This window comes from Microbacterium sp. 05N427 (assembly GCF_056397105.1).
Genome location: NZ_JBFTMT010000004.1, coordinates 114,561 through 169,137, shown reverse-complemented (window position 1 = coordinate 169,137; position 54,577 = coordinate 114,561). Strand labels below are relative to the sequence as shown.

Here is a 54,577-nt window from a genome sequence, read left to right as displayed (position 1 = left end):
CCTGGGGGCACGGCCTCGTGGGCGTCGCCCGCGCCGTGGTGTCGGCCGGCGCGCGCAGCGTGCGCGTGGATGGCGAGGCCGAGATCGCGCTCTTGCGCTCGGAAGGCATCGAGGCGACCAGCACCGAGGCGCCGGACCTGGATCCTCACCTGCTGTACGGCCTGCCGGACGCGGACGGAACCCTGATCGGCGCGCCCGTGATGCGCGCCGCGGGACGGGTGCTCTCGACCAAGGACATCGAGGCCGGCGGCGGCGTCTCGTACGGCTACATCCACCGCGCCCCGGAGGATTCGCGCCTGGCGCTCATCACGGGCGGTTACGCGCAGGGCGTCGTGCGCGCACTCGGCAGCAGGGCGTCGGTCGAGATCGACGGGCTCGTGCACCCGATCGTCGGCCGGATCGCCATGGACGTGTGCGTCGTCGACATCGGCACGGCCGAGGTCGCCCTCGGCGCGGAGGCGACCTACTTCGGCGGACCCGGTCCGATGAGGACCGGAGCAGCGGAGTGGGCACGGATCACCGGAATGGGCGTCGCCGAACTCGTGGCCGTCGTGGGGCAGCGGACGGAGCGTTCATGGGAGGCCTGACCGGACCCGTGCTGCGGGCCGATGAGACGGTGCTGCGAGCCAACATCGCGGCCGTGACCGCGCGCGTCGCCCCGTCCACGCTGATGATGGTGGTCAAGGACGACGGCTACGGCCTCGGCGCGCCCTGGGCCGCGCACGTCGCCGCGGACGCGGGGGTCGGCTGGTTCGGCACCTACGACATCCCCACCGCGCTCCGCCTGCGGGACGAGGTCGGCGCCGTGCCGCGGCTGTTCGCGTGGGTCACCTCGACCGACGAGGAGGTCGATGCGGCACTGCGCGCCGGGGTGGACCTGGGCGTCGGGACGCTGGACTACCTGCACCGGGTGATCGCCCGCGCGTCCGCCCTCGGCGCCGTGGCGCGCATCCACCTCAAGGTCGACACGGGGCTGCACCGCAATGGGCTGTCTGCGGACGAGTGGGACGAGGGCGTCGCTTCGGCCCTGCGCGCGCAGGAGGCAGGATTCGTCCGGCTCGTAGGCGCCTGGAGCCATCTCGCCGAGGCGAGCGACGAGGAGGACGATGCCGCGCAGGCGCGCTTCCTCGAGGCCGTGCATCGTGCGAGCGAGCTCGGCGCGGAACTGCCCTATCTGCACCTCACTGCGTCGGCCGCCACCTGGGCCCGGCCCGAGCTGCGCGGGTCGCTCGTGCGCGTCGGGGCCTTCTGCTTCGGGGTGCGCTCCGCGGACGGACCTGAACTGCCCGGGATCGCCCCCGCGGCCGAGCTCGTGGCGTCGGTGCGGGAGGTCGACGGAGACGAGGTCGTCGTCGATGCCGGATCCTTCGACGGGTTGCCGAGCATCCTCGCGGGCCGCGTGCAGGCGGGCACCCCCGCCGGTGCGCGAGCGCTCCTGGCCGTGGGACCCTACGCCGCGCGCGTCGCCGGGTGGGACGGCGCCGCCGTCGGCGACGAGGTCGTCCTCTTCGGCCGAGGCGCACAGGGCGAGTCCTCGCCGACGACGCTTGCAGAGGCGATCGGCACGGTGGGTGAGGAGATCCTCTGCAGGCTCACGCCGCACGTGCGGCGCGAGTACCGCTGAGCGCCCCTCGGATCCAGAGCCATGTCGTTTGGGGCGTCATCGTGCGTTTCGGGGCGCGTGGCGCCGGGCTGGGATGGCGGGCGGCGCCCCAAAACGACATGACGCGCCCCGAAACGACAGTCGGCGGCGAGGCGGGGGTACTCGGCGGCGATGAGCGCGGCGGTGCGTGGGCGACGGGCACATGAAAACGCCCGATGTCGCAGGACACCGGGCGTTTCTGTCTGTGGGCGGGTCAGGAATCGAGCAGTCGCGACGTCTCGTCGTGCCAGCTCGTCGCCACCGCGCGGAGCTTCTCTTCATACTTGCGTCCGTGGTGGGCGCAGAACAGCAGCTCGCTGCCGTTGACCTCGGCGGCGATGTAGGCCTGGGCTCCGCAGGAGTCGCATCGGTCCATCGCCGTGAGGCGGGGGATGACTGTGCTATCCCTCTCGGTCGTCGCGTTCATCTCGATGCCTCCTCGTTGTTCGGGTCCGCTGTGTGGAGTGTGCTCAATACAACCACGCAGAGCTGGGAGTCATGCCCGCGAGACGGCGTGTTTCGCTCACCGCGTACGCRCCGGGTGACGACCGGGTGACGGTAAGGAGTGTCGTCGGGGCCGCGTCCGTGGTCCTCGATACGATGGGGGATTGTGACAGCCGAGTATTCCGCCCATCACCTTCAGGTCCTCGAGGGTCTCGAGGCCGTCCGCAAGAGGCCCGGAATGTACATCGGCTCGAACGGTTCGCCGGGCCTTATGCACTGTCTTTGGGAGATCATCGACAACTCCGTCGACGAGGCGGTCGCAGGCAACGGCTCGAAGATCGACATCATCCTGCACCCCGACGGCAGCGTCGAGGTGCATGACCGCGGTCGCGGCATCCCCGTCGATGTGGAGCCGCGCACCGGCCTCACCGGCGTCGAGGTCGTCTTCACCAAGCTGCACGCGGGAGGTAAGTTCGGCGGCGGGTCCTACGCCGCCTCCGGTGGCTTGCACGGCGTGGGCGCGTCGGTCGTGAACGCCCTGTCCGAGCGGCTCGACGTCGAGGTCGACCGCGGCGGCAAGATCTACGCGATGTCGTTCCGGCGCGGCGAGCCCGGGATCTTCACTGATGCGGGGGAGAAGCGGCCGGACGCCCCGTTCACGCCGTTCCAGGACAACAGCGAACTGCGCGTGATCGGCAAGGCGCCGAGGGGCGTGACCGGCACCCGGATCCGCTACTGGGCCGACCGGCAGATCTTCACGAAGGACGCGGCGTTCCAGCTCGCCGACCTCGAGACCCGCGCGCGGCAGACCGCGTTCCTCGTTCCTGGACTCGAGCTCGTCGTCCGTGACGAGCGGGCTTCGGCGGCCGCGGCATCGCAGGACGGCGTCGCAGACGACGCCGCTGCGGGCGCCGTCGAAGCCATGAACGTGACCTCCTATCACTACGAAGGCGGCATTGCGGAGTTCGTCGAGTACCTCGCTACGGACGCGCCGGTGACGGATACCTGGCGCGTGCAGGGCGAAGGCACCTTCAAGGAGACCGTGCCGGTTCTGCAGCCCGACGGCCACATGGTCGCGACCGAGGTGGAACGCGTCTGCGAGGTCGACATCGCTCTGCGCTGGGGGACCGGTTACGACACGAGCATGCGCTCGTTCGTGAACATCATCGCCACCCCCAAGGGCGGGACGCATCAGCAGGGCTTCGAACAGGAGCTGCTGAAGGTGCTGCGCGCCCAGGTCGAGCAGAATGCGCGTCGGCTGAAGGCAGGCAACGACAAGATCGAGAAGGACGACGTGCTCGCCGGGCTCACCGCCGTGCTGACCGTCAACGTCCCCGAGCCGCAGTTCGAGGGCCAGACCAAAGAGGTGCTCGGCACGCCGGCCGTGCGCGCGATCGTCGCGCAGGTGGTGCGCAAGGCGCTCGGGGAGCGCTTCGCCTCGACCAAGCGCGATGACAAGAACCAGGCCTCGATGCTGCTGGACAAGATCGTCGCCGAGATGAAGGCCCGCGTCTCCGCACGCGCCCACAAGGAGACCCAGCGCCGCAAGAACGCGCTGGAGTCCTCGTCGCTGCCCGCGAAGCTCGTCGACTGCCGGTCCACCGACATCGCGCAGACCGAGCTGTTCATCGTGGAGGGCGACTCCGCGCTCGGCACGGCCAAGCACGCCCGCACGAGCGAGTACCAGGCGCTGCTGCCCATCCGCGGCAAGATCCTGAACGTGCAGAAGGCCTCGGTCAGCGACATGCTGTCGAACCTGGAGTGCGCCTCGATCATCCAGGTGATCGGCGCAGGCTCCGGTCGCTCCTTCGATCTCTCGGCCGCGCGCTACGGGAAGATCATCCTGATGAGTGACGCCGACGTCGACGGCGCGCATATCCGCACGCTGCTGCTCACGCTGTTCTACCGGTACATGCGACCCCTCATCGAGGACGGGCGGGTCTTCGCCGCCGTACCACCGTTGCACCGCGTCATCGTGATGAACCCCGGATCCAAGCCGAACGAGACGATCTACACGTACAGCGAGGGCGAACTGCACACATTGCTCGCGAAGCTGCGCAAGCAGAACAAGCGCTGGCACGAGCCGATCCAGCGGTACAAGGGTCTCGGTGAGATGGATGCCGAACAGCTCGCCTCCACCACGATGGACCGCTCCGGCCGCCTGCTCCGGCGCGTGCGCATGGAGGACGCGGAATCGGCGGGTCGCGTGTTCGAGCTGCTGATGGGCAACGAGGTCGCCCCGCGGCGCGAGTTCATCATCGATTCCTCGGACCGCCTGGCGCGTGAGGCCATCGACGCCTGATGAGCGCTCCACTGCCGGTCCCCGCGTTGCGCGTGGCCGTCCCGGATGACGTGGAGGTCGTGGCCGCTCTGAAGGAACGCGTCCTGCGCCAGGATCTGGAGCCGCTCGTCGGCTGGGATCCGGACCGGTCGCGCGCCAGGGTCGTCGAGCACTTCTCCCCGGCGCACACGCGCATGATCCTGCTCGATGGCGAGGTCGCGGGCACGATCACCCTGCGACCGGATGGCGACGAGTCCTGGCTGGAGATGTTCTACCTGGACGAGCAGCACCAGGGGCGCGGGATCGGGTCCGCCGTGCTGCGCACCGTGCTCGCGGAGGTTCCCGCCGAGCGTCCGCTGCGTCTGCAGGTGCTCGTCGGGTCGGCCGCCCGAAGGCTGTACGAGAGGCACGGTTTCGTGGCCGAGCACGATGACGGGATCGACGTCTGGATGCGTCGGGCCCCGGGCGGGTCTGCCGGAGTGACGGCGACCCCTTGAGAGACTGAGACGATGGTCGCCGTCGTCTCCGCTCCCACGAACCTGGGACTCCGTCCTCCCATACGCGGTGGCGTGCCGGGGACCGCCAAGGCGCCCGAGGCGCTCCGCGAGGCCGGGCTGCACCGGCTGCTGCACGCGCAGGGCGCCATCGACGGCGGTGTGGTGCTGCCGGGCCGCTACGTCGACGACGACGGACGCCGGCCTGCGGGCACGGTCCGCAATCAGGTCGCGATCGTCGATCACGCGCGTCGGCTGGCCCACCGCCTGTTCGAGATCCGCGAGGCCGGCGAAGCACCGCTCGTGCTCGGCGGGGACTGCAGCCTGGCGATCGCCGCAGGGCTTGCGGCCAAGGTGAGCGGGGGCGGCGGGCTCGTGCACATCGACGGGCACACCGACTTCCGTCATCCGGGCAACAGCGACGGCGTCGCGAGCCTCGCCGGAGAAGACCTCGCCGCCGCGATCGGGATGCATCTGCCGGGTCTCAGCGACATCGACGGGCTCGGACCGTACTTCGCCCCCGAGAGCACCGCCCACATCGGCTGCCGGTACGAGGATCCGCACGCGGAGGAGCTGCGCGGGATCATCGGGCTCGTGGTGCCGGCCGACGACGTCATCCTGCACGGCGGCGCCAGAGCCGCGTCGCGGGTGCGCGCGCTCGAGGGACTGGATCGCGGCTACTGGATCCAGGTCGACGTCGATGTGCTCGATCCGCAGCACATGCCGGCCGTGGACAGTCCCGATCCGGGCGGTCTCGCGCCGGATGAGCTGATCGGGCTGCTCGCCGCGCTCGCTCCGCACGCCTGGGGCGCCGCGGTCACCGTGTTCGACCCGGATCTGGATCCGGATGGCACGTATGCCCGCACGGTGGCGCAGGTGGTGGCGGAAGGGTTTGCAGGACTCGGGTCCGCGCTCGGATCGGAATAGACGCCCGTCGGTGCTGCCATCGCCTCCCCGACGTCGTCTGCCTCTGGGCGGCGGCGTCAGCCCCCGGTGCCGTTGCCGTTCGAGCACGTCTGCTGCGCGGCCGACTGCCCGGAGATGTTCTGCGGCAGCGCGACGGGTCCGCCGGTCGCACCCGGGGCCGGCGTCGTGCCCGCCTCGGCACCGGTGGAGGCGTCGGGCGGAGAGTCGGCCGGAGCCTCGGTCGCGGAGACGACGGCGTCGCGCTGTCCCGTGACCTGGATCGGCTGGTTCGCCGCGAGCGCCGCCCACAGCTGGTCGGCGCTGTCATAGTCCGGGACGACTTTGACGCCGGGGTTGCCCGGATCGTCCAGTACCGGGTAGTTCACGAAGTTGATCTGATCCAGCGGCACGTCCTTCATCGCCAGGGCGATCTGCACGAGCAGAGTCGGGCTCGTCAGCTTGGCGCTCGGAGTGACGTTGGTCATCACGGTGTTCGCGAGTTTGAGGAGCGTACCGGGGTTGCCGAGCACCTGGCTCGACGTCATCTTGCGCGCGAGGGAGGACATGTAGACCTGCTGGTTGCTGCCGCGGCTGAGGTCCCCGTTGTCGCCCACGCCGTGACGGACCCGGAGGAACTGCAGCGCCCAGTAGCCCTGCAGGGTGTGCGTCCCCGGGGCCAGCTCGAGCCCGGTGTTCTCCGGGTCGCTGATGCCGTTGGCGACGCAGACGTCGACGCCGCCGATCGCGTCCGTGATCTTCATCACGCCGCCCCAGGTGACCCTGGCGGCGAACTGGATGTCGAGCCCGGAGACCTTGGTGATCGTGCGCGCGACGCACGCCAGGCCGTACTTCTGGCCGCCGATTCCGATGGCTTCGTTGAGCGCTTCCTTCGAGCGCTCCTCGCTGGCGTTCCCGTCGGAGTCCGTGCAGGACGGGATCGTGATCATGAGATCGCGCGGGAACGTGATGACGGTCACTCGGCGCGGGCTGTCGGAGATGTGCAGCAGGAGGTTCGTGTCGTTGCGCTCGCCTCCGTTCTCGGGGTCTGAGCAGCGGTTGCCGAAACCATCCTTGAAGTCGTCTTCGCAGACGTCGCTGCCGACCAGCAGCATGTTCACGCCGCCCTTGATCGCGCCGATGTCCGGAGGCACAGAATCGTCGCCGTCGAGCTCGACCACCTCGTCGCTGAACGTCTGTCCGAGGTCGTACACGACGTACCCCGCGACGGAGAAGCCGGAGACGAGCACCACGATCGCGACGACGCCGAGCATCTTCAGCAGCTGGCTCCAGGCGGCGGGGCGGTGCAGCTGGCCGTGGCCGGCGACAGGACGTCGGGATCGGGGCGTCATCCTCACATGGTGCCGGGAGGGACACGGAGGAGCAAATCGCGCGGAGCCGTGGAAGCGGATCCGTCTGACGCCGGTCTGCGATCAGATCAGCGCGTCGTCCCAGCGCCCGCGGACTGCGTCGATCGTCTCGTCGAGGTCGAGACCGCTCGTGTCCAGACGCACGCCGGGAGCGCGGAATCCGTCCTGCGCCTCTCTGAGGTGCGCCCACTGCTCGGCGACGTGCTTGTCCCGTGCGGCATCGCGGCTCGCGATCGTGTCCGCCGTCGCGGTGAGGAGCACGAAACGCAGCGGCAGGCCGATCGCGGATCGGTACTGCTCCAGAAGCTCCGGCCACAGCACGACGTCGGAGATCGCGACATCGAATCCCGCCTCGGCGAAGTTGCGGGCGAGATCCGCGATGTTCCGCCGGCGCAGGGCGAGCTGCCGATCGGCCTCCTCCGCAGGCTCCTGCCCTGGTGCGACGAGACCCGAGAGGATGAGCGTTTCGCCGATCTGGTCGGTATCGAGATGCGCGCCTCGCGTGGTCCGGGCCGCGAGTTCGCGGGCGACCGTCGTCTTGCCGACGCCGGGCAGCCCCGAGACGATCACAACCGAGCCGCTCATGCGCCCAGTGCCGTGCCGATCGAGCCGATGACCCCGTCGATGGGCTGTCCAGAGCCGTCGCGCTTGGCGCCGGCCTCGGGCAGCTCTCGCGCGGATCCGTCGGGACCGACCGCGAGAGCGGGCTCGACACCCACCCAGGCCAGGGTCAGGCGGTCCTCGCCCTTCAGGAAGGCGTGCGCTCTGACGCCGCCGGTGGCGCGTCCCTTGCCGGGGAACTCCGCGAACCGGGACGACTTGGCACGCCCGGTATCGGTGCCGGGGATCATGCCCGTGGCACCGGACACGGTCACGACGAGGGCGTCCTCGTCCTGCGCGAGCACGGAGAAGGCGATCACCTCGGCCTTCGCGCCGAGCTTGATGCCGGCCATGCCGCCGGCCGGAGGGCCCTGCGGGCGCACGCCGGACGCCGGGAAGTGCAGCAGCTGCGCGTCGCTCGTGACGAACACGAGCTCGGCGTCGTCGGTCGCGGCACCAGCGCCGACGACCGCATCGCCCGGCTTCATGCCGATGATCTCGAGCTCGGGCTTGACCGGGAGGGACGACGGCACCACGCGCTTCACGACACCTGTGCGGGTGCCCAGTGCGATCGGAGTGTCGTCGTCGAAGCGCACGAGCGCGAGGATCCGCTCGCTCTTGTCGAGCAGCCCGATGTAGTCGCGCAGAGGCACGCCGGCGGCGAGGTGGACCGACGCGGGCGGCACGGAGGGAAGATCCATGGCGGTGAAGCGCAGTACGCGTCCGGCCGTCGTGACCGCGCCGATCTCGGTGCGAGTGGTCGTGGCGAGCGTCGTGAGGATCGCGTCGTGCTTGCTGCGGCGCGTGGCGGGGGAGAGCTCCTGACCGGCCTCGAGATCCACGCGCACGGCTCGACCGGTCGTGGACAGCACCACCGTCGTCGGCGCATCGGCGATCTGCGTGTCGACGGGGCCCTTGGTCGCACGCGGCTTCGGAGGCGCGGCGTTCAGCAGCAGGGTGCGGCGGGGAGTGCCATACGCCTCGGCCGCCGCGTCGAGCTCGGTCGCGACCTGACCGCGCAGCAGGACGTCGCTGCCGAGCAGCTCCTGCAGCGCCGCGATCTCCGCCAGGAGCGCATCGCGCTCGGTCTCCAGCTCGACGCGGGAGAATTTGGTCAGGCGCCGCAGACGCAGCTCGAGGATGTACTCGGCCTGCCGCTCACTGAGGTCGAACACGCTCTGCAGGCGGGTGCGGGCCTGGTCCGAGTCGTCTGAGGACCGGATGACCTGGATGACCTCGTCGATGTCGAGGATCGCGACGAGGAGGCCCTCGACCAGGTGCAGGCGCTCCTGGCGCCGACCCAGGCGGTACTGGCTGCGTCGCGTGACGACTTCGAGGCGATGCCGCACGTAGACGCTGAGCAGCTCCTTGAGCCCGAGCGTGCGCGGCTGCCCGTCGACGAGCGCGACGTTGTTGATACTGAACGAGTCCTCGATCGGCGTGAGGCGGTACAGCTGCTCGAGCACGGCGTTCGGGTCGAAGCCGGTCTTGATGCCGATCTGGATCCGCATGCCGTGGTTGCGGTCGGTGAGGTCGTTGACGTCGCTGATGCCCTGGAGCTTCTTGGCCTGCACGGCGTCGCGGATCTTCTCGATCACGCGCTCAGGGCCGACCATGTACGGCAGCTCGGTCACCACGATTCCGGTGCGACGCGGTCCGAGCGGCTCGATCGAGACCTTGCCGCGCACCTTGAACGCTCCGCGACCGTTCGCATAGGCGTCGCGGACGCCGTCGAGGCCCATCACGATGCCGCCCGAGGGGAAGTCGGGGCCCGGGACGAACTCCATGAGCTCCTCGGTCGTCGCCTCGGGGTGCTCGAGCAGGTGGATGGCCGCCGCGACGACCTCGATGAGGTTGTGCGGCGCCATGTTGGTCGCCATGCCGACGGCGATCCCGCTCGCGCCGTTGACGAGCAGGTTCGGGAACGCGGCCGGCAGCACGGAGGGCTGCTGGAACTGGCCGTCGTAGTTCGGGACGAAGTCGACCACGTCCTCGTCCAGGCTCTCGGTGAGCGCGAGGGAGGACGGTGCGAGACGCGCCTCGGTGTAGCGGGAGGCGGCGGGGCCGTCGTCGAGCGATCCGAAGTTGCCGTGCCCGTCGACGAGGGGCAGGCGCAGCGCGAACGGCTGCGCCAGGCGCACCAGGGCGTCGTAGATCGCGGAGTCGCCGTGCGGGTGCAGCTTGCCCATGACGTCGCCGACGACGCGCGCGCTCTTGACGTGGCCGCGATCAGGGCGCAGGCCCATCTCGGCCATCTGGAACAGGATCCGGCGCTGCACGGGCTTGAGGCCGTCGCGTGCATCCGGCAGGGCGCGGGAGTAGATGACCGAGTACGCGTATTCCAGGAAGGATCCCTGCATCTCGCTCGACAGATCGATGTCCTGGATGCGCTCTTCGATCGGCTCGGGCGGCGTGGTCGTGCGGGGCATGGGCTTCCTGCGGGTCTCGGGCGGCGGCGGAGCGGTTCTCGACGCCGGAGCCGTGCCGGGCTCTGTGGGAGACTGGCTCGGATGACCCTTATGCTACCGGCGATCCCGCCGTCGTCCCGGAGCATCACCGGGGTGGCGCACGACCTGTTCGGCGCCCTGGACGGCCGTGAAGGGGCGATGCCGGCCGTGCGGTCGGCCGTGCTGGTGGTCATGGACGGGCTGGGCGCGATCCCGTTGCGGGGTCACGCGGGCCACGCCCGTCGGCTGACCGGTGCGATGACGAAGAAAGACGTGCTCTCCAGCGTGTTCCCGTCCACGACCGCGGCCGCTCTCACGAGCCTGCTCACCGGGGTGGACCCGGGTCGGCACGGGCTGGTCGGCTACGAGGTCAGGGATCCGCGCACGGGCGTGGTGGTGAACCAGCTCTCCGGCTGGGAGAAGGCGCGCGTGGACCCGGTGGAATGGCAACGCACGCCCACCGTCTTCGAGACCGCAGTTGCGGCGGGACGCCCGGCTTTCGCCGTGGGACTTGCCGAGTACTCGGGCAGCGGCTTCTCCGCCGCGACCCTGCGCGGCGCCGAGTTCCGCTCTTCGCGCACGGCCGCGGAGAGGGTCGCGCTGGCGTTGAGCCTCGCTGAGGAGCACGAGGGGTCACTCGTGTACTGCTACCTCCCCGAGGTCGACAAGGCAGGGCACAAGCACGGCATGGCATCCGCGGAATGGGTCGGCGCGCTCGAGGAGCTGGACGCGGCGATTCCTGCGCGTATGCCGGGCGGCGTGGGCGTGCTCGTCACCGCCGACCATGGGATGGTCGACGTCCCGCGCACCAGGCATCTCATCCTCGACGAGCGCAGCCCCCTCCACGACGGTGTCACGGCGATCGCGGGGGAGCCGCGCATGCTGCACGTGTACGTCGAGGATCCCTCCCGCATCGAGCAGATCGCGGCCGCATGGATCGCAGGGGTCGAGGGTGCCGCGGATGTGCTCACCAGGGCGCAGGCGATCGAGGGCGGGCTGTTCGGGCCTGCGCCGACCGACGAGGCGCGGGAGAGGATCGGCGATCTCGTCGTCCCGGCGCGAGGTCTGTGGGCGCTGTACGACGGCACCGCGGAGGATCAGCGCTCGCAGGGCATGATCGGCCAGCACGGCTCTCTCAGCCCGGAGGAGCTGCGCGTGCCGCTGCTCCGCTTCGGCGCGTTCGCCCGCTGACCACCGCGCGCTCTGCGTCCGCGTGTGACCGGCCGCTCGGAAACGCGTCAGTCGTCGCTGCGCGCCCCGAAGACGATCTCGTCCCATGACGGCATCTCGCGCCGACGACGCCGCGGTCCCGAGTCGGCGTCGATCGCCACGGGCGCGGGCGACTCCTCGGGCTCGGCATCGGGTTCGTAGCCCGGCTCCAAGGCCTCGAACAGGGCGAGCGGACGTGTGTCCTCGGGCTCCTCCTCGACCGAAGGGCGCGCTCCTCGCTGGCCGCGGCGGCGACGCAGGGCCTCCAGCAGATCCGCGGTGTCAGACGGCGTCGAGGGGGCGAAGGCTGCGCTGCGTGTGGCCGCCTCCTGGGCGTTCGACGAGGTCTGCGGATGGCGTGCAGACCTCGGTTCCGGGGCCTCGGCCTCACCGTCGTCCTCCGCGGTGGCGGGAGCCACGGGGGCGGGAACGAGGCGCGGACCGAACGCTCCGGAGTCGAACCGGGTCTCGTCCTTGTACGGAGACGAGCGCTCCTTGTCGAGCGCGCGGAGCCGGGGGATCAGACCCTCGGGCAGGGCGCCCTGGCGGGACAGCTGGGTGGCGTCGGCATTGAGCGGCGCGAGCGAACTGCGGCGCGGATCGAAGCTCCATCGCGCGTCGTGTTCGACGTCGTTCGCGCGGAACTCGAGCTTGATCACCCAGCCCGTGTCGTCCTTCCAGCTCGCCCAGCGCTCGTCGTCGGCGGCGAGCTCGGCGAGCTTGGCGCGGATCGCCACGCCGAAGGTCGGCTGTGCATCCGGTTCGACCTCGCTGCCGATCAGCACCGGCACAGCGAGAGCCTGACCGACGATGTGCTCGCGCTCGGCGAGCACGGGGCTCTCGAAACGGTGCACCACCTCGAGGGCGACGCCGAGCAGTTCGGCGACCTCGGTTGCAGACATCCCGGCGCGGATGTGCGCCTGGATCTCGCGGGGACTCGCGGCCAGCGGTGGCGCCTTGTCCTCGCGGCCCGCCTTGGCCCGGCGCAGTTCGGCGCGCAGCACCTCGTCGATCGGGAGCGCGAATCGCTCTCCCGACTCGGTGGCGAGGACGAGGAGGTCGTCTTCCGCGCCGACGATCGTGACGTGTTCCATGGCTTCAGCCCCTCAGAATGAGTGTCGGTTCATGGTGTCATGCACTGCGCGCACGGGCGGGAATATCGCGGGCGTGCCGCCAGTTCTGATGCGCAGAGAGAGTGGCATTTGCGATTTGGACGCATGTCATGCAAACTATGGGCCGCCGAACACCCCCGGCACCCGCCACTCGCAGGATGAAAGTGGAGATCCACCCCATGGCAACCGATTACGACGCCCCGCGCAAGAGCGAGGACGAGAGCGAGTCGATCGAGGCTCTCAAGGAGCGCGTCCCCGACAAGCTGTCGGGCTCGATCGACGCCGAGGACTCGGACAACCCCGGCGGATTCGACCTCCCGGGAGCAGATCTCTCCGACGTCGAGCTCGACGTCGTGGTGCTGCCCCCGCAGGAGGACGAGTTCACCTGTGTCAGTTGCTTCCTCGTGAAGCATCGTTCGCAGCTCGATCACGAGGACAAGGCAGGCCCGATCTGCAAGGAATGCGCGGCCTGATCCTCTTCGCTGCTCGCGCCCGGACCGTCTCGGTTCGGGCGCGTTCTGCGTTTTCCGGCGTCTGCCGTCAGCGAACACCGATCCGAACAGGCGGGCGTTATCGCCGGTATCGGTCAGGCCCGCGGGTTCGCCGAGGCGCGGGCCGCGTCGATCGCGGCGGCCAGGCGGTCCGGCGTACGGGAGGAGATCGTCCAACTCGGTGCCGGGTCGGCAGGATCCGTGTTCGGCACGACGACCACGCCGTCGATGCCGCCGCGGATGAGATGCCAGCCGCGGGCCGGAAGACCAGGGCCTCGCGCCTGGCGCGCTTCTTCGCCGGTGCGGATCTCGGGCTCGCCCAGCCAGGAGGCGTCGATCCAGGCGCGCCCTGCGCGCAGCACGTTCTGCTCGACCGCGACGCTCGGGGACCCGGCGATCATCAGGGCGATGATCGCGAGCGTCGCGACGACGCCGATGACGAGTGCGATGGTGGATCCCGCCGGTACGAAGACGAGGGTCAGCATGGGACCGCCGAGGGCCGCGGCGAGAAACAGCCACAGACTCGGCGCGAGACGTTCGCGGTAGCGGACGGCCGCGGCGGCGGCCCCTGCTTCGCGTGCTGCGTTCTGCATTAGCCTCTTTCCGTGACCGATTCCGTGGACGTTCCCATTATCGCGCCCCAGCTTCCCGTCTACGCCCATMCCGGCGACGCGGGGGCTGACCTCATCTCGACGGAGGCCCTGCGGCTCGAGCCGGGGCAGCGCGCGCTCGTGGGCACCGGGGTCAGCATCGCTCTTCCCGAGGGTTTCGCGGCCTTCGTCGTGCCGCGCAGCGGGCTCGCTGCGAAGCACGGCATCACCGTGGTCAACTCTCCGGGCACGGTCGATGCGGGCTATCGCGGCGAGATCAAGGTGAGCCTGCTGAACACGGACAGCAATGCGGCGTACGATGTCGCGGTCGGTGATCGGATCGCCCAGCTGATCGTCATGCCCGTCACCCGAGCCCGGTTCATCCCGGTCGACGCGCTGGACGAGTCGGTGCGMGGAGCAGGCGGATTCGGATCCACCGGCTATCAGACCCAGAGCCAGGAGAACGCATGAGTGACGACACCACGTCCGGGATCGAGCCCGCGGACGACGCCCCGCAGGCGCCCGTTCACGACCGCGCGGCGGACGGTCCGTTCGACGAGAGCGAGGCCAACCCCGTCCGTCCCTACATCGACCTCGGCGCCATCAAGATCCTCCCGCGGGAGGGGCTGAACCTGCGCCTCGAGGTCGAGGAGCAGACGCAGCGCATCGTCGCCGTGGGCCTCGACTACGCGGATTCGACGCTCCAGGTTCAGCCGTTCGCGGCGCCGCGGACGAGCGGCCTCTGGGACGAGACCCGTGCGCAGATCCAGGAGCAGATCGCTCAGCAGGGCGGCACCGTCACCGAGCGCGATGGCGCACTCGGATCCGAGCTTCTGGCCGAGATCCCCGCGGTCGCYGGCGACACCGCCGTCACGCGCCTCGCCCGGTTCGTGGGCGTCGATGGTCCGCGCTGGTTCCTGCGCGGCGTGATCGGCGGAGCGGCGGCATCCGACGAGTCCGCGGCCGCCGCCGTCGAGGATCTGTTCCGTTCGATCGTCGTGGTCCGCGGCGGGGCTCCGATGCCCCCGCGCGACCTCATCCCGCTGCGCATGCCCGCAGCCCCCGGCACGGCGTGAGCACGTCTCGGCCGGAGGATGCGGAGGGCGCGGCCGACAGTGCCCCCGCGCAGCAGTACGCGCCGCCTCCGGCGCCCGACGCCGCGCAGAGCCTCGGAGCAGCGCTCGGCGGGGCTGCACAGCGCCTGGGCATCGATCCGAACTCGGGAGCGAGCACCGGGCGTGTCGTGTGGACCGCGATGGGCGGGTGGCGCGGTGTCCTGGAATCCGTTCTGCCCAGTGCCGCGTTCCTCATCATCTACACCCTGCGACCGGATCCGCTCTGGCTGTCGCTGGTCGTGTCGGTCGGGCTCGCCGCCATCTTCTCGGTGATCCGTCTGTTGCAGCGCTCGCCCGCCGCCTCGGCGCTCGGGGGACTCGTCGCGGTCGCGGTCGCCGCCGGGCTCGCGCTGTGGACCGGCCGCGGCCAGGACAACTTCGTCCCCGGCTTCTTCACCAACGCCGTCTACGGCACCGTGCTGCTCGTCTCGGCGCTCGTCGGATGGGCGCTCATCGGGCTCGCTGCGGGCTTCCTGATGGGAGATGTGCGCGGCTGGCGGACCGACAAGCGCAAGCGTCGCGCGTTCTTCTGGATCACGATCACCTGGGCCGCGCTGTTCTATGCGCGACTGGGCGTCCAGCTGCCGCTGTACTTCTCCGGTAACGTGCAGGCGCTCGGCACGCTGAAGCTCGTGATGGGGCTGCCGTTGTTCGCCCCGATGGTCGCGGTCACGTGGCTGCTGGTGCGCGCGCTGTACCCGCCGAAGCAGGGCGCCGACACGCGTCAGGAGTGAGTCCTCGCGCCGTTCGCCGTGCTAGATTTATCTTGACGTCAAGATAAATCGACACCTTTCGCTCGCCTCTCCGCGAGAGCAGACTGGTAAGGCCCGCCTTGCTAGCCGCGCGGGGGAGCGGGCGAGCAAGATGGAGTCGCCTGTCGCTTCCATCCGAACAGAAGGAGACGGATCCGTGTCCACGGTGAACAGCTTCGGTGCCAAGAGCACCCTGACGGTCGGCAGCACCGACTACGAGATCTTCCGGATCGACACGGTCGAAGGTTTCGAGAAGCTCCCGTTCAGCCTCAAGGTCCTCCTGGAGAACCTGCTTCGCACCGAGGACGGCGCGAACGTGACGAAGGCCCAGATCGAGGCTCTCGGCTCCTGGGACCCGGCGGCGCAGCCCGACACGGAGATCCAGTTCACGCCGGCGCGCGTCGTCATGCAGGACTTCACCGGCGTGCCCTGCATCGTCGACCTCGCCACCATGCGCGAGGCCGTGACGGCGCTCGGCGGCGACCCGAACAAGATCAACCCGCTCTCGCCTGCCGAGATGGTCATCGACCACTCCGTGATCGCCGACCTGTTCGGCCGCCCCGACGCGATCGAGCGCAACGTCGAGATCGAGTACGAGCGCAACGGCGAGCGCTACCAGTTCCTGCGCTGGGGCCAGACCGCGTTCGACGACTTCAAGGTCGTCCCCCCGGGCACCGGAATCGTGCACCAGGTCAACATCGAGCACCTGGCGAAGGTCATCTACGACCGTTCCGTCGACGGCGTGCTGCGCGCCTACCCCGACACGTGCGTCGGCACCGACTCGCACACGACCATGGTCAACGGCCTCGGCGTGCTGGGCTGGGGCGTCGGCGGCATCGAGGCCGAGGCCGCGATGCTCGGTCAGCCCGTGTCGATGCTCATCCCGCGCGTCGTCGGCTTCAAGCTGACCGGCGAGATCCCGGCCGGCGTCACCGCGACCGACGTCGTGCTGACGATCACCGACATCCTCCGCAAGCACGGAGTGGTCGGCAAGTTCGTCGAGTTCTACGGCGCCGGAGTGGCCTCCGTGCCGCTCGCCAACCGTGCCACGATCGGCAACATGTCGCCCGAGTTCGGCTCGACGGCCGCGATCTTCCCGATCGACGACGTCACGCTCGACTACCTGCGCCTGACCGGCCGCGACGAGCAGGCGGTTGCCCTCGTCGAGGCGTATGCCAAGGAACAGAAGCTCTGGCATGACGCCGCGCACGAGCCGCAGTTCAGCGAGTACCTCGAGCTCGACCTCTCGACGGTCGTTCCGTCGATCGCCGGCCCGAAGCGCCCGCAGGACCGGATCCTGCTGTCCGAGTCGAAGGCGCAGTTCGAGAAGGACATCCTGAACTACGTCACCGGCCCGATCGACATCAACGACTCCGGATCCTTCCCGGCTTCGGATCCTGGATCCGTCCCCGGTGAAGAGGTCGAGACCAACGAGATCCCGACGCTCTCCTCCGGCTCCCCGAAGGCCGCCTCCAAGCCGGTCAAGGTGAAGACCCCGGACGGGCAGAAGTACATCCTCGACAACGGGGCTGTCACGCTCGCGGCGATCACCTCGTGCACCAACACGTCGAACCCGTCGGTCATGATCGCCGCCGGGCTTCTCGCCCGCAAGGCGCGCGAGAGGGGCCTGAAGCAGAAGCCGTGGGTGAAGACCACGCTCGGCCCTGGCTCCAAGGTCGTCACCGACTACTACGAGAAGTCCGGTCTCGACAAGGACCTCGAGGGCCTCGGCTTCTACACGGTCGGCTACGGCTGCACGATCTGCATCGGCAACTCGGGTCCGCTGATCGACGAGGTGTCCGCCGCGATCAACGAGCACGATCTCGCGGTCACCGCTGTGCTCTCCGGAAACCGCAACTTCGAGGGCCGGATCAGCCCCGACGTCAAGATGAACTACCTCGCCAGCCCTCCGCTGGTGGTGGCCTATGCACTGGCCGGATCGATGAACTTCGACTTCGACACCCAGGCGCTCGGCACCGACCCCGAGGGCAACGACGTGTTCCTCAAGGACGTCTGGCCCGACCCCGCCGAGGTGCAGGAGATCGTCGACTCGGCGATCTCGCGTGACCAGTTCATCAAGCAGTACGCCACCGTCTTCGACGGCGACGAGCGCTGGACGAGCCTGCCGACCCCGACCGGCCCCATTTTCGAATGGGACGCCGACTCGACCTACGTGCGCAAGGCGCCGTACTTCGACGGCATGCAGGCGACCCCGGCTCCCGTCACCGATATCTCCGGCGCCCGCGTGCTGGCGACGCTCGGCGACTCGGTCACGACCGACCACATCTCACCGGCCGGCAACATCAAGGCCGGTACGCCCGCGGCCCAGTACCTCACGGAGCACGGCGTCGCGCAGAAGGACTTCAACTCCTTCGGCTCCCGTCGTGGCAACCACGAGGTGATGATCCGCGGCACGTTCGCGAACATCCGCCTGAAGAACGCGCTCGTCAAGGCCGTCAACGACGGCCAGCAGATCGAGGGCGGCTTCACCCGCGACTTCACCCAGGCCGGTGGTCCGCAGGCGTACATCTTCGACGCCTCGACGAACTACGAGGAGCAGGGCACCCCGCTGGTGATCTTCGGCGGCAAGGAGTACGGATCCGGATCCTCCCGCGACTGGGCGGCGAAGGGCACCAACCTCCTCGGCGTCAAGGCGGTCATCACCGAGAGCTTCGAGCGGATCCACCGCTCGAACCTGATCGGAATGGGCGTCGTCCCGCTGCAGTTCCCCGCGGGCGAGTCGTGGGAGTCGCTCGGCCTCGACGGCACCGAGATCGTCTCGATCGCGGGCCTGGAGGAGCTGAACAACGGCACCACCCCGAAGACGGTCAAGGTCACCGCGATCCCGAGCGAGTTCTCGCCCGAGGGCAAGCAGCCGATCGAGTTCGACGCGGTCGTCCGCATCGACACCCCCGGTGAGGCCGACTACTACCGCAACGGCGGGATCCTGCAGTACGTGCTGCGCTCGCTGGTCTGATCAGCACGCACCACACGGGGCCGGTTCCTTTGGGAACCGGCCCCGTGGCGTGTGTCGGACGAGTCGTGCGGCCGTTACGCCTGCACGAGGTTGGCCCACGCGGCGGTGCGACGTCTGCACGACCCTGCGACGCCTGCACGACGTGAACGCCCGAACGATCGTGCATCCGTAGCCGAATCGTGCAGACGTACCGGCCGCGCCCGGTCAGTTCTTCTTCGGTGGGAGCGGCGGTGGTGGGTCATCCGGGGCGAGTTCCGTCGCGATCTGCCGGAACAGCCGGTCGCTCGAGTTGTCGTAGATGCCGTCAGCGTCGAACGCGCCGGGCAGGAAGGTCGTGGCCACCGCGACCGCCATCTTCTTCGAGGGCAGATACGCCTCGGTGGCACTGTACCCGCTGAGCAGCGGATTCTGCAGCTGCCAGGATCCGGATCGCACCACCCCGAGTCCGTAGTTGTAGCCGTTCACCTGGGTGAAGCACGACCCGGCGCAGGAGGGCAGCGGCGTCCCGAAGCCGATGAGCTTCGAGTCGGTCATCTCATGGAAGCTCTTCGAGGAGAGCAGCTTGCCGGTGCCGACGGCGACCGCGGTCGTCGCCATGTCGGTGATCGTGGTCGTCTCCGCCGCGCCGATCGGGGTGCCCCAGGCGGGGTTCCAGAAGGTCGATTCCTCCGTGAAGGGCATCGACGGCGGGACACCCAGGGCCACGCGGCGTTCAGAGCTGAAGGCGTGCAGCACCGGCTCGGGCACGGTGGCGGTACCGTAAGCCGCGGTCTGGGTCAGGCCCATCGGGCCGAGCACCTTCTTCTGCAGCAGCTGGTCGAGCGGGGCGCCGCCGATCATCGAGAGGATGTGGCCGAGGATCATGAAGTTGGTGTGCGCGTAGCTCCAGTTGGTGCCGGGTTCGAACTGAAGGGGGCGATTGAACGCGTCCTTCAAGCGCTCCTCGAACGTGAACTCATGGAACGGGTCGGCGTTGTACGCGGCGGTCCACTCCGGATCCGTCTCGAAGTCGGGGTAGCCCGTGGTCTGGTTCGTCAGCATCTTGAGCGTGACCTTGTTCGCCTCGGGCAGGCTCGGCATCCACTTGTCGACCGTGTCGTCGAGGGTGATCTTGCCCTCGTCGACGTACTCCAGGAGCAGCGTGGAGACGTACTCGAACGCCACGGCACCGTTGCGGAAGTGCATATCGGTGGTGGCGGGGACCCCGGTCATCGAGTCTCCGTACGCCTTCATCGCCACCACCTTGTCACCCACCGTGACCCGTACGATCACGGCTTTGAGGCTGTCGGTCTTCATCGCGTCACGGACGATCGCGTCGACGCGTTCGTTCGACACGGTCGGAGGCGTAGCTGATCCGGTCGCGGCGGGAACGGCCGCGCCGGCCGGACGCCAGATGATCCAGCCGATGGCCACGACGAGTGCGATGACGGCTGCGCCCGCGACGATCAGCGCCGTTCGCCGTCCGGGTGCGGTGCGGGATGCCGGTGTCTGCGCGCTCACGTTCGTCCTCTCGGATCCAGAATCGCGGAATGCCCGAGTGCACCGGCGGACGGGTCGGGTCCGCCTGTCCTCCGGTGCACGGAGACGATTGCTCGCATCCCCGTGCTCGTCTGTCGCTGAGCATAGACCTGTGCTCGTTCCGCGATCAACGGGCTCGTGCCGCTCCGGCCGGCGCACTTGCCGTCTCGGCTAAGAGCTGCAGACGCCACGCCGTTCCCGTGGCGCAGATCAGAAAAAAGAATGCGACGCCGTCGAGGATCTCGATCCCGAGAAGATGAATGAGCGGCGAGAGGAGCGTCCCGATGACCAGCGGAAACCCCCACCGGGGGAGGCCGCCCCGCGCACGGAGCACATGAACAAGACCCACGAGCGTGATGGCGCCGACGCCACGGACGCTCCATCCGATGACGCTCTCCCACGAATCGATGTCCGACGCTGCGATCCCCTCGCCGAGCGGCGGGAATCGGAGAAGGGTGAGGAGCGCATCGGTGACGAAGAGCGCACAGGAGGCTGCCGCGCCCGCGATCGTCGCCCAGGCTAGGCGCCTTCCTGGTCCGCTCTGCGCCTGCGCCGCGACGAGCACGATCGAACTCACACCGACGGCGAGCAGGACAACCAATCGGGTCGACGTCACAACGCCCCACGTGGCGATCAACGGATCCCCGAGCCCGCCGATCCCGGCCATCGTCGGTGCAAACGACCCGACTGCGGCGCCGATGACCAAGGCGAGGAGGAGCCCGGCGGTGACGGCGAACGGTGAGAATTCGAGCACACGAGCCGCACGCAAGGCCGAGCGGGAGGAAGTTCGACGATCCTTGTGCTGCACTTCAACCCCCGGGGTGTCGCCGTCATGACGGCCGAGTGTGCGTTCTCCTCAAGGTTAGTGAGCAGCTGGCCGGCACCGGTCCTCGGTGCGCTCGACCTCAGGACGACTCGCCGACGTACCTCGAGGACGGGCGGAGGATCTTGCCGTCCTGCACCTGCTCGCGGGCATGCGCGCCCCAGCCGATCAGACGCGCCGAGGCGAACGTCGGCGTGAACAGCTCCCGGGGGATCCCGCACGCCTCCATGACGACCGCGGCGTAGAGCTCGACGTTGGTGCGCAGGGCGCGGCCGGGCTTGAGTTCGTCCAACACGCGCAGCACCGTCTGCTCGACCGTCACCGCAAGATCGACGCGGTCCGAGGCGAGTCCGTCGGTGCGCAGCTGCTGGGCGACGCCGCGCAGCAGACGGGATCGGGGATCCTCGGTGCGATAGACCGCGTGACCGAAGCCCATGATCCGCCCGCCGTCCTGGACGCGCTCGCGCACCCATGCCTCGGCGCGCTGCGGGGTGGCGATCTCGTCCAGCATGTCCAGCGTGCGTGCGGGTGCGCCCCCGTGCAGCGGCCCCGACAGCGCGCCGAGCGCGCCGCCGACGCACGAGGCGAGATCGGCGCCGGTGGACGCGATCACCCGCGCCGTGAACGTCGAGGCGTTGAAGCCGTGATCGATCGCCGCGGTCAGGTACGTGCCAAGGGCGGTGGCGAAACGGGCGTCGGGCGCGGCGCCCGTGAGCATGCGCAGGTAGTCGGAGACGGGGTCGAGATCGGCGTCCGGCGTGATCGGGTCCTGCCCCTGGCTCCACCGATGCATCGCGGCGATCAAGGATGGCGCGACGGCCGCGAGCCGGATCGCGTCTTCGACGCGCTCCTCGTCAGCCTCGTCGTAGAGAGCGCGCCTTCCGTCGGCGGCGGAGACGAGCGCGAGCCCGGTCCGCAGCTGGGCCATGGGATCGAGCCCCGAAGCGGCGATCGCCGACAGCGGTCCGTGCAGGTTCTCCGGGATCGCCCGCGCGGCAGCCGTGCGGGCTCGGAAGCTGGCGGATTCGGTTTCGTTTTGAGGAAGCGTGCCGAGCGCGACAAGGCTCCAGGCGTCCTCGAATCGCGCGGCGGCGGCCAGATCCACCCCTGATACGCCCCGGTAGTGGAAGTACCCCTCCTCGCCGCGCACGTCGCCGATCGCGGTCTCCGCGACGACGACGTTGGTGAGCCCTCGTGGCACCTCGATGAGATGCGTGTCGTTGCGATCGATGGTRATGGCCATGTCGGCTCCTCTCTGGCGAGTCGCGGATGGCGGCTCTTCGCTCACAATGCTTAATGGATCCGACTATCGTCAATGTTGATCGAATCAATGAGAGGAGGCGGAGGTGGACTCGCTCACGGCGGCGCAGACCGCGGCGCGCCTCGGCGTGCGGACCGAGACGCTCTACGCCTATGTCTCGCGGGGCCTGATCGCACGAGAACGCGGGGCGCACGGCTCTCTGTTCGACCCCCTCGAAGTCGAGCGCTTCGCCCGTACCCGCCGCAGGGTGACCTCGCCCTCTCATGGCGCGGCACGCCCGGCCGGAGCCGACGGGAGCCCGCTCGCGGTGATCGACACCGACATCGCCCTGATCGAGGATGGCGAGCTCTGGATCCGCGGGGTGCCGATCGATGAGCTGGTCGCGGAGGAGGGCGAGGCGCCGCGGTTCGATACGGTCGTGCGCTGGCTCTTCGCGCGCACGGATCTGCCGCAGCGGGACGCTCTTCCGCTCGAGGGGCCTGGAAACGCAGCGGCGAGTCGGGTGCTCGCTGCGCTTCCGCCCGGTGCGGGAGCGTTCAGCCGCCTCCTCGCCGCGATTGCTGCCCTCGCGGCGGAGGACCCCGAGCGCTACGATCTCCGCGCGGAGACGGTGGCCCGGGTCGCGACCCGGCTCGTCGCCGGGCTCGTGGATGCGCTCCCGCTGCTCGGCGCCGAGAAGGGCGGGGTCGAGGGGGCGACGTCGGCGGCCGACATCCCTGTCCCGTTTGCTGCTGCGCGGCTCTGGCCCCGTCTCACGGCGCTTCCGGCGACGCCCGCCCGCGTGCGGGTACTGGACGCCGCGCTCGTGGTCCTCGTCGATCACGACATGGCCGCGTCGACGCTCGCGGCGCGGGCCGCGGCGTCCGCGCGTGCGCATCCGTACGCCGTCGTGGCAGCCGGGTTCGGTGCGCTCGACTCCGCCTTGCACGGCGCGGTGAGCGCCGCCGTGTACTCCCTCCTGCGACGGGTGCAGGACGGCGCGGATCCCGCGGCGGCGGTGGCGGCCGCGACGCGTCTCGGAGGAGCGGGGATCCCCGGATTCGGGCAATTGCTGTACCCGGAAGGCGATCCGCGGGCGCGGCTGCTGCTGCGACTGATGCGGGAGACGGCGGATCCGCAGGCGGAGGCGGCGCTGCGTGTGGCAGAGCAGGTCGCCGCCGTCGTGCACGCGCGGACCGGTCTTCACCCCACCGTCGATCTGGCGCTGGCCGTGATGGCGCTGGCGTGGGAGATGCCGGCCGACGCGGGGGAGACGGTATTCGCCGTCGCGCGCTCTGCGGGTTGGTGCGCGCACGCGCAGGACGAGTACGGGCGGGCCCCGCTGCGGTTGCGGCCGATCGGTCACTACGTCGGCCCGGATGCGGCGGATCTCCAGCGGCCTGGGAGCAATGCTCGGTAGGCTGGATCGGTGCTGCGGGCTCCGGCTTGCCGCTCACTATTGGCTTCAGGAGGCAGACACGGTGGCGATCCTTCCCGGTATTTCCGGTCCCCGCGACCTCGATCGGCTCACCCCCGAACAGCTCGTCGAGCTGGCTGCGGAGGTCCGATCGTTCCTGATCGAGAACGTCGCCCGCACCGGTGGACACCTGGGGCCGAACCTCGGGGTCGTGGAGCTCACGATCGCCCTGCACCGGGTGTTCTCCTCACCGGCCGACCCGATCATCTTCGACACCGGGCATCAGTCGTACGTGCACAAGCTGCTCACCGGGCGTCAGGACTTCTCCGCGCTGCGTTCGCGCGGGGGACTGGCCGGCTACCCCCAGCGCTCGGAGAGCCCGCACGACGTCGTCGAGTCCTCTCATGCCTCGAGCTCGCTGAGCTGGGCAGATGGCATCTCCCGGGCCTTCACGGCGACGGGGCGGGAGGATCGTCACGTCATCGCGGTCGTCGGCGACGGGGCGCTGACCGGGGGCATGACCTGGGAGGCGCTCAACAACATCTCCGACGACAACGAGCGCAACCTCGTGATCGTCGTCAACGACAACGGTCGCTCCTACGCGCCCACGATCGGCGGCATGGCGCGGTACATGAACCGGGTGCGTACGGCGGGCGTGTACCGCGACCTGCATCGCAAGTCCGATCGTTTCTTCCGGGCCTTCGGACCCGTGGGCCGCGCCTTCTACCGGGGCGTCCGCGGCGGCACGCACGGGTTCCTCTCGCGCTTCTCGAACAACGAGGAGCTGTACTCCAACCTCGACATCAAGTACCTGGGCCCGGTCGACGGCCATGACATCCCGTCGCTCATGGAAGCGCTGCAGCTCGCGAAGGACTATGGCGCCCCGGTCATCGTGCACGTCATCACCGAGAAGGGCCGCGGCTATCAGCCCGCGCTCGATGACGAGGCCGACCAGTTCCATGCGGTCAACAAGATCGACCCGAAGACGGGAACGCCCCTCTCCGCGAGCGGCACAGGATGGACCGACGTGTTCGCGGACGCGCTCGTCGACATCGGCGCGCGCACGCCCCACGTGATCGCGATGACCGCGGCGATGCTACGGCCCACAGGGCTCGCCCCGTTCGCCGAGCGGTTCCCCGACCGCGTCTACGACGTCGGCATCGCGGAGCAGCATGCGGTGACCTCCGCTGCGGGGCTCGCCTACGGCGGCCTGCACCCGGTGGTCGCGCTGTACGCGACGTTCATGGGCCGGGCGTTCGACCAGGTGCTGATGGACGTCGGTCTGCACCGCGCCGGCGTGACGTTCGTGCTGGACCGGGCGGGAGTCACCGGTCCCGACGGCCCGAGTCACCATGGCCTGTGGGACCTGTCCATGCTGCAGATCGTGCCGGGGATCCGCATCGCCGCCCCCCGCGACGCCGAGCGCCTGCGCGAGGAGCTGGAAGAGGCCGTCGCCGTCGACGACGCGCCCACCGTGATCCGCTATCCGAAGGGTGCCGTTGCTCCGGAGATCCCGGCGATCGAGCGCCTGCACGACGGTGTGGATGTGCTGTCCCGCGGCGAGGGCGAAGACGTGCTGCTCATCGGCATCGGGCCGTTCGCGGGTCTCGCGCTCGATGTGGCGGACAGGCTCAAGGCGCAGGGAATCGGCGCGACCGTGATCGACCCCCGCTGGGCGATCCCGGTGCAGCCGTCCGTGGTCGAGCTCGCCGCGCGGCACCGCCTGGTCATCACGCTCGAGGACGGCATTCGCGTGGGCGGCGTCGGCACGCGCGTGCGTCAGGTCCTCCGCGAGGCGGGCATCGACACGGCTGTCGACGAACTGGGCCTGCCGGACGAGTACATCGATCACGCGAGCCGCGAGCAGATCCTCGAGGACGCCGGGCTCACCGCCGGCAAGATCGCGCAGGACGTGGTCGCGCAGGTGCTCGGCACCCGTGTCCCGATCGCGCGTCCGACCGGCGAGGTGCCGCTGCACACGGGCACCGTGGAGATCGTGACCGGCGCCCGTGCGGAGAGCGGCGCGGAGGAGCGCCGGCGGCTCTGAGGTGATCTGGGGTCAGAAGCGATCCACCGAGTGACGAGGTTCCGAGTCCGTCGTCGACGCGCCATCCGGGAATCTCCACGCGCATCGTGACGAGATGCCGCGGTCGGTGTTCACCGCGCGCGCCGCGGTGAGTCTCCACGCGATCGGGAACGCGATGGCACCCGCCAAGGCGCTGCCCAGAACCACGGGCAGAGAGAGCGCGAACAATCCGACGATCCCGAGGGCAGCGAATGCGCCCAGGGAACCCGCGGCGCCGACGGCGAGACCAAGGAGAGCGTTGACGGCGATGTGTGCGGCGGGGTGGGCAACCCGCTCCCATGCCCTGTTGAGCCCATACGCAGGGAACACAAAGAGGAGGAAGGTGGGGATGCTGGCGACGGCGCCAACGAGCGCGAGCATGACCGCTCCAACGAGGCGGGACGAGACGTCCAGCGTCGAGCACGACGGGGAGGGAGTAAAGGTCGGACAGCCGACGGTGCTCAGCGTCGCGAACAGCAGTCCCGGCAGCAGCAGGAGACTCAGCCCCCACGCGAGCATTGCGCCGCGGACGAACTCCTCCGTCCTGAACGCCATCGGCCTCGTCGGCGTGCGCGGCGAAACAGCCGCCTCCTCGCTCATGGCTGCACGTCCGCGATCTGGTCGAGAAGATCGCGGGTGACACCGCGCACGCCCGGAACGCGCAGGAACGGCAGCGCGACGGCGAACAGCCGGAGACCCGTGTCCAGGAGTCGCGTGGTCTTCGCCTGCTCGGGGGACTCGTCGTAGGTCCATCGCAGGATCAGGGCCAGGTACATCGGGAAGATCGCGGCGGGCAGGCGTTCGACGATGTCATCGGGGACGCGATGCGAGGCCCCGTCGACGACCTCGCGGAGCAGGCCGATCGTCATGTCGCGGGCGGGGGACGACTCCACCGAGAGCGGGTTGATCGGGGAATCGGGGGAGACCATCGCGCTGAGGAAGCCCGGCGCGACGGCGCGATACGCGCCGACCGTCTCCAGGCCGGTGTCGAAGAACACCCGCAGGCGGTCCACAAGGCCGGTCACGCCGACGAGTCGCGGACGTGCGGCGGCGCCGTGATCCCGCTGCTGCTGGTCGTAGAGCTCCTGGACCAGGTGCTCCTTGGAGGGGAAGTAGTAGTACGCGTTCCCGACCGAGACGCCGGCCTCTTTGGCGATCAGGCGGATCGTGGTGTCGGGGTAGCCGCGCTCCACGAATGAGGCCATGGCGGCCGCGCGGATCCGCGCTCTCGTCGCCTCGGCCTTCGGAGTGAGCGGCTTCGCGGGGGTGTCCGACTCTGAACTGAACATGTTCAAAGACTAGCGCAAGGCGCGACCTTCGTCCATCGAGACGCCCGTGGCTGGCGTCCGGATTGACTCAGGCGGGATCCGCGAGCGTCTCTGCGACGAGCTGCGCGACCGCGGCTTCGGCGCACGAGCGGTCGTCGTCCACGAGTCCGATGCGTGTGCGCCGGTCCAGCACGTCGCCGGCGGTCAGCGCGCCCTCGGCGCGCACCGCGAACTCAACCTCGGCGCGCGTGACGTCGATGCCGTCCGCGATGGGTTCTCGTGGCGCCGCACAGCGGGCGCGGGCCAGTACCTGCCCCGCCTCGGCTCCATAGCGCCAATCCAGGGCGCTCGCGGGTCGGCAAGGCGCGGCGACTGCTCCGACCAGAGGCAGGGCGGCAGTGCGGCACGGCGCGGCGGGCAGGCTCGCGAGCACGACAGCGCGATCCACCGCGTCCTCCGCCATACGGCGATACGTGGTGAGCTTGCCGCCCAGGACGTTCACGAAGCCGCCCTCGGAGACAGCCACGAGGTGTCGCCGGGAGATGTCTGCGGTGGAGGTCCCGCCCGTGTCGACGAGAGGTCGAAGCCCGGCGTACGCGCCGCGCACCTGGTCGCGACGGATCGGCGTGCGCAGTGCGCGGTTGAGGACCTCGAGGAGGAACGCGATCTCCGGCTCTGTGGGGGCGGCGACCGAGGGCACAGGACCTGGCGCGTCCTCGTCCGTGAGACCCACGACGACGCGGCCGAGCTGCTGCGGCAGAGCGAAGATGAACCGGCTGATGGATCCGGGATGCGGGACGGTGAGCGCTGCGGTCGGGTCGCCGAGTGCAGCGGCGTCGAGCACGAGGTGCGTGCCGCGGCTCGGGCGCATACGGATGGAGTCGTCGAGCGCTCCGGCCCAGACGCCCGTGGCGTTCACGACGGTGCGAGCGCGGATGTCGAAGCGCTCCCCGGTGAGCGCGTCCTCGACGGATGCGCCATCGTGACGCAGCCCGAGCGCGCGCACCCGGGTGAGGATCCGTGCGCCGTGTGCTGCGGCCGTCCGAGCCACGGCGACGACGAGCCTGGCGTCGTCGACGAGCTGCCCGTCGGCTGCGAGCACGGCGCCTCGCAATCGTTCGGTCTGCAGGGACGGCACCAGCCGTGCGGCGGTGCGCGCGGTGATCAGGCGGGGCGCGGGCAGCACGGCATGCGGGGTGCGAGCCCGCAACCGCAGCAGATCACCGAGGGCGAACCCCACCGTGCCGGTGGCGCGCTGAGTCACCGTGACGGCGGGGGAGAAGGGGAGTAGCTGCGCCATCGGCCGGATGAGATGTGGCGCGATCCGGGTCATCAGCAGGTGACGCTCGAACGCGCTCTCCCGTGCCGTGGCGACATCCCCGGTCGCGAGATAGCGCAGCCCACCATGCACGAGCTTCGAGCTGAAGCGGCTCGTGCCGAAGGCGAGGTCCTCCGCCTCGATGAGCGCGACCGACAGCCCGCGGCTCGCGGCATCCAGTGCCACTCCGGCGCCGGTGATCCCGCCGCCGACGACCAGCAGGTCGACCTGGTCCTCGGCGGAGCGGGGCAGCTCCCGGCTCCGTTGTGCCGCGTTCAGCCGCGATGATGCGCTCATGGCCTCAGCAGGCCTTCGAGTCCCGCGCGCAGTTCGCGGTCGAACGAGAGCTCGTCGATCAGGTCGCTCACCGTCCCGTGCGAGAGGAGTGCCGACTGGGCGAGGAGCAGGAGCATCACGGCCATCGACTGTGGGTCGTCTTGGCGCACGGAGCCGTCGTGCTGGGCGGCGCGGATCGCGGCGGCGAGCCAGCCGAGGATGGCGCGCTGGCTGGATCCCACGCGCTCCAGGGTGTAGCGGGTGAACGCCTCCGGCTCCTCCGTCAGGAGGTGGCGGTAGACCGGGTCTTCGCGGAACAGCGCCGAGAACCGCAGGATGTCGTCGACGATCGCTCCGCGTGTCGTCGCCGGCTCGGGGAATCGGTCGAGGATGACCATCACGCGGCGCAGGAGCGCCGCGCGGACAACATCGTCCGCGTCGGTCCAGCTCCGGTAGATGGTCGGGCGACTCACGCCGGCGCGGCGGGCGAGCTCGGCGATGGTGACGCCTCGGACCCCACGGGTCGCGACCAGCGCGTCGGCAGCATCGAGGATCCTGGTCTGCGTTGCATCCCAGGCGGGCAGAGTGAGATCCGAAACAGCTTGACGTTTTGTCATGATCTGTCACACTGTAACGCATGAGTCACGAGAGCGGCAGAGGCGCCGACGATCCCATCGAGGTGGCGCCGATGCGCTGGAACGGCTGGGGAGATCCCGAGAAGGCTGAAGAACTGCCGTTCGCCGTGCGGTCGCTGCTGCCGCTCCTGCTCGGGCGTATCCGCCGCCCCTCGCGCGTCGTCGCCCTCGCCGACGTGCGGCTGAGCCCGTCCGCCTTCAGCTCGGAAGATGCAGCCGATTTCGCCGCGGTCCTCGGACGCGACAACGTGCGGACGGATGCGGAGTCCCGTATCCGGCACGCCGGAGGTCGCTCCACACCCGACCTGCTGCGCCGCCGTGAAGAGGACCAGGCCGCGCCCGACGCGGTGCTGCGACCCGCCGACCATGACGCGGTTGTGGACTGCTTGCGCCTGGCTGCGGCGCGCGACATCGCCGTGGTCCCGTTCGGCGGAGGCACGAGCGTGGTCGGCGCCCTCGACCCCGAGCGCGGGGGTCATCGCGCTGTCGTCAGCCTGGATCTCGGTCGCATGACGGGCCTGCTCGGCTATGACGCCGTCAGCGCGGAGGCGGTGCTGGCCGCCGGGACCACGGGTCCCGAGGCCGAACGGCTGCTCGCGTCGCACGGCATGGAGCTCGGCCACTATCCGCAGAGCTTCCGCTACGCGACCATCGGCGGCTTCGCCGCCGCCCGGTCCTCGGGACAGAACTCGGCCGGCTACGGGCGGTTCGACACGATGGTCACCGGGATCCGGGTCGCGACGCCGACCGGTGACGTCGAACTGGGGCGATCGCCGGGCAGTGCTGCGGGTCCTGATCTCGTGCGCCTGTTCCTCGGCTCCGAGGGCATCTACGGCGTCATCACCGAGGTACGTGTGCGCGTGCATCCTGTGCCGGCCGAGCGCGTGATGGAATCGTGGGCGTTCCCCGACTTCGCGGCCGGTGCGTCCGCGTTGCGGGCCGTGGCGCAGCACGGCGGCGGTCCCACGGTGATCCGCCTGTCGGATGAGGCCGAGACGAGTGTGAGCCTCGCCCAGGTCGGAAAGATCGGCAAGGCTCTCGCGAAAGGCGCGAGCGCGGTCACCGTATTCGAAGGGGACGACGTCGCCGCCCGCCGGGCGCGCACTGCGGCACTGTTACAGGCGGCCGGAGGTACCTCATCGGGCGAGGGCGCCTCGGAGGACTGGCTGCGCACGCGATTCGACGGGCCGTACCTGCGCGATTCCCTGCTCGACGCCGGCGTGTTCTGCGAGACCCTGGAGACCGCGACGATCTGGTCCCGGCTCGAAGGGCTGCGTGCGGCCGTGACGCAGGCGCTCAAGAGCGGGTTCGCCGACGCGGGACGCAAGTCGTTCGTGATGTGCCACGTCTCGCACGTCTACCCGACCGKCGCGTCGCTGTACTTCACCGTGCTGGCGCCGCTCGGTGCCGACGCGCTGGACGCCTGGGACGGGATCAAGCGCCGTGCCGGCGACGCGATCATGGCGGTGGGGGGCACGATCAGTCACCACCACGCGGTGGGGCGCGATCATGCGCCCTGGCTCGGCGAGGAGATCGGCGAGACCGGCGTGCGAATCCTCGCCGCCGTGAAGCGCGAACTCGACCCTGAGGGGATCATGAATCCCGGAGCGGTGCTCGGCGCGGCGACGCCCGTCCCCGTCCGGGCTGCGGGAGCCTGAGACGTGCCGATGATCGCTCTGATCGCGAATCCGCGCTCCGGCAAGGGGCGCGGCGCTGCGGCGGCGGACGCGGCCGCTGCCGCACTGGGAGATGCGGGGGCGGATGTGCGCGTGCACATCGGGGCGTCGGCCGCCGACACGCGGCGGCTCACCGGAGCAGCCCTCGCCGCGCATCCTGACGCGATCGTCGTCGTCGGCGGTGACGGCACGGTGTCGGAGATCCTTCCTGAGATCGCGGGTTCGGAGGTGCCGCTTGTGCTCGTTCCGGCCGGTACTGGAAACGACTTCGCGCGAGCCCTGGGGCTGCCGCGGCGCGACCCCGCGGCCGCCGCACTCCTCGCTCTGCATGGTGTCTGCCGCCGCATCGACGTCGGCGAGATCGTGGCTGACGGGAAGACGACGCCGTTCCTCACGGTCGCAGCGCTCGGTTTCGATGCGAAGGTCAGCGACCGCACCAATCTGCTGCGGTGGCCGCGCGGAGCCGCCCGGTACTACCTCGCGATCCTCATCGAAGTCGTGCGCCTGCGTCCCACCCGGTTCCGGCTGGCCTGCGACGGCGAGGCTCCGCGCGACGCCCCCGGCACCCTCGTCGCCGTGGGCAACACGATCAGTTACGGCGGCGGCATGCCCATCTGTCCTGCGGCGAGTCCCGACGACGGACTGCTGGATGTGGTCCATGTCGCCCCGCTGCGGCGAGCCAGACTGCTGCGCCTGTTCCCGCTCCTGCTGCGGGGGCGTCATCTCGGGCGACCGGAGGTGGCGCACCGGCGTGTCACGGAGATCAGCGTGTCGGCGCCGGACCTCGTGGTCTATGCCGACGGGGAGCGGGTCGCCGAGAAGGAGTGCACGATCCGGGTGCGTCCGGCATCGCTGACCGTGATGGTCCCGAGCGGAGGAACAGTATGAGCGGCTTCGACGAGGACGTCGTCGTGATCGGATCTGGATTCGGCGGTTCGGTCGCCGCGCTCCGGCTCGTCGAGAAGGGGTACCGGGTCCGCGTGTACGAGGCGGGTCGCCGCTTCGAGGACGAGGACTTCGCGAAGACGAACTGGAACGTCCGGCGCTACCTGTGGGCTCCCGCGCTCGGCTGCTTCGGCGTGCAGCGGATCCACCGGCTCCCGCACGTCATGATCCTCGCGGGGGCGGGCGTCGGCGGCGGATCCCTGAACTACGCGAACACGCTCTACCAGCCGGGCACTCCCTTCTTCGACGACCCGCAGTGGGCCGGGATCGCGCCGTGGCAGGAGGAGCTCGCGCCTCACTACGCGACGGCCAAACGCATGCTCGGCGTCGTCGAGCACTATCCGCACACCGGGCCGGTGGAGCGCATCATGGCGGGGGCGGCCGAGGATCTGGGCGTGGGCTCGACCTTCCGCCGGGCGCCCGTCGGGGTGTACTTCGGCGCGCCGGGCGAGACCGTGCCGGATCCGTTCTTCGGCGGCGATGGGCCCGCACGCACCGGCTGCACGCTGTGCGGGAACTGCATGGTGGGCTGTCGGGTCGGGGCGAAGAACACCCTCATGAAGAACTACCTCGCCCTGGCGGAGCGTCGCGGGGCAGTGATCGAGGCTCTGCGCACCGTCGTCGAGGTCCGGGAGCTCGCGGATGGCGGTTTCTCCGTCACCACTCGCCGCAGCGGCGCGTGGGGCGGGGGACGACGGCGCACCGTGACGGCAGAGCACGTCGTGCTCGCCGCAGGTACCTGGGGGAGCCAGCAGCTCCTGCACCGGATGAAGGCATCCGGAGCCCTGCCGCGGATCCCGAATGCGCTGGGCCGGCTCACCCGCACCAACTCCGAGGCGCTGGACGGCTCGGTCTCGACCGCGGTGCCTGCGGCGGCAGGCTTTGCGCACGGCGTGGCCATCACGACCTCGTTCCACGTCGACGAGCGCACTCACGTGGAGAACGTGCGCTACGGGCCCGGATCCAATCTCATGGGTGCCCTCGCGACCGTGCTCGTGCCGGGGGACGTGCCGCTGGGGCGCCGGGTGGGGGCGCTGCTCGGCGCCGTCGTGCGCCATCCGATCCGTCAGTTCCGCCTCGGCACGCTGCGACGCTGGAGCGAGCGGGGCATCATCGCGCTCGTGATGCAGACCGCCGACAACTCGCTCACGCTGTCCCTGCGTCGTCGGTTCGGGCGCGACGTTCTGACGAGCGCCCAGGGCCATGGCGCTCCGAACCCGAGTCATCTGCCCGAGGCGCATCGCGCGGCGGAGGCGATAGCCGCCCGCATGACGCAGGAGACCGGCGTCCCGGCGGAGGCTCGTGGATCCTGGCCCGAGGTCTTCGGTATCCCGCTCACGGCGCATTTCCTCGGTGGGGCGGTGCTCTCGGATGCGCCCGAGCATGGCGTCGTCGATCCGTACCACCGCGTATGGGGCCATCCGGGGCTGTCGGTCGTGGACGGATCGGCCGTCCCGGCGAACCCCGGCGTCAACCCGTCTCTCACGATCACGGCTCTCGCCGAGCGTGCGATGTCGTACTGGCCGCGACAGGGTGAGGCGGATCCGAGACCGGYGCAGTCCTGACGCACGACGAAGGCCGCCTCCCGGGGGAGACGGCCTTCGTCGTGCAGCTCTGTCGTGACGGGATCAGGCGTTCGCGATCCCGCGGATCGTCGGCGTGTGGAACGTCGCGCCGAACACGCGCTCCGAGGCGCCCTCACGGTCGAGGTAGGGCGATGCGCCGCCGTCGATGAACGGCCAGCCCGCGCCGAGGATCAGGCACAGGTCGATGTCCTCGACCTCGGGCACCACGCCCTCGTCGAGCATGAGCTTGATCTCGTGCGCAAGTCCGTCCTGCACGCGGCGGAGGATCTCCGCTGCGGGCGTGGGCGTCGAACCTGCGGCCTGCTTGACGAGCTTGTCCGCGGCCTTGGAGAAGCCGGTGACCCGGCCGCCCTTGTCCTTCTCGACCACCTCCGGCAGGTCCGACAGGGCGTGGAAGTTCTCGTTCGCGTAGAAGCGATCCGGGAACGCGTGCACCATCGTGTCCTGCACGTGTGCGGCGACCTTCCAGCCGACCAGGTCGATGAGCTGGAACGGCCCCATCGGCAGACCGAGCGGCGCGAACGCCTTCTCGACGTCGGCGACGGGCGTGCCTTCGTAGACGGCGCGCGCGGCCTCGCCCATGACCTTGGCGAGCAGGCGGTTCACGACGAAGCCGGGAGCGTCGGCGGTGAGGACCGCGTTCTTTCCCAAGCCCTTCGCGACCACGAACGCGGTCGACAGAGCCGCCTCGGTAGTCGTCGGCGTCTTCACGATCTCGATGAGCGGCATGACCGCGACCGGGTTGAAGAAGTGGAAGCCGACCAGGCGCTCGGGGTGCGCGAGCTTCGAACCGATCTCCTCGACCGAGAGGGACGAGGTGTTGGTCGCGAGGATCGCGTCCTCGGCGACGATCTTCTCGATCTCACCGAAGACGGCCTGCTTGACGCCGACCTCCTCGAACACGGCCTCGATCACGAAGTCGCAGTCCGCGTACAGAGACTTGTCGGTCGTGCCCGTGACCAGGCCGCGCAGCTTGTTGGCGCTGTCCGCGTCGAGCCGGCCCTTCGCCTCGAGCTTGCCGATCTCCTCGTGGATGTAGGCGACGCCCTTGTCGACGCGCGCCTGGTCGAGGTCGGTGATGAGCACCGGCACCTGCAGCTTGCGCACGAACAGTAGCGCGAACTGGCTGGCCATGAGGCCGGCGCCGATGATGCCGACCTTGGTGACCTTCTTGGCGAGAGCCTTGTCGGGTGCGCCGACCGGGCGCTTGGCCCGCTTCTGCACCAGATCGAAGGCGTACATCGACGCGGCGAACTGATCGCCGGTGACGAGGTCGGCGAGCGCCTCGTCCTCGCGGGCGAAGCCGTCCTCGCGGGATCCGCTCTTCGCCTTGTCGAGCAGGTCGAGCGCGACGTACGGCGAACGGGGCACGGTGCCGATCTTCGACTCGAGCATGCCCCGAGCCATCTTGATCGCGATCGGCCACTTGGTGAGGCGCTCGATCTTGCCCGGCTCGTTCTTGCGCTCGACCTTCTTGCCGCCGAGGACCGCGTCGGCCCAGCGCAGCGAATCCTCGAGGAAGTTCGCTGCGGGGAAGATCGCGTCCATCATGCCGAGCTCGAACGCCTGCTGCGGTTTGAGCATGCGGTTCTGCTTGAGCGGGTTGGAGATGACGACCTCGAGCGCGTTCTCGATGCCGATGAGGTTCGGCAGCAGGTAGGCGCCGCCCCAGCCGGGGATGATCCCGAGGAACACCTCGGGCAGGGCGAGGGCCGCTGCCGAGGCGTYGACCGTGCGATACGTCGAGTTCAGTGCGATCTCGACTCCGCCACCGAGCGCCAGTCCGTTCACGAACGCGAAGGACGGAACGCCGAGTGTGCTGAGGGATCCCAGCACCTTGTGCCCGAGCTGCGCGATGAGGCGTGCGTTGTCGCGGGATCCGACTCGGCTGATGTCGGAGAGATCGGCGCCGGCCGCGAGGATGTACTGCTTGCCGGTGATGCCCACGGCGTGGATCTCGCCGGCTGCGGCGCGAGCCCGGAGGCCGGCGAGCGTCTCGCCGAGCTCCGTGAGTGTCGCGGGGCCGAGCGTGTTCGGACGGGTGTGGTCGCGACCGTTGTCCAAGGTGACGAGGGCGAGCACCTTGCCCGACGGCAGGCGCACGTCGCGCACGGGGGAGTGCGTGACGACCTCGCCTTCGGTGAGGGCCACGATGGGCGAGAAGTCGATGGCGTCGTAGTTGGTCATCGTGACTTACTTCCTCTTCTTGCCATCGAAATGCGGGTTCTCCCAGATGACCGAGCCGCCCTGGCCCAGGCCCACGCACATCGCGGTGAGACCGTAGCGGACGTCCGGGCGCTCGGCGAACTGCGCCGCGAGCTGGATCATCAGGCGCACGCCACTGGCGGCGAGCGGGTGCCCGAGCGCGATCGCGCCGCCCCACTGGTTGACCCGGGGGTCGTCGTCGGCGATGCCGAAGTGGTCGAGCAGCGAGATGACCTGGATCGCGAACGCCTCATTCAGCTCGAACAGGCCGATGTCGGAGATCGTGAGGCCGGCCTTCTTGAGCGCCTTCTCGGTGGACGGGATCGGACCGATGCCCATGATCTCCGGCTGCACGCCGGCGAACGCGAACGACACCATGCGCATCTTCGGGGCGAGCCCGAGCTCCTTGACCGCGCCGCCGCCTGCCAGCAGCGACATGGTCGCGCCGTCGGTCAGCGGCGAGGAGGTGCCCGCCGTGACGCGGCCGTGCGGACGGAACGGGGTCTTCAGAGCCGCCAGATCCTCCATCGTGGTCTGCGGGCGACGGCCCTCGTCCTCGGAGGCGAGGCCCCAGGCGCCGTCGGCGCCCTTGGTCGCGACCGGCACGAGGTCGGGCTGGATCTTGCCGGCGTCGTACGCGGCCTGCACCTTGTGCTGGCTCAGCATGCCGAAGCGATCAGAGCGCTCCTTGGTGAGATGCGGGAAGCGGTCGAAGATGCGTTCCGCGGTGACGCCCATGTTCAGGGCGCCGGGGTCGACCATCCTCTCCGCGACGAAACGCGGGTTGGGGTCGGCGTTGCCGCCGATGGGGTGGTGGCCCATGTGCTCGACGCCGCCGGCGAGGGCGAAGTCGTACATGCCGACACCGATCGACGCGCCCATCGTGGTGACGCTGGTCATGGCACCGGCGCACATGCGCTCAACAGCCAGGCCGGGCACCGTCTGCGGGAGGCCGGCGAGGATCGCTACCGAGCGACCGAGGGTGAGGCCCTGGTCACCCGTCTGCGACGTCGCCGCGATCGCGACGTCGTCGATCCGGTCCAGCGGGACGTTCGCGTTCCGCTCCATCAGGCCGATCGTGGCCTTGACGGCCAGGTCGTCCGCGCGGGTGTTCCAGTACATGCCCTTCTCGCCGGCGCGCCCGAAGGGGGTTCGCACTCCATCGACGAAGAAGACGTCCGAGATCTCGGCCACTCTGCCTCCAATGTCCGGTCCGCTGTGCGGACAGGGCCTCCAATATCCGGACCGCTGCGCGGAACGGATGATCGCCGGCGTGCAGCTGCGCGCCGGACTTACAGTTTCGCACGTTCCGAGGAACGCGGTTCCCGAATTCGTGAGACCGAGTGTCACCTCGGTCCGTGCATTTCGGGGATGTGCCCTCAGCCTAGGAGCGGTGGGGGTTCCGTGGAGGAATCGGTTGGGCTGAACCTACGAAGCGGTTCCGGGTGCCTCGTCCGTCGTTTGCGCGGCTTCCACAAAAGCATCCGCGATTCGCTGTGCGGTTTCCTCAATCTGCCAGGCTCTGGCGTCGCGCGTGGCGAGAGCGGATCCGATCGTGGCCGCGTTGATCTCGGTGGGCGGCTCCCAGGCGATTCGGCGCAGCGTGTCGGGGGTGAGCAGGTTCTCCGTGGGCATGCCGAGCTCCTCGGCATGAGCTTCGATCACGGCGCGGGCGGCCTTGAGGCGGGCGTCGGCTTCGGGGTTGCGATCGGACCAGGCGCGGGGCGGCGGCGGTGCGTCGCTGGGCACGCGCTCGCGGGGCAGATCCGTGCGCTCTCTGCCTCGCTCGATCGCGGCCCACCACCGGTCCAGCTGGCTCCGGCTGGCACGGCCTGTGAACGCCGACACGGCGGCGAGCGCGCCCTTGTTCTGCGGGTTCGCCTGCACGGCGGCGATGAGGGCGCGGTCCGGCACGAGACGACCGGGGGAGACATCGGATTCGCGGGCGAACTCCTCGCGGGCCTCCCACAGCTCGCGGGCGACAGCGAGGTTCTTCGCACCGCGCACCTGGTGCAGACCGCTCAGGCGCCGCCACGGCTCCTCGCGCGGAGGTTTGGGCAGGCGTACTCGAGTGGCCTCGAACTCCTCGGCCGCGAAGGCGGTCTTGTGGGCCGCCTCGAGCTCCGCCGCGATGAAGTCGCGCACGTCGACCAGATGCAGGACGTCGAGCTCGGCGTATTCGAGCCAGGAGTTCGGCAGCGGTCGGGTCGACCAGTCGGCGGCGGAATGCTCCTTGGCCAGCACGATGCCGAGGGCGCGCTCGACGACGGCGGCGAGGCCGACGCGCTCGTAACCGAGCAGACGCGCCGCGAGCTCGGTGTCGAACACGCTCGCGGGCTCCAGGCCCAACTCGTGCAGCGACGGCAGATCCTGGCTGGCGGCGTGGAAGACCCACTCCTCGGCGCCGATCGCCTCCTGCAAGGGGACGAACGAGCTGATCGAGATCGGATCGAACAGGAACGCGCCGGCGTCGCGGCGGAAGGCCTGCACGAGATAGGCGCGTTGCGAGTAGCGGAAGCCGGAGGCTCGTTCCACGTCGACGGCGACGGGTCCCTGCCCTACGGCGAGCGTCTCGGCCGCTGCGACGAAGTCCTCGTCGTTGTCGATGACGACGTAGTCAGTCACGGATGGTTCTCCTGGCGCCGAACACGGCGATGTCCTCTGAGCCCGGCGGCAGTCCCGCCAGCATTCCGACCAACTCCGCCCATGCCTCGGCATGCGGGGTGAGGGGACCGGTCGGCGACCACGACGCACGGAGTTCGATCTGCGCGCCGTCTCCTTCTGCAGCAAGGCCCCCGAATCCCCTGGAGAGGGTCTTGGTCGAGGTTCCGGATGCGGAGTGATGCGTCGCGCCGCGCGAGCCGAGCGCGTCGATCAGCCAAGACCACGCTACATCGGCGAGCAGCGGATCGGTGCCGATCTCGGGCTCGAGCGGCGCCTGTGCGAAGGCGACGATGCGCCACGGTCCGCCCCAGGCATCCGGCTCGGAAGGATCGTGCAGCAGCACGAACCTTCCGGTGCCGTAGAGGGAGTCGCCGTTCTCGTCGGGGCGCACGTCGGCCGCGAGGGCCAGAGCTTCGGGGGCGAGACCGGACGGCGCCGGAATCTCGTGCACCACGATGTCATCGCGGAATCGCAGCGCCCGCAGCTGCTCGGCGGCATGCGCGAAGACGCCGTCGGGTCCGGGAAGAGCGCTCACGCCGACAGACTAGAGTCAGGAGGCGATGAAGAGTCTCAGGCACGCCGCGACGATCGGCGCGATCGCGCTGGCAGGCGCCGCGGCTCTCGGCGCGGCGATCGGCGGAGCCCTGGTGCTGCGCGTCGCACGCGAGGTGATCACGCCGGTTCCGCGCAAGAACGACACCGACGTGCTGGCCGTCGACACGGGGGCGCAGACGATCGAGCTCGCGCGCACACCGGACACCGAACTTCCTGGGCGTTACGGCCTGTACGTCGAGGGCACCCCCGGCTACGTGAAGCTCGGCGCGGTGCTGCACGCGGACGCGCGCAGCGTGCGCCGCAAGCTCCTGACCCAGATCGATCCCGGTGCGGAAGTGGGACGCAGGGCCGGCTTCAGCGGCTACTACTACCTCGCACCGGGCGAGCTGCACCTGCCATACGAGTCTGTGCTGATCGGGACGCCGGCCGGGCCGTGCCCGGCGTGGCTGTTCCCGGCGGAGTCGACGACCTGGGTGATCCAGGTGCACGGCCGTGGCGCCACCCGTTCCGAGTGCCTGCGCGCCGTCCCCGTGCTGCACGCCGCGGGGCTGCCGGTGCTCGTCACGTCGTACCGCAACGACGGGGAGGGGCCGCGCACGCGCCCCGGTTCCTACGGACTCGGGGCGACGGAGTGGCGCGACGTCGACGCCGCGATCGCGTACGCGCTGCGTCATGGCGCGGAGCGGATCCTGTTCATGGGGTGGTCGATGGGCGGCGCGATCGCGCTGCAGACGCTGGTGACCTCGGACCACGGCGGAGCGGTCGTCGGCATGATCCTGGACTCGCCGGTCGTGGACTGGCGCATGGTGCTCCGCTTCCAGGCGAAGGCGAAGAAGCTGCCGGATCCTCTTCCGCGGCTCGCGATGGACGCTCTGGAGCAGCCATGGTCGGCGCGGCTCAGCGGCGCGGATGAGGCGATCGCCTTCGACGCCCTGGACATGGTCGCCCGCTCCGCCGAACTGGACGTGCCCATTCTGCTGATGCACAGCGATGACGACGGCTTCGTGCCCTCGGACGCCTCCCACGCGCTGGCCCAGGCGCGGCCGGATCTGGTGACCATGCCGCCGTTCACCGGCGCGCGCCACACGAAACTGTGGAACTACGACCAGAACCGCTGGACCGACGCGATCACCGACTGGCTCGATGAGCACGGCTTCGCAGAGGACGGATCCTCGGACTGAAGCACTCCCGTCCGAGCGCTCTGGCGCGTGACGGTCAGGCTACGGCGAGGCGAGCGCGCACCTGACGCTTGGCGCGCATGAGCATGCCGGTCATGCCGGAGATGCGCAGCGGGGAGACGACCCTGGTCAGTCCGATGGACTGGGGGAAGTCGTCCGGGATCGCGAGCACGGCCTCCGGGCTGAGGCCGGCGATACCCTGCGCGAGGATGCTCGCGAAGCCGCGGGTGGTGGGCGCCTCCGCGGGCGCGGTGGCGTGCATCGTCACCGCCCCATCCGTCAGCTCGAGATAGATGTACACCGGGGACTGGCACTCAGCCACGCGCTCGGTCATCTCGGGGTGCGTGGCGACCTCGTCGGAGACGGCGGGCAGCTCGTTCGAGAACTCCAGGAGGAGCTGCAGCCGGTCGGATTCGGGAAGCTCGAGGAACTCGTCCCTGATCTCGGCGAGGGAGTCGGGGAGGACGAAGGCGGGGGTGTCGGACATCCCCGCCATTCTCCCACGTCAGAGCGTTCCGGGCTCCTCGCCCGTGACGATCGGGACGCGCACGGCGCTGCCCCACTCGGTCCAGGAGCCGTCGTAGTTGCGCACGTTCTCGAAGCCGAGCAGGTGCTTCAGCACGAACCACGTGTGCGCGGAGCGCTCGCCGATGCGGCAGTAGGCCACGACGTCGTCGCCGGCCTTGAGTCCCGCGCCGTCGAGGTAGATCGTCTCCAGTTCGGTGCGGGGCTTGAATCCGCCGTCCTCGGCGACCGCCTTGGCCCACGSCACGTTCTGCGCGGTGGGGATGTGGCCGGCGCGCAGTGCGCCTTCCTCGGGATAGGCGGGCGCCGACGTGCGCGAGCCGTTGTACTCCTCGGGCGAGCGCACGTCGATGAGGGGGTTGCCGAGATGCGCGAGAACGTCGTCCTTGTAGGCCCGCAGCACCGAGTCGTCGCGCTCGACGACGGGGTACGCGCTGGCGGCGCGCTCCGGAAGAGCGGTCGTGATCTCGCGGCCCTCGGAGATCCAGCGATCGCGCCCGCCGTCGAGCAGACGCACGTCCTCGTGGCCGAAGAGCGAGAACACCCAGAGCGCATAGGCGGCCCACCAGTTGTTCTTGTCGCCGTAGATGACGACGGTGTCGTCGCGGGAGATGCCCTTGCGGCTGAGGAGCGCCGAGAAGCCAGCGCCATCCACGTAGTCGCGCACGACCGGGTCGTTGAGCTCGGTGTGCCAGTCGACCTTCACCGCGCCGGGGATGTGGCCGGTCTCGTAGAGCAGCACGTCCTCGTCGGACTCCACCACGACCAGGCCTGGTTCGCCCAGGTGTGCGGCGAGCCAGTCGGTGCTGACGAGACGGCCGGGCTCGGCGTACTCGGCGAACGATGCGGACGTGGTGTCGAAGTCGACGGTCACGGGAGGGCTCCCTCGGAGGTGGCGATGCAGGGCGACGATGTCCGTGAACGGCGCGTCGCGCGCGATGACGCGCGGCGAAACCGGTGACGGCGACGGCGTAGGGTTGATCCGTCTCTTCGAGACTAGAACCCCATGCGCCCCTGCGCACCCGCCGGGTAAGACTTCGACACAGGATCCGAATGACCGATCAGGCCGCCACCTCCGGCGTCGTCCACCTCATCGACCGCCAGCCGCAGATGACCGGCACCGAACTGCTGACGGGTCTCGTGCCGCCGCCGCAGTTCGACGGCGCGACGTTCGACACCTACCGCTCGGATCCGGAGTACCCCTCCCAGGAGGAGACCAAGCAGCGTCTCATGGCGTTCGCCACGGGTGCGCAGCAGGTCAAGCGCGGCGGCCTGTTCCGACGCGCGCCGAAGTCTCCCGAGACGAAGCCCGGCGTCTACCTCGACGGTGGTTTCGGCGTGGGCAAGACCCACCTCCTCGCCTCGATCTATCACGCGATGCCCGCACGGCGGAAGTACTTCGGATCCTTCATCGAGTACACGGCTCTCGTCGGCGCGGTCGGCTATCGCAACACCGTCGACCTGCTCCGCGGCTCCGATCTGCTGTGCATCGACGAGTTCGAGCTGGACGATCCGGGCGACACCATGGTGATGACGCGGATGCTCGGCGAGCTCGTCGGTAGCGGCACCAAGCTCGCCGCCACCTCCAACACGCCGCCGAACGCGCTGGGCGAGGGGCGGTTCGCCGCGCAGGACTTCCTCCGGGAGATCCACGCGATGTCGGACAGCTTCGAGACGATCCGCATCGACGGCGTCGACTTCCGCCAGCGCGCGCTGGACGGGCACGCCGTCGCGCTGCCCGCCGAGGACTACGCCGAGCAGATCGCGGCGTTGAGCGCATCCCATCGCATCTCGGACGACGCGTTCGACGACATCATCAAGCACCTCGCGCAGGTGCACCCGTCCCGCTACATCCGCCTCATCGCCGGCGTCGAGGCGTTGGGGATCCGCGACGTGCGGCAGCTCACCGATCAGTCGGAGGCGCTGCGGTTCGTCGCCTTCGTGGACCGGACGTACGACGCGCAGATCCCGGTGCTCGCAACGGGTCGCCCCCTCGACGAGGTGTTCAGCGAGGAGATGCTCGGCGGCGGCTATCGGAAGAAGTACCTGCGCGCCATCTCCCGCCTGAACGCCCTTTCGCACGCCGAACGTCCCACCACAGGCTGAGTGCGACCGCGAAACACGCTGTTCACACAGCGGCGGATCCTGTAACACCCCCGCAACATCCGCCTCGTCCCCGCGAAACACAGCGCCGCCACACTGAAACGCACGACGCGATCAGGTGGAGGCGTACAGCATGGAAGCAACAGGGAACATCTCCTGGGGAGTGACGGCGACGGCGCTGGTGCTGCTCATGACGCCAGGGGTGGCGTTCTTCTACGGCGGCCTCGTCAAGGCGAAGAGCGTCATCAGCATGATGATGATGAGCTTCGGCGCGATCGGACTCGTCGCCGTGCTGTGGATCCTCTTCGGCTCGTCGATGGCGAGCGTGACCTCGCCCACCCAGTTCGCAGGAGACCCGTTCGCCGACTTCGGCCTCGCCTCGCTCGCGAGCGGCAAGGGGTCCAACGTGGCCCTGCTCACGGTCAGCTACGGAGCCACCTTCGCGATCATCACGGTCGCCCTGATCTCCGGCGCCATCGCGGACCGGGCCAAGTTCGGCCCGTGGCTGATCTTCGTCGGCGTCTTCGCGACGGTCGGCTACTTCCCGATCGCCGCCTGGGTCTGGGGCGGCGGCTGGATCATGCACCTCGGCGCGATGCTGTTCGGCGCCGACAGCGGCATCGAATTCATCGACTACGCCGGCGGCACGGCCGTGCACATCAACGCAGGCGCCGCCGCCTTCGCCCTGGCCCTGGTGCTGGGCAAGCGGATCGGGTTCCAGAAGGGGATCCAGAAGCCGCACAACGTGCCGCTCACTCTTCTCGGCGCAGCGCTGCTGTGGTTCGGCTGGTTCGGCTTCAACGCCGGCGCGCAGTGGGCGACGAAGGGCATGGACGGCGTCGGCCTCATCACGATCAACACGTTCGGTGCGGCGGCTGCGGGCATCCTCGGCTGGATCCTCGTGGAGCGGATCCGCGGTGGCAAGGCCACGTCGATCGGAGCGGCCAGCGGAGCGGTCGCGGGTCTCGTGGCCATCACGCCGGCGTGCGCCAACCTGACGCCGGGGTGGGCGCTGCTGCTGGGCGCCCTGACCGGCGCGGTGTGCGCCCTGGCGGTCGAGCTGAAGTTCCGCCTCGGTTTCGACGACTCGCTCGACGTGGTCGGCCTGCACCTGGTCGGCGGCTTCATCGGCACCATCTACCTCGGGTTCTTCGCGACGGGGCAGGGACTGTTCACGGGCGGCGACATCCGGCTGCTCGTGGTGCAGGTGCTGGCGTCGGGCGGGGTGCTGATCTACTCCTTCGTCGTCGCGCTCGCGATCGGATTCGCGATCGAGAAGACCATCGGATTCCGTGTCACCAGTGAGGACGAGATCGCCGGCGTCGACCTCGTGGTGCACGGCGAGGAGGGCTACGCGCTCACCTCCTGAAACCCGCGGGGATGCGGGACAGGCGCGGATAGGGTGTCGTTGTGACCACCAATGGCAACGGCATCCTGTCCGCGCTCTCCGCCGTCGTGGCGGCGATCGCGAAGGCCTTCACGAGTTCGTCCTCCCGTCAGGCCTCTCCGCGTGGGACCGGCGGTCGCGGGGAGCCGAACTCCTCGGCCGGGACTGCGACGCTGGAGCCGACGCCCGGCCATGGCGGCGCGACGGAGACCATCGAGCTGGATCCCCGCTCGGTGCGCGCTCTGCGGGTCGCATACGCACCGCAGCGCGACGGCGCACCGGACGCGGGTGAGATCGTGTGGACCTGGGTGCCCTACGCCGAGCGGGACGGCCGGGGCAAGGACCGGCCCGTGCTCGTGATCGCCACGCAGTCGGCGGAGCGGGTGTACGCGGTCAAGCTCACCAGTAAGTCGCACGACGGGGACCGCGATTTCCTGTCGCTCGGATCCGGCCCCTGGGACGGCCAGGGCCGGGAGAGCTGGGTCGACATCGACCAGCTCTACAGCGTGCACGTCTCGGGCGTGCGCCGTGAGGCGGCCGCCCTGGACCGCGACCGCTTCGAGCGGGTGGCGAGCGTGCTGGAGCGCCGGTTCGGCTGGACCGCGGTCGCCTGAGGGCGGCCTGAGCACGGCTTGGTGCCGAGCGCACGGCTTAGCGACGCAGAGGTCCCGTGCGTTCGGCAGGATCCGGTGCGTTCGGCAGGTTCCTGTGCACCCGGCGCCCCACGAGTCGTCGCCCCTGCCCTGACCTGCGAGCGCACGACTTGCTGCCGGGTGCACGGCCTGTTGGCGCACAGAACCCGTGCGCTCGGCAGGATCCCGTGCACTCGGGTTCGGCGCCGGGAGGACTCCGTGCATTCGGCAAGGTCCCGTGCAGTCGTCGCCCCACGAGTCGTCGCCCCCGCCCTGACCCACGAGCGCACGACTTGCTGCCGGGTCCACGGCCTGTTGGCGCACAGAACCCGTGCACCCGGCAGGATCCCGTGCGCTCGGGCTCGGGCTCGGGCTGGGTCGCGTGATCGCAGGCTGAGCCCGCGATTCAGCGACGCGCGGGCGATCCATTCCGCAGCACGAGCACGGTCGTCACCGCGAGCACGACGATCCCGATCGACTCCACGAGGACCGTCTGGGGCACGAGGGTGAAGGTCCACACCTCGGTGATCCCGAACAGCCCCACGGTGAGGGCGAGCAGCAGCGCGCCGAGCGTCGCGATGAGGAACAGCAGCGAAAGCACCGTCGCGGCCTGCAGGAGCCTGCCGCGGAGCAGGGCCATCCCGACGGCGAGCACGAGCGCCGCGACGGCGTTGAGCACGAACAGCACGCCGAGGACCCCGCCCACCCCGGCGAAGACGAGGAAGAGATGGATCCCGCCGGTGGCGAGAAGGGCGAGCGTGCTGAGGATCCGCATGACCCGCAGCATCGGGGTGTTGGTCGACGTCATCGTGCTACCTGCTTCCGTCTCGAGCCGAGGCCTTCTGGAGTGACACGAGGTGCGCGTCCGTGCGGTTCATCCGCACCGTCCAGAGCACATCGCGCCCGAACGACTCGAGCAGCAGCAGGAGCGCTCCCGCCGCCGCGATGACGTCGGCGATCGGAGGCAGCACCTGCGCTGCGATGACGGCGAGCACGATGCCGCAGACCGCGGCGACGACCTTCCGCCAGTACCGGTACGGCAGTGTGCGCCCGAGGAACGGCATCGCCCACGCGGCGGCGACGAATGCGTATCGCATGAGACCGATCGCGAGCACCCAGCCGCCCACGAACCGCACGTCGTACACGCACAGCACGAGCAGCAGGAAAGCGTCGACCTCCATGTCGAAGCGGGCGCCGAGCTCGCTCACGCTGCCGGTGCGGCGCGCGACCCAGCCGTCGACGCCGTCGAGGGCGAGTGCGACAGCCACGATCGTCACGAGGAGCGCGGGGGAGATCCTGCCCGTGAGCGACGTCACGACGAGGCCCGTCGCGACTCCGACGAGCATCGACCGGGTGGCGGTGACGGCGTTGGCGGCGCCGAAGCGCGTGCTGCCGCGGCGCCGGAGCCCGCGTGAGACCAGCAGGGAGGACGCGATCAGATAGCCGAGCGCTGCGGCCCATCCTGCAGGGGACAGCGCCGTCGAAGCACCGACCGCGAGCAGTGCGAGGACTCCCGCGGCCACCCAGAACCAGGGCGTGAACTGAACCTTTCGCATCCGGCCTCCGTGTTACTTTCATGGTAGTCATGGGTGACACGACGCAGCGGGCGGTCGAGGTTCACGCGGATCGCCCGGAGGCGGCGACCGCGTGGTGGACGACGGGCCATGGTCTCGGTGAGTTCCGCAGCGAGCCGCTGCGGTCTCCGGGGCCCGACGAGGCCTCGGTGCGCACCCTGTGGACCGGGATCAGCCGCGGCACGGAAACGCTGGTCGCGCGCGGGATGGTCCCTCCCTCGGAGCACGAGCGGATGCGCGCGCCCTTCCAAGACGGCGACTTTCCCTTCCCGGTCAAATACGGCTACCTCAGTGTCGGAGTGGTCGAGGAAGGACCGGTGGCGCTGCGCGGGCAGACGGTGTTCGCGCTGCTCCCGCACCAGTCGCGGTACGTCGTGCCCGCCGGGGCCCTCGTGCCCGTCCCTAGTGGCGTGCCGGCGCGGCGTGCGGTGCTCGCGGGCGCGGTGGAGACCGCCGTGAACGTGCTCTGGGATGCGGCTCCCGTGATCGGTGACCGCGTGCTGATCGTCGGGGCAGGCATGATCGGCTGCGCGCTGGCTCGGCTGGCGTGCGGGATCCCCGGGGCCGAGGTCACCGTGGTAGACGTCGACCACGCAAAGCAGCGCATCGTCGAGGCGCTCGGAGCGCGGTTCGCGGCCGCCGCGGATCCGCCCGAAGAGGCGGACGTGGTGATCGAGGCCAGCGGATCCGGCGCCGGTCTGCAGTTCGCCCTGCGGAGTGCGCCGACGGACGGCGAGGTCGTCGTGGCGAGCTGGTATCGTGCCGGCCCGATGCCTCTCGAACTCGGCGCGGATTTCCACTCGCGCCGACTGAGGATCCGGTCGAGTCAGGTCGGTGCGGTCGCCGCGAACCGTCGCGGCCGGCGGACGACGCAGGACCGGCTGACCCTGGCCCTGCGGCTTCTGGAAGACCCCGCGTTCGACTTCCTGCTCGGCGCGACCGCATCCTGGCGACAGCTGCCAGAGGTGACCGCGGGCCTCGCCGAAGGCACCGCGGCAGAGCTCTGCCAGACCATTGATTGGAGCACCGAATGACCTTCGCCGTGACCGTCCGCGACCACTTGATGATCGCCCACAGCCTCCGCGGCGAGGTCTTCGGTCCTGCGCAGCGGCTGCACGGCGCGACCTACGTCGTCGATGCCTCGTTCCGCGCCGCGGAGCTCGATCCGAACGGCATCGTCGTGGACATCGGGCGGGCATCGGATGCGCTGCGCGAGATCGTCGGCGCGCTGTCGTATCGCAACCTCGACGACGAGCCCGATCTCGAGGGCGTCAACACCACGACCGAGCGGCTGTGCCAGATCATCGGCGACCGGCTCGCAGGGCGGGTGCGCGATGGCGCTCTCGGCGATGCCCGGCTGACGGGCATCGCCGTGACCCTGCACGAGTCGCATGTCGCGTGGGCGTCCTATGAGGTGAAGATGTGACCGGCCGTCCTCTCACCTTCCTCGTCCCGGAGGGGATCGACGATCCGTCCCGGGTGAGCGGCGGGAACGTCTACGACCGGCGCGTTCGCGACGGGCTCGGGTCCTGCGGATGGCGCGTCACGACCATCGAGGTGAGGGACGGGTCGGGTGCGACAGCCGCGCTCCGCGCGGTGCCGCGCGGAGCGACGGTGCTCGTCGACGGCCTCGTCGCCCTCTGGGCGCCGGAGGCTCTCGGGGAGACGGCGGCCCTGGCGCGGGTCGTGGTCCTCGCACATATGGTCGCGGCTGCGTTCCCGGACGCGACGGCGCCGACGGTCGCCGCAGAACGCCGGGCCCTGACCGCAGCCCACCACGTCGTCGTGACGAGCCGATGGACCTCGGAGGAGTTCCGACGTCGCGGGCTGGTGGACTCCGAAAAGGTGACGATCGCACCGCCGGGAGTCGATGCGCCGATGGAGCGGTCGTTCTCCGTCGAAGGGAAGGAACCGCCCCTTCTGGATCTCCTCTGCGTCGGCGTCGTGGCGCCGCACAAGGGTCAGGACCTACTGCTCGCCGCGCTCGACCGGCTGACGGGACGGAGCTGGACGTGCCGGATCGTCGGATCCCCCAGGCCGTACGGGGCGTTCGCCTCCTCTGTGACGCGCGCCGCGCAGCGGTTCTCCGGCAGGGTGGTGCTCACCGGGGTCCTCGATGGTCCCGAGCTCGCGGACGAGTATCGTCGCAGCGCGCTGCTCGTGGCGCCGTCACGTGTGGAGAGTTCAGGCATGGCCATCGCCGAGGCCCGCGGCCACGGCGTGCCGGTCCTGGCCGCGGAGGTGGGCGGCATCCCCGACACCGTGGCCGGAGGAGGGGCCGTCCTCGTCCCTCCCGACGATCCCGTCGCCCTCGCCGCCGCCCTCGACGCGTGGATGATGGATCCGGCGCTGCGTCGGCGGCTCCGTGCCGAGGCGCGCGCGGCGCGTGCCGGTCTTCCGACCTGGACCGGCACGGTGGCCGCCGTGTCCCGCGCGCTGGAGCCGTCATGAGCTCCCTCTCGACAGCCGCTCCTTCGTGGCTCGCGCTGCGCTCCTGCGCGGACGAGACCGCGCGCTCGACCGAGCTCGCCGTCCTGCTCGCCCGTCTGCTCCCGCTCGGGCCTGTCGTACTGCACGACCTCGGAGCCGGCACGGGTGGCATGACCCGGTGGCTCGCGCCGCGGTTGCCCGGTCCGCAGGAGTGGGTGCTGCGCGACGGGGATGCGGCGATACTCGACCATCTCGACCTCGACGCTGTCACCGACGACGCCGAGCGACCGATCCGGGTCACCGTCGTCGTCGAGGCGCTGGAGGCGCTGGCGCCGCGGGGGTTCGATGGTGCATCCGCCGTGACGGCCTCCGCCCTGCTCGACGTCATCACCCACGAGGAGGCGGCCCGCATCGCTGAAGCGTGCATCGCAGCCGGCGTTCCGGCATTGTTCAGCCTCTCCGTGACGGGGGTGGTGGTCCTGGATCCTCCTGATGTCTTCGACACCGCGATCGGAGACGCCTTCAATGCGCACCAGAGGCGGGACGCCGAAGGGCGCCGGCTCCTGGGGCCCGATGCTGCCCCGGTCCTGGCGCGGCTGTTCGCCGATGCCGGGTGGCGCGTCCGCACGGCCCCGGCGCCGTGGCATCTCGGCCCGGCGGATACGCTTCTGATCGCCGCCTGGCTGGACGGATGGGTCGGTGCGGCTGTCGAGCAGCGTCCCGAGCTCGCAGACGATGTCGAGGCCTACCTCGCGCGCAGAGCGGCGCAGCTCGCCCAAGGAGCGCTGCGGGTCACGGTCTCGCACCAGGATGTGCTCGCATGGCCGCGGTGAGTCCTGCGCCGCGCGGCGTCGCCGAGCACGCACCGCCCGCAGCGGAGCAGGAGCACGACCATCGGAGGATCCGCCTCGCGCTCCGCGTCGGTGCCGGGATCGCGATCCTCGTCGCTACAGCGCTGGCCGTCGGCCTCGGCCCCTTCCTGCGCGGGATCGCGGCGATCTCGCCGCTGTCCGTACTGACGGCCCTCACGCTGGCGGTGATCGCGACCGCGGCCGCCGCCTGGCGCTGGCGGGTCGTCGCGACCGGATACGGGCTGACGCTGAGCCCGCGCGCGGCGTTCGCCGCGTATTACCGGTCTCAGTTCCTCAACGCGGTGCTTCCGGCGGGCGTGCTCGGCGACGTGCATCGAGCCTGGGTGCACGGCCGTGACCAGGACAGCCTCGGCGTCGCGGCGCGCGCGGTGGCCGCCGAGCGCATCCTCGGGCAGATCGTCCAGGTCGTGCTGACGCTCGCGATCCTGCTGCCACTCGGATTCGGGTCATCGCTCGCGCCGCTCGTCTGGTGCGCGGGAGCGGTCGTGGTCGCGGTCGCCGTCGTGGTGGCGTCTGCGGCGCTCCTGCCGCGTCCGCGGCGATTGCTGCGGCGGGAGTACGCTCTGCTGCGCCCGGTGCTGACCCGCCTCGGGGCGCTGTCGGTGATCGTCCTGGCTTCGGTCGTCGTGGTGGCGTCGCACGTCGCGCTCTTCGTCGTGGCGTCCCTCGCCGTCGGTCTGCCGCTCGGCGGCGGGATCGCGGCCGTCGGACTCGTCGTGCTCGCCGCGTCCGCGATCCCCCTCAACGTCGGCGGCTGGGGGCCGCGTGAGGCGGCCGCCGGTGCCGCCTTCGCCCTCGTCGGTCTGGGTGCGTCCGCCGGCGTGTCCGCCTCCACGGCGTTCGGCGTCCTGGCCCTCATCGGCGTCATGCCCGGGGCGGTCGTGCTGTTCATCGGACGGAGGAGGAAGCCATGAGCGAGCGCCCGTATGTGACGCTCAGCTGCGCGATGTCGATCGACGGGTACCTCGATGGCTCCGCGCCACGTCGCCTTGCGATGTCGAACGAGGCGGACTTCGACCGTGTCGACGAGGTGCGCTCTCGCAACGACGCGATCATGGTGGGCGCGTCGACCGTGCGCCGGGACAATCCTCGGCTGCTCGTGCGCGACGCCGGACGCCGCGAGCGCCGGCTGTCCTCCGGGCGCGCTGCGTCGCCGGTGAAGGTGACCGTGACGGCGTCGGGCGAACTTTCACCGGATGCCGCCTTCTTCGCGGCGGGAGACGTGCCGCGCCTCGTCTACACCCCGTCGGAGCGCGAGCGCGGATTGCGCGCGAGGCTCGGCGAGCGGGCGACGGTGGTCGGCCTCGGCCCGCAGGTCACGATGGCCGCACTGCTCGACGACCTCGGCGAGCGCCGCGCGGTCCGCCGACTCATGGTCGAGGGAGGCGGGTCCGTGCTCACGCAGTTCCTCCAGGCGGATCTCGTCGACGAGCTGCAGCTCGTGATCGCGCCGTTCTTCGTCGGCGAGCCGGGAGCGCCTCGGGCCGCGGCTGCGGGCCGATACCCGTGGACGGCCTCGCGTCGCGCACGTCTGGCGGAGACCCGGCAGATCGGCGATGTGGTGCTGTTGCGCTACGCGCTGTCGGATCGCTGCGACGTCCGGCCGGATCCGGACCTTGCCGCCGTCGCGGATGACGCGGCAGCCTCTCCCGGACGACCATGAGCACGGCCGTCGGCAGCCGGATCCCGCCCGACTCACGCCTCGGTGCGTCCTCGCGGCGGGGGAGGGGCCTCGGGGCGATCGTCGCCGCGACGGCGGCGCTCATCGTGCTGCCGCTGGCCCCAGGGCTCCTGGGAACGGACCGGTCCGTTACGGGCCTGCGAGGTCTCATCGGCATCCCTGTGGAGTCCCTGCTGATCGTGCTGCTGCTCGTGATCGTGCCGTGGCGTGCCGTGCGTCGCGTCCTCGCCGGGATCTTCGGCGTGTTCGTCACGGCAGCCCTCGTGCTCGCCGGGATAGACCGCGGCTTCCAAACGACCGTCGGCACGCCGTTCGTGCTCGTGGACTGGCCTCAGCTCGGATCGGCCTACGGGGTGGTGGTCGACTCGGTGGGCGCCTTCCTCGCCGAGCTGATCCTCATCGGCCTGCTGTGCGCGATGATCGCCTGCGTCACGCTGCTGGCCTGGGCCGCCATGTGCGTCGCGGACGTGGTGGGCAGGCATGCCGCGGGACGGGGCGTGATCGCAGGACTCGCAATCGTGTGGCTGGTCGCGGGCGTCGGGGCGCCGCTGCCGGCCGCCGCCCCGCTCGCCGCCGCCGCGTCGGTCGGCTCCGTCGAGACGACGGTGTCGCGCACCGAGCGCGTGCTCGCGGCCCAGGCGGCGGTCGCGCGCGCCATCGCGGAGGATCCGTTCTCGGACGTGCCGTCCGAGCGGCTCCTCACCGGACTCCGGGGCAAGGACGTCGTCATCGCATTCGTGGAGAGCTACGGCCGGGTGGCGCTCGAGGGTCCGGGGATCGCCCGTGGCGTGACGGACGTGCTCCGCGCCGGGGACGCCACCCTCGCGGCCGAGGGGTACACCGCACGAAGCGCCTGGCTCACCTCTCCCACCTTCGGCGGGCTCAGCTGGCTCGCCCACGGAACGCTGCAGACAGGCGTGTGGACGCCCACGCAGTCGGCATACGACCAGCTCGTCGCGAGCGACCGCCTCTCGCTGACCCGGGCCTTCGGCGACGCCGGTTGGCGGACGGTGTCCGACGTGCCCTCGGACTCCGAGACCTGGAGCATCGGGTCGTCCTTCTATCGCTACGACTCCCTGATCGACGCGCGGGATGTCGGGTATCGCGGCCCCGGCTTCGGGTACGCACGGATCCCGGACCAATTCACGCTCAAGCACTTCGCCGACACCGAACTCACGGGCTCGCACGATCCCGTCATGGCCGAGATCGACTTGGTCTCGTCGCACACCCCGTGGGCGCCGTTGCCGCAGCTCGTGCCCTGGGAACAGATCGGCGACGGCTCGGTCTACGACCCGCAGCCGGGTCAGAGCCGCTCCGCCGGCACCGTCTGGCAGAGCGCGAAGACCGTCCAGCGCTTCTACGGTCAGTCGGTGCAGTACTCGCTCGGCTCCCTCTTCTCGTTCCTCGAGAACGTCGACGATCCGAACCTCGTGGTCATCGTCCTCGGCGATCACCAGCCCGCGGCGATCGTGAGCGGCGCCGGTGCTTCCCACGACGTGCCGATCAGCGTCATCGCCCGCGATCCGGCGGTGTTCGCGGCGATCGACGACTGGCGCTGGACGGCGGGTCTGCGCCCGGACGACGGCTCGCCGGTCTGGCGCATGGACGCCTTCCGGGATCGACTGCTCGCCGCGTTCAGCGTGAGGCCCTGAACGGGAGCACAGGAGGCGACACGTAGGCTGAGGACGTGGCGAAGAGCATCCTCATCACGTCCATCGAAGGTCACTCCGGCAAGTCGCTGATTGCGCTGGGCGTGATCGACGCGCTGAGCAGAGCCACCGCCCGGGTCGGGGTGTTCCGTCCCGTCAGCCGCTCGAGCGATGGCACCGACGACGTGCTGGAGATGCTGCTGAGCCGCACCGAAGTCGGGCTCAGCGCGGCCGAGTGCATCGGCGTCGGCTACGACGAGCTCCATGCCGACCCCGACGCGGCGCTGGGGCGGATCCTGCAGCGCTACCGGACGGTCGAGGCGCAGTGCGACGCCGTCGTGATCCTGGGCAGCGACTACACGGATGTGGCTGCCCCCGCGGAACTCGGGGTCAACGCGCGGATCGCGGCGAATCTCGGGGCGCCCGTGCTGCTCGTGCTCGGTGGTCGCGACACTGCCGGCCACGGCGAGCGCCTCGGCGCCACAGCGGCGCGCACGCCCGCACAGCTCGGTCAGCTCGCCCGACTCGGCATGGCCGAGCTGGCACAGGAGCGGGCCGTGCTGTCCGCGATCGTCGTCAACCGCGCCGATGCCGCGCAGCGGGAGCAGATCACTGCGGTGGTCTCGGCGGTGCTGGGGGAGCGGCCGGAAGGCGCCGACGATGGTGTGCCCGTATGGGTGATCCCCGAGGATCGGTCGCTCGTCGCCCCCTCCGTGCGCGGCGTGCGGGCCGCGCTGGAGGGACGGATGGTCCGCGGCGACGAAGAACTCCTCGATCGGGAGGTGCTCGACGTCGTGATCGCGGGCATGTCGATGGTGAACGTGCTGCCACGACTGATCGAGTCGTCCGTGGTCGTGGTGCCGGCGGATCGTGAAGAGGTGCTGCTGGCCACGCTGCTGGCGCAGGCGGCGGGAACCTTCCCGTCGATCGCCGCGATCGTGCTGAACGGGCCGTTCGCGCTGCCGGAGCCGATCGAGCGGCTGCTGGATGGTCTGGGGCCGCGCGTGCCCATCATCGCGACCGACCACGGCACCTACGACACCACCGTGCGCATCATGAACGCGCCGGGCCGTCTCTCCGTGGACGCCCCGCACCGGGTGGGCCGGGCGCTGGCGCTGTTCGAGCAGAACGTCGACGTGCCGGCCCTGATCGCTCAGCTGGGCGTCGCGCGCTCGGATGTCGTGACGCCGCTGATGTTCCAGTACGAACTGTTCGACCGGGCGCGCACCGAGCGGCGCACGATCGTGCTCCCCGAGGGCGGCGACGACCGCGTGCTCCGCGCCGCCGGCGCGGTCCTCTCCGGAGGGATCGCGGATCTCGTGATCCTCGGCGACGAGGGTGCTGTGCGTGCAAGAGCACGGGAACTCGGCGTCGACCTGGACGCCGCGCGCATCGTGTCTCCCACGGATCCCGACCTCGTGCCGCGATTCGCGGAGGAGTACGCCCGGCTGCGCGCACACAAGGGCGTCACCGTCGCCCAGGCGGCCGACACCGTGACCGACGTGTCCTACTTCGGGACGATGATGGTGCATCTGGGCCTGGCCGACGGCATGGTCTCCGGCGCCGCGCACACGACCGCGCACACGATCCGTCCCGCGTTCGAGATCATCAAGACGCGTCCGGGGGTCTCCGTCGTGTCCTCGGTCTTCTTGATGGCCCTTGCCGACCGGGTCCTGGTCTATGGCGATTGCGCGGTGATCCCGGATCCCACCAGCGAACAGCTCGCCGACATCGCCGTCTCCTCCGCGGCGACGGCGACCGCGTTCGGCATCGAGCCGCGTGTGGCGATGCTGTCGTATTCGACGGGCGACTCCGGATCCGGTGCCGAGGTGGAGAAGGTGCGCGCGGCGACCGAGCTGGTGCGCGAGCGCGCGCCGGACCTTCCGGTGGAGGGCCCGATCCAGTACGACGCCGCCGCCGATGCCGCG

Annotated in this window: 49 protein-coding genes (1 of these 49 running past the window's edge); 28 read left to right on the top strand and 21 right to left on the bottom strand. The window is 70.1% G+C overall.

Going from position 1 to position 54,577, the window contains the following annotated elements; genetic code table 11:
- Both AC1DG4_RS05790 and AC1DG4_RS05785 read left to right on the top strand, forming a co-directional pair.
- Window positions 1-587 (top strand): alanine racemase C-terminal domain-containing protein (locus AC1DG4_RS05790; protein WP_477421123.1); only part of this gene is annotated, 587 nt, incomplete at its 5' end.
- On the top strand, window positions 575-1,624 hold the full coding sequence (locus AC1DG4_RS05785; protein ID WP_477381607.1) for an alanine racemase: 1,050 nt from the start codon (window positions 575-577) through the stop codon (window positions 1,622-1,624). The genes AC1DG4_RS05790 and AC1DG4_RS05785, both read left to right, overlap by 13 nt.
- 232 nt (window positions 1,625-1,856) lie before the next feature.
- Here AC1DG4_RS05785 and AC1DG4_RS05780 read toward each other — a convergent pair whose 3' ends face one another.
- Window positions 1,857-2,069 carry a DUF7455 domain-containing protein gene (locus AC1DG4_RS05780; protein ID WP_233310004.1) on the bottom strand — a complete coding sequence of 71 codons (213 nt, stop codon included), beginning with the start codon at window positions 2,067-2,069 and terminating at the stop codon, window positions 1,857-1,859.
- 183 nt (window positions 2,070-2,252) lie between these two features.
- Here AC1DG4_RS05780 and AC1DG4_RS05775 point away from each other — a divergent pair, with 183 nt between their 5' ends.
- The 3 genes from AC1DG4_RS05775 to AC1DG4_RS05765 are packed head-to-tail and all read left to right on the top strand — an operon-like array spanning window position 2,253 to window position 5,788.
- Window positions 2,253-4,388 (top strand): DNA gyrase/topoisomerase IV subunit B, encoded by a 2,136-nt coding sequence (locus tag AC1DG4_RS05775; RefSeq protein WP_477381609.1) that lies wholly within the window; start codon window positions 2,253-2,255, stop codon window positions 4,386-4,388.
- Window positions 4,388-4,864: a GNAT family N-acetyltransferase gene (locus AC1DG4_RS05770; protein ID WP_477381611.1), complete on the top strand. Its 477-nt coding sequence runs from the start codon at window positions 4,388-4,390 to the stop codon at window positions 4,862-4,864. Before AC1DG4_RS05775 ends, AC1DG4_RS05770 begins: the two co-directional genes overlap by 1 nt.
- Window positions 4,865-4,876: 12 nt before the next feature.
- Window positions 4,877-5,788 (top strand): arginase family protein, encoded by a 912-nt coding sequence (locus tag AC1DG4_RS05765; protein ID WP_477381613.1) that lies wholly within the window; start codon window positions 4,877-4,879, stop codon window positions 5,786-5,788.
- Window positions 5,789-5,844: 56 nt separating this feature from the next.
- Here AC1DG4_RS05765 and AC1DG4_RS05760 read toward each other — a convergent pair whose 3' ends face one another.
- The 3 genes from AC1DG4_RS05760 to AC1DG4_RS05750 form a co-directional block, all read right to left on the bottom strand.
- The gene (locus AC1DG4_RS05760; protein WP_477381615.1) at window positions 5,845-7,116 is read right to left on the bottom strand and encodes an LCP family protein; all 1,272 of its coding nucleotides are present in this window, start codon (window positions 7,114-7,116) and stop codon (window positions 5,845-5,847) included.
- Between the two features lie 81 nt (window positions 7,117-7,197).
- Entirely contained in the window at window positions 7,198-7,719 is a 522-nt protein-coding gene (locus AC1DG4_RS05755) for an AAA family ATPase (protein WP_477381617.1), read from the bottom strand.
- Window positions 7,716-10,163 carry a DNA gyrase/topoisomerase IV subunit A gene (locus AC1DG4_RS05750; protein WP_477381619.1) on the bottom strand — a complete coding sequence of 816 codons (2,448 nt, stop codon included), beginning with the start codon at window positions 10,161-10,163 and terminating at the stop codon, window positions 7,716-7,718. The genes AC1DG4_RS05755 and AC1DG4_RS05750 overlap by 4 nt, the downstream gene beginning before the upstream one ends.
- Window positions 10,164-10,244: 81 nt before the next feature.
- Here AC1DG4_RS05750 and AC1DG4_RS05745 point away from each other — a divergent pair, with 81 nt between their 5' ends.
- Window positions 10,245-11,372, top strand: coding sequence for an alkaline phosphatase family protein (locus AC1DG4_RS05745; protein ID WP_477381621.1), 1,128 nt, complete (start codon window positions 10,245-10,247; stop codon window positions 11,370-11,372).
- A gap of 47 nt (window positions 11,373-11,419) precedes the next feature.
- Here the strand turns inward: AC1DG4_RS05745 and sepH are convergent, their stop codons facing one another.
- Window positions 11,420-12,484, bottom strand: coding sequence for a septation protein SepH (gene sepH / locus AC1DG4_RS05740; protein ID WP_477381623.1), 1,065 nt, complete (start codon window positions 12,482-12,484; stop codon window positions 11,420-11,422).
- 197 nt (window positions 12,485-12,681) lie between these two features.
- Here sepH and AC1DG4_RS05735 point away from each other — a divergent pair, with 197 nt between their 5' ends.
- On the top strand, window positions 12,682-12,975 hold the full coding sequence (locus tag AC1DG4_RS05735; protein WP_477381625.1) for a DUF4193 domain-containing protein: 294 nt from the start codon (window positions 12,682-12,684) through the stop codon (window positions 12,973-12,975).
- A gap of 113 nt (window positions 12,976-13,088) precedes the next feature.
- Here the strand turns inward: AC1DG4_RS05735 and AC1DG4_RS05730 are convergent, their stop codons facing one another.
- Window positions 13,089-13,586, bottom strand: a complete 498-nt coding sequence (locus tag AC1DG4_RS05730) for a DUF3093 domain-containing protein (RefSeq protein WP_477381627.1) — start codon at window positions 13,584-13,586, stop codon at window positions 13,089-13,091.
- 12 nt (window positions 13,587-13,598) lie between these two features.
- On the opposite strand from AC1DG4_RS05730, the gene dut reads away from it, so the two are divergent.
- The 4 genes from dut to acnA all read left to right on the top strand — a co-directional run bounded on the left by dut (window position 13,599) and on the right by acnA (window position 18,427).
- A complete protein-coding gene (dut, locus tag AC1DG4_RS05725; RefSeq protein WP_477421122.1) occupies window positions 13,599-14,054 on the top strand; it encodes a dUTP diphosphatase in 456 nt (151 codons plus the stop codon).
- Window positions 14,051-14,659: a DUF3710 domain-containing protein gene (locus AC1DG4_RS05720; protein WP_477381631.1), complete on the top strand. Its 609-nt coding sequence runs from the start codon at window positions 14,051-14,053 to the stop codon at window positions 14,657-14,659. Before dut ends, AC1DG4_RS05720 begins: the two co-directional genes overlap by 4 nt.
- The gene (locus AC1DG4_RS05715; RefSeq protein WP_477381633.1) at window positions 14,656-15,432 is read left to right on the top strand and encodes a DUF3159 domain-containing protein; all 777 of its coding nucleotides are present in this window, start codon (window positions 14,656-14,658) and stop codon (window positions 15,430-15,432) included. Before AC1DG4_RS05720 ends, AC1DG4_RS05715 begins: the two co-directional genes overlap by 4 nt.
- A 175-nt stretch (window positions 15,433-15,607) precedes the next feature.
- Window positions 15,608-18,427, top strand: coding sequence for an aconitate hydratase AcnA (gene acnA / locus AC1DG4_RS05710; RefSeq protein WP_477381635.1), 2,820 nt, complete (start codon window positions 15,608-15,610; stop codon window positions 18,425-18,427).
- Between the two features lie 204 nt (window positions 18,428-18,631).
- On the opposite strand, the gene AC1DG4_RS05705 is transcribed toward acnA, so the two are convergent.
- The 3 genes from AC1DG4_RS05705 to AC1DG4_RS05695 form a co-directional block, all read right to left on the bottom strand.
- The gene (locus AC1DG4_RS05705) at window positions 18,632-19,927 is read right to left on the bottom strand and encodes a serine hydrolase domain-containing protein (protein WP_477381637.1); all 1,296 of its coding nucleotides are present in this window, start codon (window positions 19,925-19,927) and stop codon (window positions 18,632-18,634) included.
- Between the two features lie 145 nt (window positions 19,928-20,072).
- Entirely contained in the window at window positions 20,073-20,699 is a 627-nt protein-coding gene (locus AC1DG4_RS05700; protein ID WP_477381639.1) for a hypothetical protein, read from the bottom strand.
- Between the two features lie 151 nt (window positions 20,700-20,850).
- Complete coding sequence (locus AC1DG4_RS05695; protein WP_477381641.1) at window positions 20,851-22,011, bottom strand: citrate synthase; 1,161 nt, start codon at window positions 22,009-22,011, stop codon at window positions 20,851-20,853.
- Between the two features lie 103 nt (window positions 22,012-22,114).
- On the opposite strand from AC1DG4_RS05695, the gene AC1DG4_RS05690 reads away from it, so the two are divergent.
- Together AC1DG4_RS05690 and dxs are read left to right on the top strand one after the other, a co-directional pair.
- A complete protein-coding gene (locus tag AC1DG4_RS05690) occupies window positions 22,115-23,428 on the top strand; it encodes a citrate/2-methylcitrate synthase (protein ID WP_477381643.1) in 1,314 nt (437 codons plus the stop codon).
- Between the two features lie 61 nt (window positions 23,429-23,489).
- Window positions 23,490-25,472 carry a 1-deoxy-D-xylulose-5-phosphate synthase gene (dxs, locus tag AC1DG4_RS05685; RefSeq protein ID WP_477381644.1) on the top strand — a complete coding sequence of 661 codons (1,983 nt, stop codon included), beginning with the start codon at window positions 23,490-23,492 and terminating at the stop codon, window positions 25,470-25,472.
- A gap of 12 nt (window positions 25,473-25,484) precedes the next feature.
- On the opposite strand, the gene AC1DG4_RS05680 is transcribed toward dxs, so the two are convergent.
- The 4 genes from AC1DG4_RS05680 to AC1DG4_RS05665 all read right to left on the bottom strand — a co-directional run bounded on the left by AC1DG4_RS05680 (window position 25,485) and on the right by AC1DG4_RS05665 (window position 28,969).
- Window positions 25,485-26,090 carry a hypothetical protein gene (locus tag AC1DG4_RS05680; protein ID WP_477381646.1) on the bottom strand — a complete coding sequence of 202 codons (606 nt, stop codon included), beginning with the start codon at window positions 26,088-26,090 and terminating at the stop codon, window positions 25,485-25,487.
- The gene (locus tag AC1DG4_RS05675) at window positions 26,087-26,779 is read right to left on the bottom strand and encodes a TetR/AcrR family transcriptional regulator (RefSeq protein ID WP_477381647.1); all 693 of its coding nucleotides are present in this window, start codon (window positions 26,777-26,779) and stop codon (window positions 26,087-26,089) included. Before AC1DG4_RS05675 ends, AC1DG4_RS05680 begins: the two co-directional genes overlap by 4 nt.
- Before the next feature lie 67 nt (window positions 26,780-26,846).
- Window positions 26,847-28,373 (bottom strand): glycerol-3-phosphate dehydrogenase/oxidase, encoded by a 1,527-nt coding sequence (locus tag AC1DG4_RS05670; RefSeq protein WP_477381649.1) that lies wholly within the window; start codon window positions 28,371-28,373, stop codon window positions 26,847-26,849.
- The gene (locus AC1DG4_RS05665) at window positions 28,370-28,969 is read right to left on the bottom strand and encodes a TetR/AcrR family transcriptional regulator (protein WP_477381651.1); all 600 of its coding nucleotides are present in this window, start codon (window positions 28,967-28,969) and stop codon (window positions 28,370-28,372) included. The genes AC1DG4_RS05670 and AC1DG4_RS05665 overlap by 4 nt, the downstream gene beginning before the upstream one ends.
- A 20-nt stretch (window positions 28,970-28,989) precedes the next feature.
- Between AC1DG4_RS05665 and AC1DG4_RS05660 the strand changes: the two genes are divergently transcribed.
- Genes AC1DG4_RS05660 through AC1DG4_RS05650 form a run of 3 tightly spaced genes read left to right on the top strand, consistent with a single transcriptional unit; the run spans window position 28,990 to window position 33,173 of the window.
- Window positions 28,990-30,645, top strand: a complete 1,656-nt coding sequence (locus tag AC1DG4_RS05660; protein WP_477421121.1) for an FAD-binding oxidoreductase — start codon at window positions 28,990-28,992, stop codon at window positions 30,643-30,645.
- A gap of 9 nt (window positions 30,646-30,654) precedes the next feature.
- Window positions 30,655-31,551, top strand: a complete 897-nt coding sequence (locus AC1DG4_RS05655; protein ID WP_477381655.1) for a diacylglycerol/lipid kinase family protein — start codon at window positions 30,655-30,657, stop codon at window positions 31,549-31,551.
- Entirely contained in the window at window positions 31,548-33,173 is a 1,626-nt protein-coding gene (locus tag AC1DG4_RS05650; RefSeq protein ID WP_477421120.1) for a GMC oxidoreductase, read from the top strand. Before AC1DG4_RS05655 ends, AC1DG4_RS05650 begins: the two co-directional genes overlap by 4 nt.
- A gap of 63 nt (window positions 33,174-33,236) precedes the next feature.
- On the opposite strand, the gene AC1DG4_RS05645 is transcribed toward AC1DG4_RS05650, so the two are convergent.
- The 4 genes from AC1DG4_RS05645 to AC1DG4_RS05630 all read right to left on the bottom strand — a co-directional run bounded on the left by AC1DG4_RS05645 (window position 33,237) and on the right by AC1DG4_RS05630 (window position 38,598).
- On the bottom strand, window positions 33,237-35,381 hold the full coding sequence (locus AC1DG4_RS05645) for a 3-hydroxyacyl-CoA dehydrogenase NAD-binding domain-containing protein (RefSeq protein WP_477421119.1): 2,145 nt from the start codon (window positions 35,379-35,381) through the stop codon (window positions 33,237-33,239).
- A gap of 6 nt (window positions 35,382-35,387) precedes the next feature.
- Window positions 35,388-36,593, bottom strand: a complete 1,206-nt coding sequence (locus AC1DG4_RS05640) for a thiolase family protein (protein ID WP_477381661.1) — start codon at window positions 36,591-36,593, stop codon at window positions 35,388-35,390.
- Window positions 36,594-36,827: 234 nt separating this feature from the next.
- Complete coding sequence (locus AC1DG4_RS05635; RefSeq protein WP_477381663.1) at window positions 36,828-38,024, bottom strand: ribonuclease D; 1,197 nt, start codon at window positions 38,022-38,024, stop codon at window positions 36,828-36,830.
- Window positions 38,017-38,598, bottom strand: a complete 582-nt coding sequence (locus AC1DG4_RS05630; RefSeq protein ID WP_477381664.1) for a DUF3000 domain-containing protein — start codon at window positions 38,596-38,598, stop codon at window positions 38,017-38,019. The genes AC1DG4_RS05635 and AC1DG4_RS05630 overlap by 8 nt, the downstream gene beginning before the upstream one ends.
- A 25-nt stretch (window positions 38,599-38,623) precedes the next feature.
- Here AC1DG4_RS05630 and AC1DG4_RS05625 point away from each other — a divergent pair, with 25 nt between their 5' ends.
- On the top strand, window positions 38,624-39,799 hold the full coding sequence (locus AC1DG4_RS05625) for an alpha/beta hydrolase family protein (protein ID WP_477381666.1): 1,176 nt from the start codon (window positions 38,624-38,626) through the stop codon (window positions 39,797-39,799).
- A 34-nt stretch (window positions 39,800-39,833) separates the two neighbouring features.
- On the opposite strand, the gene AC1DG4_RS05620 is transcribed toward AC1DG4_RS05625, so the two are convergent.
- Window positions 39,834-40,283 (bottom strand): SufE family protein, encoded by a 450-nt coding sequence (locus tag AC1DG4_RS05620; RefSeq protein WP_477381668.1) that lies wholly within the window; start codon window positions 40,281-40,283, stop codon window positions 39,834-39,836.
- Window positions 40,284-40,301: 18 nt separating this feature from the next.
- Entirely contained in the window at window positions 40,302-41,195 is an 894-nt protein-coding gene (locus tag AC1DG4_RS05615; RefSeq protein ID WP_477421118.1) for a sulfurtransferase, read from the bottom strand.
- A gap of 179 nt (window positions 41,196-41,374) precedes the next feature.
- Between AC1DG4_RS05615 and zapE the strand changes: the two genes are divergently transcribed.
- The 3 genes from zapE (at window position 41,375) to AC1DG4_RS05600 (ending at window position 44,425) form a co-directional block, all read left to right on the top strand.
- Complete coding sequence (gene zapE / locus AC1DG4_RS05610) at window positions 41,375-42,427, top strand: cell division protein ZapE (RefSeq protein ID WP_477381671.1); 1,053 nt, start codon at window positions 41,375-41,377, stop codon at window positions 42,425-42,427.
- Between the two features lie 130 nt (window positions 42,428-42,557).
- Complete coding sequence (locus AC1DG4_RS05605; RefSeq protein ID WP_477381673.1) at window positions 42,558-43,793, top strand: ammonium transporter; 1,236 nt, start codon at window positions 42,558-42,560, stop codon at window positions 43,791-43,793.
- 41 nt (window positions 43,794-43,834) lie between these two features.
- Window positions 43,835-44,425, top strand: a complete 591-nt coding sequence (locus AC1DG4_RS05600) for a type II toxin-antitoxin system PemK/MazF family toxin (protein WP_477381675.1) — start codon at window positions 43,835-43,837, stop codon at window positions 44,423-44,425.
- Window positions 44,426-44,849: 424 nt separating this feature from the next.
- Here AC1DG4_RS05600 and AC1DG4_RS05595 read toward each other — a convergent pair whose 3' ends face one another.
- Complete coding sequence (locus AC1DG4_RS05595; RefSeq protein WP_477381677.1) at window positions 44,850-45,251, bottom strand: hypothetical protein; 402 nt, start codon at window positions 45,249-45,251, stop codon at window positions 44,850-44,852.
- Between the two features lie 4 nt (window positions 45,252-45,255).
- The gene (locus AC1DG4_RS05590; protein ID WP_477381679.1) at window positions 45,256-45,999 is read right to left on the bottom strand and encodes a CDP-alcohol phosphatidyltransferase family protein; all 744 of its coding nucleotides are present in this window, start codon (window positions 45,997-45,999) and stop codon (window positions 45,256-45,258) included.
- A 29-nt stretch (window positions 46,000-46,028) separates the two neighbouring features.
- Here AC1DG4_RS05590 and AC1DG4_RS05585 point away from each other — a divergent pair, with 29 nt between their 5' ends.
- The 8 genes in view from AC1DG4_RS05585 to pta are tightly spaced (at most 35 nt apart) and all read left to right on the top strand, a layout consistent with a single transcriptional unit that may run on beyond the window.
- The gene (locus tag AC1DG4_RS05585; protein WP_477381681.1) at window positions 46,029-47,051 is read left to right on the top strand and encodes a zinc-dependent alcohol dehydrogenase; all 1,023 of its coding nucleotides are present in this window, start codon (window positions 46,029-46,031) and stop codon (window positions 47,049-47,051) included.
- Window positions 47,048-47,443: a 6-pyruvoyl trahydropterin synthase family protein gene (locus AC1DG4_RS05580; RefSeq protein ID WP_477381683.1), complete on the top strand. Its 396-nt coding sequence runs from the start codon at window positions 47,048-47,050 to the stop codon at window positions 47,441-47,443. The genes AC1DG4_RS05585 and AC1DG4_RS05580 overlap by 4 nt, the downstream gene beginning before the upstream one ends.
- Complete coding sequence (locus tag AC1DG4_RS05575) at window positions 47,440-48,468, top strand: glycosyltransferase family 4 protein (RefSeq protein WP_477381685.1); 1,029 nt, start codon at window positions 47,440-47,442, stop codon at window positions 48,466-48,468. The genes AC1DG4_RS05580 and AC1DG4_RS05575 overlap by 4 nt, the downstream gene beginning before the upstream one ends.
- A complete protein-coding gene (locus AC1DG4_RS05570; protein WP_477381687.1) occupies window positions 48,465-49,280 on the top strand; it encodes an SAM-dependent methyltransferase in 816 nt (271 codons plus the stop codon). Before AC1DG4_RS05575 ends, AC1DG4_RS05570 begins: the two co-directional genes overlap by 4 nt.
- Window positions 49,268-50,233, top strand: a complete 966-nt coding sequence (locus AC1DG4_RS05565; RefSeq protein WP_477381689.1) for a lysylphosphatidylglycerol synthase domain-containing protein — start codon at window positions 49,268-49,270, stop codon at window positions 50,231-50,233. The genes AC1DG4_RS05570 and AC1DG4_RS05565 overlap by 13 nt, the downstream gene beginning before the upstream one ends.
- Window positions 50,230-50,982, top strand: a complete 753-nt coding sequence (locus AC1DG4_RS05560) for a RibD family protein (protein ID WP_477381691.1) — start codon at window positions 50,230-50,232, stop codon at window positions 50,980-50,982. The genes AC1DG4_RS05565 and AC1DG4_RS05560 overlap by 4 nt, the downstream gene beginning before the upstream one ends.
- Window positions 50,979-52,652 (top strand): alkaline phosphatase family protein, encoded by a 1,674-nt coding sequence (locus AC1DG4_RS05555; protein ID WP_477381693.1) that lies wholly within the window; start codon window positions 50,979-50,981, stop codon window positions 52,650-52,652. Before AC1DG4_RS05560 ends, AC1DG4_RS05555 begins: the two co-directional genes overlap by 4 nt.
- Window positions 52,653-52,687: 35 nt before the next feature.
- A protein-coding gene (pta, locus tag AC1DG4_RS05550) for a phosphate acetyltransferase (protein WP_477381695.1) crosses the window boundary here: on the top strand, window positions 52,688-54,577 show its 5' portion. 249 nt of this gene lie beyond the right edge of the window; only the first 1,890 of its 2,139 coding nucleotides appear in the window; it begins with the start codon at window positions 52,688-52,690; its stop codon lies beyond the right edge, outside the window.

Bases quoted from the DNA above. Each gene is read 5' to 3' on its own strand.
- AC1DG4_RS05595 (WP_477381677.1), bottom strand. From the start codon at position 45,251: ATGACGTCGACCAACACCCCGATGCTGCGGGTCATGCGGATCCTCAGC.
- sepH (WP_477381623.1), bottom strand. From the start codon at position 12,484: ATGGAACACGTCACGATCGTCGGCGCGGAAGACGACCTCCTCGTCCTC.
- AC1DG4_RS05675 (WP_477381647.1), bottom strand. From the start codon at position 26,779: ATGTTCAGTTCAGAGTCGGACACCCCCGCGAAGCCGCTCACTCCGAAG.
- AC1DG4_RS05590 (WP_477381679.1), bottom strand. From the start codon at position 45,999: ATGCGAAAGGTTCAGTTCACGCCCTGGTTCTGGGTGGCCGCGGGAGTC.
- AC1DG4_RS05570 (WP_477381687.1), top strand. From the start codon at position 48,465: ATGAGCTCCCTCTCGACAGCCGCTCCTTCGTGGCTCGCGCTGCGCTCC.
- AC1DG4_RS05580 (WP_477381683.1), top strand. From the start codon at position 47,048: ATGACCTTCGCCGTGACCGTCCGCGACCACTTGATGATCGCCCACAGC.
- AC1DG4_RS05585 (WP_477381681.1), top strand. From the start codon at position 46,029: ATGGGTGACACGACGCAGCGGGCGGTCGAGGTTCACGCGGATCGCCCG.
- AC1DG4_RS05605 (WP_477381673.1), top strand. From the start codon at position 42,558: ATGGAAGCAACAGGGAACATCTCCTGGGGAGTGACGGCGACGGCGCTG.
- AC1DG4_RS05730 (WP_477381627.1), bottom strand. From the start codon at position 13,586: ATGCAGAACGCAGCACGCGAAGCAGGGGCCGCCGCCGCGGCCGTCCGC.
- zapE (WP_477381671.1), top strand. From the start codon at position 41,375: ATGACCGATCAGGCCGCCACCTCCGGCGTCGTCCACCTCATCGACCGC.
- AC1DG4_RS05560 (WP_477381691.1), top strand. From the start codon at position 50,230: ATGAGCGAGCGCCCGTATGTGACGCTCAGCTGCGCGATGTCGATCGAC.
- AC1DG4_RS05555 (WP_477381693.1), top strand. From the start codon at position 50,979: ATGAGCACGGCCGTCGGCAGCCGGATCCCGCCCGACTCACGCCTCGGT.
- AC1DG4_RS05655 (WP_477381655.1), top strand. From the start codon at position 30,655: ATGATCGCTCTGATCGCGAATCCGCGCTCCGGCAAGGGGCGCGGCGCT.
- AC1DG4_RS05620 (WP_477381668.1), bottom strand. From the start codon at position 40,283: ATGTCCGACACCCCCGCCTTCGTCCTCCCCGACTCCCTCGCCGAGATC.
- AC1DG4_RS05735 (WP_477381625.1), top strand. From the start codon at position 12,682: ATGGCAACCGATTACGACGCCCCGCGCAAGAGCGAGGACGAGAGCGAG.
- AC1DG4_RS05755 (WP_477381617.1), bottom strand. From the start codon at position 7,719: ATGAGCGGCTCGGTTGTGATCGTCTCGGGGCTGCCCGGCGTCGGCAAG.
- AC1DG4_RS05780 (WP_233310004.1), bottom strand. From the start codon at position 2,069: ATGAACGCGACGACCGAGAGGGATAGCACAGTCATCCCCCGCCTCACG.
- AC1DG4_RS05785 (WP_477381607.1), top strand. From the start codon at position 575: ATGGGAGGCCTGACCGGACCCGTGCTGCGGGCCGATGAGACGGTGCTG.
- AC1DG4_RS05770 (WP_477381611.1), top strand. From the start codon at position 4,388: ATGAGCGCTCCACTGCCGGTCCCCGCGTTGCGCGTGGCCGTCCCGGAT.
- AC1DG4_RS05760 (WP_477381615.1), bottom strand. From the start codon at position 7,116: ATGACGCCCCGATCCCGACGTCCTGTCGCCGGCCACGGCCAGCTGCAC.
- AC1DG4_RS05625 (WP_477381666.1), top strand. From the start codon at position 38,624: ATGAAGAGTCTCAGGCACGCCGCGACGATCGGCGCGATCGCGCTGGCA.
- AC1DG4_RS05745 (WP_477381621.1), top strand. From the start codon at position 10,245: ATGACCCTTATGCTACCGGCGATCCCGCCGTCGTCCCGGAGCATCACC.
- AC1DG4_RS05665 (WP_477381651.1), bottom strand. From the start codon at position 28,969: ATGACAAAACGTCAAGCTGTTTCGGATCTCACTCTGCCCGCCTGGGAT.
- AC1DG4_RS05670 (WP_477381649.1), bottom strand. From the start codon at position 28,373: ATGAGCGCATCATCGCGGCTGAACGCGGCACAACGGAGCCGGGAGCTG.
- AC1DG4_RS05680 (WP_477381646.1), bottom strand. From the start codon at position 26,090: ATGAGCGAGGAGGCGGCTGTTTCGCCGCGCACGCCGACGAGGCCGATG.
- AC1DG4_RS05765 (WP_477381613.1), top strand. From the start codon at position 4,877: ATGGTCGCCGTCGTCTCCGCTCCCACGAACCTGGGACTCCGTCCTCCC.
- AC1DG4_RS05750 (WP_477381619.1), bottom strand. From the start codon at position 10,163: ATGCCCCGCACGACCACGCCGCCCGAGCCGATCGAAGAGCGCATCCAG.
- AC1DG4_RS05565 (WP_477381689.1), top strand. From the start codon at position 49,268: ATGGCCGCGGTGAGTCCTGCGCCGCGCGGCGTCGCCGAGCACGCACCG.